Annotated in this window: 46 protein-coding genes (2 of these 46 only partly in view); 26 read left to right on the top strand and 20 right to left on the bottom strand. The window is 71.5% G+C overall.

All coding sequences use genetic code 11. The annotated features are described in order from the left end of the window. The 3 genes in view from QSK15_RS25160 to QSK15_RS25150 are tightly spaced (each overlapping or abutting the next) and all read right to left on the bottom strand, a layout consistent with a single transcriptional unit that may run on beyond the window. Positions 1–744 carry the 5' portion of a D-alanine--D-alanine ligase family protein gene (locus tag QSK15_RS25160; protein ID WP_285796611.1) on the bottom strand. Its footprint begins 279 nt before the window's first position, so 744 of the gene's 1,023 nt are visible here — the first part of the coding sequence; its start codon is at positions 742–744; its stop codon lies beyond the left edge, outside the window. After that, positions 741–1,883 carry an alanine racemase gene (gene alr, locus QSK15_RS25155; protein ID WP_285796610.1) on the bottom strand — a complete coding sequence of 381 codons (1,143 nt, stop codon included), beginning with the start codon at positions 1,881–1,883 and terminating at the stop codon, positions 741–743. Before alr ends, QSK15_RS25160 begins: the two co-directional genes overlap by 4 nt. Then, positions 1,880–3,031: an acyltransferase family protein gene (locus QSK15_RS25150; RefSeq protein WP_285796609.1), complete on the bottom strand. Its 1,152-nt coding sequence runs from the start codon at positions 3,029–3,031 to the stop codon at positions 1,880–1,882. Before QSK15_RS25150 ends, alr begins: the two co-directional genes overlap by 4 nt. 148 nt (positions 3,032–3,179) lie before the next feature. On the opposite strand from QSK15_RS25150, the gene QSK15_RS25145 reads away from it, so the two are divergent. Continuing rightward, positions 3,180–4,052 carry an LLM class F420-dependent oxidoreductase gene (locus tag QSK15_RS25145; protein ID WP_285796608.1) on the top strand — a complete coding sequence of 291 codons (873 nt, stop codon included), beginning with the start codon at positions 3,180–3,182 and terminating at the stop codon, positions 4,050–4,052. 193 nt (positions 4,053–4,245) lie between these two features. Continuing rightward, positions 4,246–6,297, top strand: a complete 2,052-nt coding sequence (locus QSK15_RS25140; RefSeq protein ID WP_502889651.1) for a serine/threonine protein kinase — start codon at positions 4,246–4,248, stop codon at positions 6,295–6,297. A 60-nt stretch (positions 6,298–6,357) separates the two neighbouring features. On the opposite strand, the gene QSK15_RS25130 is transcribed toward QSK15_RS25140, so the two are convergent. Further along, positions 6,358–8,619 (bottom strand): catalase, encoded by a 2,262-nt coding sequence (locus QSK15_RS25130; protein ID WP_285796607.1) that lies wholly within the window; start codon positions 8,617–8,619, stop codon positions 6,358–6,360. A gap of 185 nt (positions 8,620–8,804) precedes the next feature. Here QSK15_RS25130 and QSK15_RS25125 point away from each other — a divergent pair, with 185 nt between their 5' ends. The 13 genes from QSK15_RS25125 (at position 8,805) to QSK15_RS25065 (ending at position 26,091) form a co-directional block, all read left to right on the top strand. Next, positions 8,805–9,695: an alpha/beta hydrolase family protein gene (locus tag QSK15_RS25125; RefSeq protein ID WP_030337001.1), complete on the top strand. Its 891-nt coding sequence runs from the start codon at positions 8,805–8,807 to the stop codon at positions 9,693–9,695. A 138-nt stretch (positions 9,696–9,833) separates the two neighbouring features. After that, entirely contained in the window at positions 9,834–10,622 is a 789-nt protein-coding gene (locus tag QSK15_RS25120) for an ABC transporter ATP-binding protein (RefSeq protein ID WP_030337000.1), read from the top strand. Further along, entirely contained in the window at positions 10,619–11,341 is a 723-nt protein-coding gene (locus tag QSK15_RS25115; protein ID WP_030336999.1) for an ABC transporter ATP-binding protein, read from the top strand. The genes QSK15_RS25120 and QSK15_RS25115 overlap by 4 nt, the downstream gene beginning before the upstream one ends. Before the next feature lie 30 nt (positions 11,342–11,371). Next, positions 11,372–12,250, top strand: coding sequence for a branched-chain amino acid ABC transporter permease (locus QSK15_RS25110; protein ID WP_285796606.1), 879 nt, complete (start codon positions 11,372–11,374; stop codon positions 12,248–12,250). Further along, positions 12,247–13,359, top strand: a complete 1,113-nt coding sequence (locus tag QSK15_RS25105) for a branched-chain amino acid ABC transporter permease (protein WP_285796605.1) — start codon at positions 12,247–12,249, stop codon at positions 13,357–13,359. The genes QSK15_RS25110 and QSK15_RS25105 overlap by 4 nt, the downstream gene beginning before the upstream one ends. Before the next feature lie 84 nt (positions 13,360–13,443). Next, positions 13,444–14,730: an ABC transporter substrate-binding protein gene (locus QSK15_RS25100; protein ID WP_285796604.1), complete on the top strand. Its 1,287-nt coding sequence runs from the start codon at positions 13,444–13,446 to the stop codon at positions 14,728–14,730. Positions 14,731–14,873: 143 nt separating this feature from the next. After that, the gene (locus tag QSK15_RS25095; protein WP_285796603.1) at positions 14,874–15,029 is read left to right on the top strand and encodes a hypothetical protein; all 156 of its coding nucleotides are present in this window, start codon (positions 14,874–14,876) and stop codon (positions 15,027–15,029) included. Positions 15,030–15,123: 94 nt separating this feature from the next. Beyond that, positions 15,124–15,735 (top strand): TetR/AcrR family transcriptional regulator, encoded by a 612-nt coding sequence (locus tag QSK15_RS25090; protein WP_285796602.1) that lies wholly within the window; start codon positions 15,124–15,126, stop codon positions 15,733–15,735. Between the two features lie 80 nt (positions 15,736–15,815). Further along, positions 15,816–18,620, top strand: a complete 2,805-nt coding sequence (locus QSK15_RS25085; RefSeq protein WP_285796601.1) for an AAA family ATPase — start codon at positions 15,816–15,818, stop codon at positions 18,618–18,620. A 47-nt stretch (positions 18,621–18,667) separates the two neighbouring features. Beyond that, positions 18,668–19,816, top strand: a complete 1,149-nt coding sequence (locus QSK15_RS25080) for an acyl-CoA dehydrogenase family protein (protein WP_285796600.1) — start codon at positions 18,668–18,670, stop codon at positions 19,814–19,816. A 20-nt stretch (positions 19,817–19,836) separates the two neighbouring features. Continuing rightward, positions 19,837–20,301, top strand: coding sequence for a MaoC family dehydratase (locus tag QSK15_RS25075; RefSeq protein WP_285796599.1), 465 nt, complete (start codon positions 19,837–19,839; stop codon positions 20,299–20,301). Between the two features lie 382 nt (positions 20,302–20,683). After that, positions 20,684–22,051 carry a glycoside hydrolase family 10 protein gene (locus QSK15_RS25070; RefSeq protein WP_285796598.1) on the top strand — a complete coding sequence of 456 codons (1,368 nt, stop codon included), beginning with the start codon at positions 20,684–20,686 and terminating at the stop codon, positions 22,049–22,051. 395 nt (positions 22,052–22,446) lie between these two features. Continuing rightward, on the top strand, positions 22,447–26,091 hold the full coding sequence (locus tag QSK15_RS25065; RefSeq protein WP_285796597.1) for an nSTAND1 domain-containing NTPase: 3,645 nt from the start codon (positions 22,447–22,449) through the stop codon (positions 26,089–26,091). Between the two features lie 9 nt (positions 26,092–26,100). Here QSK15_RS25065 and QSK15_RS25060 read toward each other — a convergent pair whose 3' ends face one another. Both QSK15_RS25060 and QSK15_RS25055 read right to left on the bottom strand, forming a co-directional pair. Beyond that, the gene (locus tag QSK15_RS25060) at positions 26,101–27,150 is read right to left on the bottom strand and encodes an acetylxylan esterase (RefSeq protein ID WP_285796596.1); all 1,050 of its coding nucleotides are present in this window, start codon (positions 27,148–27,150) and stop codon (positions 26,101–26,103) included. 21 nt (positions 27,151–27,171) lie between these two features. Next, positions 27,172–28,209 (bottom strand): LacI family DNA-binding transcriptional regulator, encoded by a 1,038-nt coding sequence (locus QSK15_RS25055; protein ID WP_285796595.1) that lies wholly within the window; start codon positions 28,207–28,209, stop codon positions 27,172–27,174. A gap of 296 nt (positions 28,210–28,505) precedes the next feature. On the opposite strand from QSK15_RS25055, the gene QSK15_RS25050 reads away from it, so the two are divergent. The 8 genes from QSK15_RS25050 (at position 28,506) to QSK15_RS25015 (ending at position 38,184) form a co-directional block, all read left to right on the top strand. Continuing rightward, positions 28,506–29,495, top strand: a complete 990-nt coding sequence (locus QSK15_RS25050; protein ID WP_285796594.1) for an ABC transporter permease — start codon at positions 28,506–28,508, stop codon at positions 29,493–29,495. Then, the gene (locus QSK15_RS25045) at positions 29,492–30,400 is read left to right on the top strand and encodes a carbohydrate ABC transporter permease (protein ID WP_285796593.1); all 909 of its coding nucleotides are present in this window, start codon (positions 29,492–29,494) and stop codon (positions 30,398–30,400) included. The genes QSK15_RS25050 and QSK15_RS25045 overlap by 4 nt, the downstream gene beginning before the upstream one ends. Before the next feature lie 52 nt (positions 30,401–30,452). Beyond that, positions 30,453–32,090, top strand: coding sequence for an ABC transporter substrate-binding protein (locus QSK15_RS25040; protein ID WP_285796592.1), 1,638 nt, complete (start codon positions 30,453–30,455; stop codon positions 32,088–32,090). Between the two features lie 83 nt (positions 32,091–32,173). Next, positions 32,174–32,863, top strand: coding sequence for a DUF624 domain-containing protein (locus QSK15_RS25035; protein ID WP_285796591.1), 690 nt, complete (start codon positions 32,174–32,176; stop codon positions 32,861–32,863). Next, the gene (locus QSK15_RS25030; RefSeq protein WP_285796590.1) at positions 32,860–32,994 is read left to right on the top strand and encodes a hypothetical protein; all 135 of its coding nucleotides are present in this window, start codon (positions 32,860–32,862) and stop codon (positions 32,992–32,994) included. Before QSK15_RS25035 ends, QSK15_RS25030 begins: the two co-directional genes overlap by 4 nt. Continuing rightward, a complete protein-coding gene (locus QSK15_RS25025; protein WP_285796589.1) occupies positions 32,991–35,129 on the top strand; it encodes an alpha-glucuronidase in 2,139 nt (712 codons plus the stop codon). Before QSK15_RS25030 ends, QSK15_RS25025 begins: the two co-directional genes overlap by 4 nt. Positions 35,130–35,437: 308 nt before the next feature. Further along, on the top strand, positions 35,438–36,763 hold the full coding sequence (locus QSK15_RS25020) for an extracellular catalytic domain type 1 short-chain-length polyhydroxyalkanoate depolymerase (protein WP_285796588.1): 1,326 nt from the start codon (positions 35,438–35,440) through the stop codon (positions 36,761–36,763). Between the two features lie 38 nt (positions 36,764–36,801). Then, positions 36,802–38,184, top strand: coding sequence for a glycoside hydrolase family 10 protein (locus QSK15_RS25015; protein WP_285796587.1), 1,383 nt, complete (start codon positions 36,802–36,804; stop codon positions 38,182–38,184). A 171-nt stretch (positions 38,185–38,355) separates the two neighbouring features. Here QSK15_RS25015 and QSK15_RS25010 read toward each other — a convergent pair whose 3' ends face one another. The 9 genes from QSK15_RS25010 to QSK15_RS24970 all read right to left on the bottom strand — a co-directional run bounded on the left by QSK15_RS25010 (position 38,356) and on the right by QSK15_RS24970 (position 48,570). Next, positions 38,356–39,846, bottom strand: a complete 1,491-nt coding sequence (locus tag QSK15_RS25010; RefSeq protein ID WP_285796586.1) for a hypothetical protein — start codon at positions 39,844–39,846, stop codon at positions 38,356–38,358. Further along, positions 39,843–40,424 carry a DUF3558 domain-containing protein gene (locus tag QSK15_RS25005; protein ID WP_285796585.1) on the bottom strand — a complete coding sequence of 194 codons (582 nt, stop codon included), beginning with the start codon at positions 40,422–40,424 and terminating at the stop codon, positions 39,843–39,845. Before QSK15_RS25005 ends, QSK15_RS25010 begins: the two co-directional genes overlap by 4 nt. Before the next feature lie 47 nt (positions 40,425–40,471). Beyond that, entirely contained in the window at positions 40,472–40,999 is a 528-nt protein-coding gene (locus tag QSK15_RS25000) for a P-loop NTPase family protein (RefSeq protein ID WP_285796584.1), read from the bottom strand. 14 nt (positions 41,000–41,013) lie between these two features. Next, a complete protein-coding gene (locus QSK15_RS24995; protein ID WP_285796583.1) occupies positions 41,014–41,280 on the bottom strand; it encodes a hypothetical protein in 267 nt (88 codons plus the stop codon). A gap of 46 nt (positions 41,281–41,326) precedes the next feature. Then, the gene (locus tag QSK15_RS24990) at positions 41,327–44,077 is read right to left on the bottom strand and encodes an AAA family ATPase (protein ID WP_285796582.1); all 2,751 of its coding nucleotides are present in this window, start codon (positions 44,075–44,077) and stop codon (positions 41,327–41,329) included. Positions 44,078–44,164: 87 nt separating this feature from the next. Next, complete coding sequence (gene sthA, locus QSK15_RS24985; RefSeq protein ID WP_285796581.1) at positions 44,165–45,568, bottom strand: Si-specific NAD(P)(+) transhydrogenase; 1,404 nt, start codon at positions 45,566–45,568, stop codon at positions 44,165–44,167. Positions 45,569–45,621: 53 nt separating this feature from the next. Then, on the bottom strand, positions 45,622–46,644 hold the full coding sequence (locus tag QSK15_RS24980; protein ID WP_285796580.1) for a cellulose binding domain-containing protein: 1,023 nt from the start codon (positions 46,642–46,644) through the stop codon (positions 45,622–45,624). Positions 46,645–46,732: 88 nt separating this feature from the next. Continuing rightward, positions 46,733–47,371 (bottom strand): response regulator, encoded by a 639-nt coding sequence (locus QSK15_RS24975; protein ID WP_285796579.1) that lies wholly within the window; start codon positions 47,369–47,371, stop codon positions 46,733–46,735. Further along, the gene (locus QSK15_RS24970; RefSeq protein ID WP_285796578.1) at positions 47,368–48,570 is read right to left on the bottom strand and encodes a sensor histidine kinase; all 1,203 of its coding nucleotides are present in this window, start codon (positions 48,568–48,570) and stop codon (positions 47,368–47,370) included. The genes QSK15_RS24975 and QSK15_RS24970 overlap by 4 nt, the downstream gene beginning before the upstream one ends. A 146-nt stretch (positions 48,571–48,716) precedes the next feature. Between QSK15_RS24970 and QSK15_RS24965 the strand changes: the two genes are divergently transcribed. After that, positions 48,717–49,475 (top strand): ABC transporter ATP-binding protein, encoded by a 759-nt coding sequence (locus tag QSK15_RS24965; protein WP_285796577.1) that lies wholly within the window; start codon positions 48,717–48,719, stop codon positions 49,473–49,475. Further along, a complete protein-coding gene (locus tag QSK15_RS24960; RefSeq protein WP_285796576.1) occupies positions 49,472–52,003 on the top strand; it encodes an FtsX-like permease family protein in 2,532 nt (843 codons plus the stop codon). The genes QSK15_RS24965 and QSK15_RS24960 overlap by 4 nt, the downstream gene beginning before the upstream one ends. A gap of 50 nt (positions 52,004–52,053) precedes the next feature. Here the strand turns inward: QSK15_RS24960 and QSK15_RS24955 are convergent, their stop codons facing one another. Both QSK15_RS24955 and QSK15_RS24950 read right to left on the bottom strand, forming a co-directional pair. Continuing rightward, positions 52,054–53,664: a ricin-type beta-trefoil lectin domain protein gene (locus tag QSK15_RS24955; RefSeq protein WP_285796575.1), complete on the bottom strand. Its 1,611-nt coding sequence runs from the start codon at positions 53,662–53,664 to the stop codon at positions 52,054–52,056. Between the two features lie 96 nt (positions 53,665–53,760). Beyond that, on the bottom strand, positions 53,761–54,183 hold the full coding sequence (locus QSK15_RS24950) for a DUF2000 domain-containing protein (RefSeq protein WP_285796574.1): 423 nt from the start codon (positions 54,181–54,183) through the stop codon (positions 53,761–53,763). 50 nt (positions 54,184–54,233) lie between these two features. Here QSK15_RS24950 and QSK15_RS24945 point away from each other — a divergent pair, with 50 nt between their 5' ends. Further along, positions 54,234–55,037 carry a helix-turn-helix transcriptional regulator gene (locus tag QSK15_RS24945; RefSeq protein WP_285796573.1) on the top strand — a complete coding sequence of 268 codons (804 nt, stop codon included), beginning with the start codon at positions 54,234–54,236 and terminating at the stop codon, positions 55,035–55,037. A gap of 8 nt (positions 55,038–55,045) precedes the next feature. Here QSK15_RS24945 and QSK15_RS24940 read toward each other — a convergent pair whose 3' ends face one another. The 3 genes from QSK15_RS24940 to QSK15_RS24930 form a co-directional block, all read right to left on the bottom strand. Further along, positions 55,046–55,879, bottom strand: coding sequence for a helix-turn-helix transcriptional regulator (locus QSK15_RS24940; RefSeq protein ID WP_285796572.1), 834 nt, complete (start codon positions 55,877–55,879; stop codon positions 55,046–55,048). 240 nt (positions 55,880–56,119) lie between these two features. Then, positions 56,120–57,544 carry an aldehyde dehydrogenase family protein gene (locus QSK15_RS24935; protein WP_285796571.1) on the bottom strand — a complete coding sequence of 475 codons (1,425 nt, stop codon included), beginning with the start codon at positions 57,542–57,544 and terminating at the stop codon, positions 56,120–56,122. 84 nt (positions 57,545–57,628) lie between these two features. Then, positions 57,629–57,671, bottom strand: partial view of a quinone oxidoreductase family protein gene (locus QSK15_RS24930; RefSeq protein WP_285796570.1) — the 3' portion only. The gene runs 923 nt beyond the window's last position; 43 of the gene's 966 nt are visible here — the last part of the coding sequence; its start codon lies beyond the right edge, outside the window — the gene reads right to left on this strand; it ends in the stop codon at positions 57,629–57,631.

Raw genomic sequence — 57,671 nt, 5'->3', positions numbered from 1 at the left:
GAGCACCTCGGTGGTCGCCGCGTCGAGCGGGGCGGGAATCTGGAAGGTCGCCCCGCCGTCGTACTTCGCGTCGTAGTCGAAGAAACCCGCGCCGCTCACCCTGATCTCCAGCGGCGGGCCGGCCTGCACCTGCCCGTCGGGGTGCTGGAGGACGGCCACGTCGATCTCGCGTCCGCGCGCGCCCTGCTCGATGAGCACCTTCGGGTCGACCTGACGGGCCTGCTCCAGCGCGGCGGGAACCCCCGCCCAGTCGTCCACCTTGACCACACCCAGGCTCGAACCGGCCCGGGCCGGTTTCACGAAGACCGGCAGCTGCAGCCGGTGTTGGTCATCGGGCGACAGTTCCTCGCCGGGACGCAGGGTCACCCCCGGGCTGACCCGCAGGCCCTCCGCCGCGAGGAGTCGCTTGGTGACCCCCTTGTCCATGCCGGCGGCGCTGGCGAACACACCGTTGCCCACGTACCGCACGCCGAGCCATTCCAGCAGCGACGACACGGTGCCGTCCTCGCCGTACGGGCCGTGCAGGGCGGGGAACACCACGTCCTGGGCGCGCAGCACACGCAACGCTGCGGGAAGGGGCGTCGGTCGACCGCCGACGTGCCACCCGCCGTCGCGGTCGATGAGCACCTCGGTGACCTGGTACCGCTCCCGGTCCAGGTGTGCCAGGATGCTCGCCGCCGAGCGGCAGGACACCTCGTGCTCGCCGCTCTGCCCGCCGTAGAGGACCGCCAGTCGCGTTGTCATGAATTCCGTGCCCTTCCGTCGAGGTGGTCGCGGGCCACCCGAGCCCCGACGCCGGTCAAGATCTCGTGTGGGTTGGTGTCGGCCCAACGGGCCCACTCGACGACGCTCGGAGGGTGGTGGTCACCCTCGGCGGGGCCGAACACCACGACCGGGTCGCCGATCGTCACGGGAAGATCCCCGGCGTCGACCACGCACTGGTCCATGGCGATGCGTCCGACGACCGGGCACCGCCGACCGCCGAGCCACACCGAGGCGCGCCCACCCGCGGCCCGGGGCAGCCCGTCGGCGTAGCCGAGCGGCAGCAGCGCCAGCGTGGTCGGTGCGCTGGTCACGTGTTCGGGCCCGTAGGAGACACCCGTGCCGGCCGGTACCCGCTTGACGTTGACCACGCTCGTCCGCAGTGTCATCGCGGCGCGCAGCCCGTACTCGCCGGGACCGCTCGCGCCGAACGGGTCCACGCCGTACAGGGCGATCCCGATCCGGCAGAGGTCGAAGCGGGTCTGTGGTGCGCGGAGCGCGGCCGCCGAGTTGGCCAGGTGGAGGAGATCGGGGTCCAGACCCGCCGACCGTGCGATCCGCAGCGCCTCCTCGAAGACCGCCACCTGTCGGGTGAGCGCGGGGGCGCCCGGCAGGTCGGCGTCGGCGAGGTGGGACCACACCCCACGCACCCGGATACCGCCCTCCCGTTCGTACTTGCGGGCCCAACCGACCAGCTCGGGCCAGTCGTCCCCGGCGGACCCGTTGCGGGACAACCCGGTGTCCGCCTTGAGCTGCACCATCGCCGGCGCGCCGAGCAGACGGGCCGCGTCGGCGACGGCGTGCAGGTGCGTCGTCGTGGACACGCCGATGTCGACGCCACCCTTGATCAACATACCGAAGTCGTCGTCCGGGCGGTGCAGCCAGCTCAACGTGGGCGCTGTCACACCCGCGTCGCGCAGGCTCAGCGCCTCGGCGGTCGAGGTCACCCCCAACCAGGCGGCGCCGGCCCGGAGCGCGGCCCGGGCCACCTGCACCGCGCCGTGGCCGAACCCGTTGGCCTTCACCACGGCCATCAGTCCGGTGCCGGTGACCGACGCGATCGTCCGTACGTTGCTGGAGATCGCCTCCAGGTCGACCAGGGCTTCGGCGAGCATGCTCATCGGGCCGCCTCCACCCGCCGCCGGCCGGGGAGCGCGAACAGCCAGCCCGCGCGGACCGCGAGCAGCGCGCGGTGGACGGCCAGGCTCAGGCCGATCACCAGCCCGGTGAGCAGAATCGGATAACCGAGCACGATCAGGCCCTGACCAGACCCACCCAGCCCGGAAACCGGTACGAGCAACAGCCGGTGCAGCAGGGCCAGGACCGGCATGTGGATGACGTAGATCGGCAGGGTGATGCGGCCGAGCCTAGCCAGCGGATCGCTGAGCGCCGACCACGAGGTCAGCCGGGCGGCGGCGGTTATGCCGAAGATCACTGCCAGCACGGAGACCGCCGGCCACACACCGAACCACTGCTGGGCGCCGGTCACCGCCATCGCGGCGAGCGCCAGGACGTAGGCGCCCGAGGTCAGCACCAGCCGGCGGTGGTTGGCCGTGGCCGCCCACCGTTCGATCTGCGGGCGCAGGTACAGGCCGGCGAGGAAGAAGACCAGGTTCTGGTAGAGACCGGCACGGTTGCCCGGGGTGTCGAGCAGGCCGGCGGCGGCGACGGCGGACAGCGCGGCGGCGGGGAGCAGGACCAGCGTCCGGGGCAGCCGTCGGGTCGCCTTGGCGATCGTGAAGTACACCGCAAGGGCGTACAGGTACCAGAGGTTGGACGGCGTGACGGTGAGCTGCTCCAGCAGACCGAGCACCGAGGTGGCCCGGTCGGTGGGCAGTTGCGGCGCGGCGGCGAGGACCGCCGTGTGGATCAGCAGCCAGACGGCGTACAGGTAGAGGAACCCGGCGATCCGGCCACGGGCGACCAGCCGCCAGGGCCGCTGGACGGCGTTCGCCGCGAAGACGCCCGAGATGGTGAAGAACAGCGGCATCCGCAGCGGGAGGAACTGTTCACCGAGCGTTCCCCAGAAGCCCGGCACCGGTACGCCGATGTGCCAGTCGATCTGGAGGTAGTCCTTCACCACCACGTGCCACAGCACGACGAGGACGATGCAGACGCCCTTCGCGGCATCGGCCCACTGTGCCCTCGGGGACCCGGCGGCGGGCGCGGTGGTACTGGTGGGTCCGGTCCGCTGACGGTGGCGGAACCGGACACGTGTCGCGTCGGGCTCCCGCTCGGTGGGCCGGGACTCGGTGAGCTGTTGGATCACCCATCGAAAGTTGCCAGCCGGATATCCGCGCGTGATCCCCGAATTGTCATGATCCGGTAATGGACGTGGCCGGACCCGACTCGTCGGCGGTGCGGAGCCGCCCCGGCGCAGGCCCGGCAGCACTAGGCTCGGTGCGGAGGTGCCGAACATGAAGCTCGGGCTGCACTACTGGAACTACTCGACCCCGGCCGACCCGGCCGCCATCGCACCGACCCTGGCGCAGGCCGCCGCCAGCGCCGAGCAGGCCGGCGTCGCGTCGTTCACGGTGATGGACCACTTCTTCCAGATGGACGCGGTGTTCGCGGCCGAGGAACCGATGCTGGAGGCGTACACCACGCTGGCCTACGTCGCGGCGAAGACCCAGCGCATGACGCTGGGCGTGCTGGTCACCGGTGTGATGTACCGGTACCCGGGATTGCTGGCCAAGACCGTGACGACCCTCGACGTGCTCTCCGGCGGCCGGGCCCGCCTCGGCATCGGCGCCTCCTGGTACGAGCGGGAGCAGCTCGGGCTGGGTGTGCCGGTCGTACCGGTGGCCGAACGGTTCGAGCGGTTGGAAGAGACGCTGCGCATCTGCCTGCAGATGTGGAGCGCCGACGACGGCCCGTTCAACGGCAAGCACTACCAGCTCGCCGAAACCATCAACTCGCCGCAGCCGTTGAGCCGCCCGCACCCGCCCATCATGATCGGCGGCGGGGGCGAGAAGAAGACCCTGCTGCTGGTGGCCCGGTACGCCGACGCCTGCAACCTGTTCGGCCGCGCCGGCATCGACGACGTCGCGCGCAAGCTGGATGTGCTGCGCGGGCACTGCGCCGCCGAGGGCCGCGACTACGACACCATCGAGAAGACGGTGGTCGCCGCCCAGGCGCCGCTGGACGACACCGACGCGTTCCTCGCCGAGGTGTCGGCGTACGCGGCGCTCGGCGTGAGCGAGGTGCAGGTGACGCCGGATCGGCACCCGGTCGAGTTCGCCCAGCGGCTCGGCGACGAGGTGCTGCCCCGGTTGGCCGACATCGGCTGACTCCGCCGTGACGGGTGCGGGTGCCACGGTGAACAACTCGCCAATTCCTGGTGGATCAACGGTGCGCCCGCACCGTCTCGGGCTCCATTAACGACATTCCCCGGTGGGGATGAGCCGGATCACAGAATGTGGCGCGCTTCGGACGCCGGAAATTGTTCGACGTCGTGCCAGGTAGCCTCTTCGGGTGTCGCAGATGGTGCCGCCTCTAGTTACCGATCGGTATGACGTCGCCGAGGTCATCGGCCAGGGCGGAATGGGTCGAGTGTGGAAAGCCCGCGACCGAATGCTGCACCGGGACGTCGCCATCAAGGAAATCGTTCCACCGCCCGGCCTGACCGATGAGGCCCGACAGGAATTGCGGGTCCGGTCACTTCGGGAGGCGCGGGCAATCGCGCAGCTCGACCACGCCAACGTCGTGCGGGTCTTCGATGTGCTGTTGAGCGCCGACGGTGACCCGCGGATCGTGATGGAGTACGTGCCGTCCCGGTCGCTGCACGACACCATCACCACCGACGGCCCCGTCCCGCCGGTGCGGGCGGCCGAGATCGGGCTGGCCGTGCTCGGCGCGCTGCGCGCCGCCCACCGCGCCGGGATCATGCACCGCGACGTCAAACCGGCGAACATCCTCATCGGGGTGGACGGTCGTATCGTGCTCACCGACTTCGGCCTGGCTACCGCCGTCGAGGACGTGAACCTGACCCTCAGCGGTGTGGTGCTCGGCTCGCCCGCGTACGTCTCGCCCGAGCGGGCGATGCGGGGCACAGTCGGTCCGGAGGGGGACTTCTGGTCGCTCGGCGCGACCCTCTACGCCGCCGTCGAGGGTCAGTCGCCGTACGCCCGACCGTCGAGTTTGATGAGTCTCACCGCGTTGGTCACCGAGCCACCACCCGCGCCGCGACACGCCGGACCGCTCGCGCCGGTGCTGGCCGGCCTGCTGCGCAAGGACCCGGCCGAGCGGATGGACCCCGACACGGCCGGGCAACTGCTCCGGGCGGTGCTGGCGGGCACCCCACACCCGCCGATCGCGGTGACCTGGCGCTCGGCGCCCGCCGCACCTTCACCGGCCGCGATCAGGTCCGGCTCGGTCGACGTGCCGGACGTACCCCGATCGTCGGCCGCTGCGGCGGACGGTGACCGTCCGGGACGGGCCGGTCGTCGGCGGGCCTGGCTTCTCGGTGGCCTCGCGGCAGTGGTCGCGCTCGGCGTGGCGGTCGGGGTTCCGCTGGCCACCCAGCGGGCGGCGCGGCCGACCGGCGGTGGGGCGGAGCTGGTGGACGCCGCAGTGCCGGGTGCGCCGTCGACGACCGGCGGCGCGCCGAGCACCGCTGCGCCGAGCACCGCCGCGCCCCGGCCGATCTCCTGGTCGGTCTACCGGGACGGCAGCGGCTTCTCGATGCCGGCGCCGCGCGACTGGCGGATCGTCCGTCGCGGGCAGCGGGTCGAACTCCACGAGCCGGACGGCGAACGGATGCTGGTCGTCAGCCGGACCGACTCGCCGACCAGCGATCCGCTGACCGAACTGGGCGGCCCGGCCGTCAATGAGCGGTACCGCGACTTCCGCCGGGTCGAGCTGGTCGCCGTCAACTACCAGCTCAAGGCGGCCGACCTGGAGTGGGTCTACACCAGTGACGCGGGCACTGCGATGCACGCCCGCCAGCGCACCTTCACGACCGGGAAGCGTCAGGGCTACAGCATCGCCTGGCTGGCGCCCGAGTCCGCCTGGGCGGCGGGGGCGGACGTGTTCCGGGAGGTCACCGCGGGCTTCCGGCCGGCGTCGACAGCGGACGGCGTCACCCCGTCCGGCACGCCGGACCGGCGGGTGTCGTCGACGCCGAGCGGCCCGCCGGCGCGGTCGGGCGACCGGCTGGTCGGGGTGGCGAGCAACCGGTGCCTGGACGTTGACGCGCCGGACTCACCCGACCCGGTCCGGGTTCGGATCTTCGACTGCCGGGACGACCGTGCCGCCCAGCAGACCTGGTCGCTCCGCCCGGACGGGAGCGTGCAGTTGGGTGGGCGTTGCCTGGACGTGCTCGGCGCGTCCAGCGACGCCGGGGCGGCGATCCAGCTCACCACCTGCAACACCACCCCGGCGCAGCAGTTCGCCCTGACCGAGGCCCGGCAACTCGTCAACGCGCACAGCGGAATGTGCCTGGGCACTGTCGGCCAGAGCACCGCGAACGGCGCGCTGATCGAGCAACGCAGCTGTGGCGCCGGCACGGGTCAGCTGCAGTGGGCCCGGCGATAGCGCCAGCACGCCGACGAGGGCCGTCCCCGTGGGGAGGACGGCCCTCGTCGGTTGGCCAGGTCAGGCGACCGAGACGGGGAACCGTTCCCACACCCGGTGCGCGGCCATCAACTGCTGCACCGCGGTCAGTGCCTCGGTGCCCGAGCCCGCCGCGACGACACCCGGCGTGCCGGCGACGCCGGCCTGCTCCAGCACCGTGACACCGGCGCCCCAGGCGCCGACCGCCTTCGCGTGTCGCCAGCACTCCTCGACCAGCAGCAGCACCCGCGGGTCCACTGTGGTGGGCTCCGGCCGGCCGGCCTTGGCGTCGCGGGCGGGCAGGGCGTCCGGCGCGGGTGCCGGCGCTCCGGCCAGCAGGACCGCGTCGAACTCGACCGACCGGCCGGTGGCGAAGGTGCGCTGCACCGGCAGGTCACCCACCATGCCGCCGTGCGGGGCGATCAGCAGCGGCACCATGCCGGCGTCGAACACGGCCCGGCGGACCTCGTCGACGCCGTCCAGGTCACCGGCGGGGTCGACGACGATCCCGACGATGCGGCCGTCGGCGGGCCACTCCCGACCGACCTGCGACAGCGCCGGGCTGGGTGTGACGTCGGCGAGCGGCACGCTCGGCTGCGGCGCGGGCAGGCCCAGGCCGGTGGCGACCTGCTCGCACAGCACCGGGTCGATGTTGGCCAGGCTCTGCAGCTGACGTTCCTTGATCGCCTGGTGGTAGCACTTGCCCAGCTCGAAGGTGTACGCCCGGATGATGTGCTCCTTCTCGACCGGCGACATGCTCAGCCAGAACAGGCGGACCTGGCTGTAGTGGTCGTCGAACGAGGCCGGGTTGGCGCGTACCTTCGGCGCCTGCGCCACGGTGACCGGCACGTCGACGAAGGCGTGCTCGGCGTCCCCGGCCGGGAACGGGTTGCCGCCGTCGAGCGAGTTGGGCCGGTACGGCGCGACGCCCGCGTGCACGGCGTGCTGGTGGAAGCCGTCACGCAGCATGTCGTTCACGGCGGCGTGCGGGCGGTTGATGGGGATCTGCGCGAAGTTGGGCCCGCCCAGCCGGGTGAGCTGCGTGTCGAGGTACGAGAAGAGCCGGCCCTGCAACAGCGGGTCGTTCGTGACGTCGATGCCCGGCGGCAGGTGACCGAGGTGGAAGGCGACCTGTTCGGTCTCGGCGAAGAAGTTCGTCGGCGTCCGGTTGAGCACCAACCGGCCGATCGGCTGCACCTCGGCCAGCTCCTCCGGGACGATCTTCGTCGGGTCCAGCAGGTCGATGCCGGCGAAGGTTTCCTCGGGAGTGTCCGGGAAGACCTGGATGCCCAGCTCCCACTCGGGGTACGCGCCGGCCTCGATGGCGTCGTAGAGGTCGCGGCGGTGGAAGTCCGGGTCCATGCCGCCGAGCAGCTGCGCCTCCTCCCAGGTCAGCGAGTGCACACCCAGCTTGGGCTTCCAGTGGAACTTGGCCAGCACCGTCTCCCCGGCCTCGTTGACCAGGCGGAAGGTGTGCACGCCGAAGCCCTCCATCGTCCGGTACGAACGGGGAATGCCTCGGTCGGACATGTTCCAGATGGTGTGGTGCTGCGCCTCGGTGTGCAGCGACACGAAGTCCCAGAAGGTGTCGTGGGCGCTCTGCGCCTGCGGGATCTCCCGGTCCGGGTGCGGCTTGCCGGCGTGGATGATGTCCGGGAACTTGATGGCGTCCTGGATGAAGAAGACCGGCATGTTGTTGCCGACCAGGTCGAAGGTGCCCTCGTCGGTGTAGAACTTCGTGGCGAAGCCGCGGGTGTCGCGGACGGTGTCGGCCGAACCCCGCGAACCGAGCACCGTGGAGAAGCGGACGAAGACCTCGGTCTCGCGCCCCTTCTTGAGGAAGCCGGCCCGGGTGACCGCCTCGGCGGTGCCGTAGGCGGTGAAGACACCGTGCGCGCCCGCGCCCCGGGCGTGCACCACGCGCTCCGGGATGCGTTCGTGGTCGAAGTGCGTGATCTTCTCGCGTAGGTGGTGGTCCTGCAGGAGCACCGGGCCGCGCGGGCCGGCCTTGAGCGAGTGGTCGGTGTCGCGCAGCCGCGCCCCGTTGGCGGTCGTGAGGTAGGCGCCCTGCTGACCCTTCGCAGTGCTCGGCACGCCGGTCTCGGCGCCGGTCGGCGTACGCGTCTGCGGCGTACCCTGTTCCGGCTTCGGCGGCAGCGGGTCGTGCGGCGTCGTCGGTTCCTCGACGGGTGGTGGCGCGCTCCCCGGCGCACCGGGGACGTCCGGGGTGAGGGCGTCGGCGATCTTTCCTGAAGCGGTCTTCACGGCGTTCTTGACCGCCTCGGCGGGCTTGCTGGAATCCACTGAACGAACCCTCTCGATGGCGCGTGTACGGGCAGGCGCCTGCCCTGCTACCCCTGGTCAGAGGGTCGAAACACATCTGGTCGCGGCATCCTCCACGGGGACTGGTGATTTCGCCGATGCCGGGACCGGCGGAGCGGCTGAAACTGACACACGTCGATATCCCTCGACTCTAGGGAGTGCCCGACGTGTCCTCACCAACCACCACCCGTCCCCGTTCCGTCGTAGCCCGGTTCGCGCTGGCCGCCGTCCTGGCCGCCGGCGGCGTCGTGGCCGGCTCGGCCGGCGCCGCCCAGGCCGCGAGCCCGTACGAGCGGGGCCCGGCCCCGACCACCGCGATCCTGGAGGCCAGTCGCGGCCCGTTCGCCACGGCCTCGCAGAGCGTGTCCTCGCTGAGCGTCACCGGCTTCGGCGGTGGCGTCATCTACTACCCGACCAGCACCAGCGAGGGCACCTTCGGCGCCATCGCCATCTCGCCCGGCTACACCGCCAGCTGGTCGAGCATCAGCTGGCTCGGACCGCGCATCGCCTCGCACGGCTTCGTGGTGATCGGCATCGAGACCAACACCCGGCTGGACCAGCCGGACAGCCGGGGCCGGCAGCTGCTCGCCGCGCTGGACTACCTCACCGAGCGCAGTTCGGTGCGGACCCGGATCGACAGCAGCCGACTCGCGGTGGCCGGCCACTCCATGGGTGGCGGGGGCAGCCTGGAGGCGGCCTCGTCGCGGCCCTCGTTGCAGGCCGCGGTGCCACTGGCGCCGTGGAACCTGGACAAGAGCTGGTCCGAGCTGCGGGTGCCGACCTTGATCATCGGTGGGGAGAGCGACAGCGTCGCGCCGGTGGCGACGCACTCCGTGCCCTTCTACAACAGCATCCCGGCCTCCGCCGAGAAGGCGTACCTCGAGCTGAACGGGGCGAGCCACTTCTTCCCGCAGACCACCAACACGCCGACCGCCCGGCAGATGGTGGCCTGGTTGAAGCGGTTCGTCGACGACGACACCCGCTACGAGCAGTTCCTCTGCCCCGGCCCGAGCGGTTCGGCCATCCAGGAGTACCGCAACACCTGTCCGAGCGCCTGACGGCGGTCACCGGGGCGGTCGCCGTTGGCGGCCGCCCCGTCCGCCTGCGTGCGGGGAGCATCGAAGGTCTTGACGCCATACCCGAGAAACGTACACTGCGAGTGTAAATAAACACCCGCCACGACAGAGGGATGGGTGATGGAGCGCGGCCTCGAACTGCACCACATCGGCGTCCGTTTCGGCGGCCTCACCGCCCTCGACGACGTGTCCCTGCGGGTGCCACCCAACCGGGTGGTGGGCGTGATCGGGCCCAACGGCGCCGGCAAGACCACGCTCTTCAACGTGATCTGTGGTTTCGTCGCGCCGGAGACGGGTTCGCTCACCCTCGACGGCCGGCCGCTGCGACCACGACCGCACCGGCTGACCCGGCTCGGCATCGCCCGGACCCTGCAGGGCACCGGGCTCTTCGCCGGGCTCAGCGTGGTGGAGAACGTGATGACCGGCGCGTCGCACACCGCCCGTGCCGGCTTCGTCCCGGCGCTGCTCGGGCTGCCGGCCAGCGACCGCGACGAGCGCCGACTCCGCGGCGACGCCCTGGCCATCCTCGACGAGCTGGGCATCGCCGGGCACGCCGAGGCCGCGCCGGGCACCCTGCCCTTCGCCGTACGTCAGCGGGTCGCGCTGGCCCGCGCGCTCGCCGCCCGGCCCCGGCTGCTGCTGCTCGACGAGCCGGCCGGTGGCCTCGGCGCCGACGACATCGCCGAGCTGGCGGAGCTGGTCCGGCAACTGCCCCGGCGGGACACCGACCCCTGTGCGGTGCTCCTGGTCGAGCACCACATGGACCTGGTGATGGCCGTCTGCGACGAGATCGTGGTGCTCGACTTCGGCCGGGTCATCGCCGCCGGCACCCCGGACGAGGTCCGCGACGACCCCGCGGTCACCGACGCGTACCTCGGTGCCACGGTCGAGGAAGAGGTCTCCCCATGACCGGGACCGACCTGCTCGTCGTGCGGGGGCTGGCCGCCGGTTACGGGGCCGCGCCCGTGCTGCGGGCCATCGACCTCACCGTCCCGGCCGGCACGATCGCCGCTGTGGTCGGCGCCAACGGCGCCGGCAAGACCACCCTGCTGCGCGCTCTCTCCGGCATGATCCGCCCGACCGCCGGCCAGGTTCTGCTGGGCGGGGAGGACCTTCGGGGTACGCCCGTGGAGCAGCTCGTTCGACGCGGGATGGCGCACGTCCCGGAGGGCCGGGGGGTGATCAGCGAGCTGACGGTTGACGAGAACCTGCGGCTCGGCGGGTTGTGGCGGCGCGACCGGGCCGACGCGGGACGGGCCCTCGACGAGGTCTACCAACTCTTCGAGCCACTGGCCCGACGCCGCCGGCACCTGGGTCACCAGCTCTCCGGGGGTGAGCGGCAGATGCTCGCGCTCGGTCGAGCCCTGGTCGGTCGGCCCCGTCTGTTGCTGCTGGACGAGCCGTCGCTCGGCCTGGCGCCACGGGTGGTCGCGCGGACCATGGCCCTGCTCCGCCAGCTGCGCGACCGCACCGGCCTGACCGTCCTGCTCGTCGAGCAGAACGTGCGTAGCGCGCTCGCCGTCGCCGACCAGGGCGTCGTGATGTCCCTCGGTCGGGTGGTGATCGCCGCCCCGGCGGCGCAACTGCGCGACGACGTCGACCTGCGCCACGCGTACCTCGGTTTCTGACCACCACCTCGTCCCCCGGAGGGAGAACTGTTGGACCGCTTCGTCTTCCTCACCGTCGACGGCCTGTCCCGGGGCGCGGTGTACGCCGCGTTCGCGTTGGCCCTGGTGCTCATCTGGCGGGCGGCGCGGGTCGTCAACTTCGCCCAGGGGGCGATGGCCGTCGCCGCCGCGTACGTCGCCTACACCGTCAGCACCGCGACCGGCTCGTACTGGCTGGGTTTCGTGGTCGCGATCGTCGCCGGCCTGCTGCTCGGCGCGCTGGTGGACCGGGTGGTGATGCGGCACGTCGATCACGCCTCACCGCTGAATCCGGTGATCGTCGCGCTCGGGCTGGTGCTGCTGATCCAGGCCGTGCTGGGCATGGTGTACGGCAGCGAGTTCCGTCCCGCGCAGGCCCCGTTCAGCCGGTCTGCCCTGACCGTGGGTGGGGTCGCCGTGCTGTCCCCGTACGACCTGTTCGTCTTCGCCACGATCGGGGTGGTGGTCAGCGGTCTGGCGTGGCTGTTCGCGCGTACCCCGGTGGGGTTGCGGATGCGCGCGGCGGCCTTCGCCCCCGAGGTGTCCCGGCTGCTCGGGGTCAATGTCGGTGGGATGCTGACTCTCGGCTGGGCGCTCGCCTCCGGGGTGGGCGCGCTGGCCGCCATGCTGGTCCTCCCGACCGAGTTGGGTCTGCACCCGCACGCGATGGACCTGGTGTTCGTCTCGGCGTTCACCGCGGCGGTGGTCGGTGGGCTGGACAGTCCACCGGGGGCGGTGGTCGGCGGCCTGGTGGTGGGACTGGTGCTCTCCTACGTCAGTGGCTACGCCGGTAGCGACCTGACGCCGCTCGCGGTGCTGGTCCTGTTGCTGGCGGTGCTGCTGGTCCGGCCCGGTGGGCTGTTCGCCCCGGTCGCGGCGAGGCGGGTGTGAGCGCCACGAGGGCGGCGGTGCCGCCGGCACGGCAGGTCGACGACCCGGGTGCTCGACCGGTCGACCGGCGACGCGGCTCCACAGTGCTGCGCCACCTCGCGGTGGTGCTGGTCGCCGGGTTGGTGCTGGTGGCAGTCAGCTACTCCGTGGAACCGTTCCGCAACTTCCAGCTCGCCACGGTGGCCGCCTACTTCTGCGCGACCGCCGGGCTGACCGTCCTCACCGGACTCAACGGTCAACTGTCGCTCGGGCACGGCGCGTTGATGGCCACCGGCGCGTACACCGTGGCGTTGTGCCAGACCGCGTTCGCCGACCGGGGGATGACCGGCGGCTGGCTGTTGCCGGTCTCGCTGGCCGCCGCGGTCGTCAGCACGGTGGCGGTCGGCGCGGTGGTCGGGGTGGCCGCGGCCCGGCTGCGCGGCCCCTACCTGGCCGGGGTCACTCTCGCCGTGGCCGTGGTGGTGCCGGCGCTGGCCGTCACCTTCGACGGCGTGTTCAACGGTGAGCAGGGGTTGTCGGTGCCGGTGGAGCCGCCGCCGTTGTCGCTCGGCGCGTACTTCCCGTACGAGCGGTGGCAGCTCTGGGTCACCGGCGCGGCCACCCTGCTGGCGTTGCTGCTGCTGGCGAACCTGATCCGCAGCCGGTACGGGCGGACCTTCCGGGCGGTCCGCGACGACGAGGTGGCGGCCCGCCTCGCCGGTATCCACGTGGCCCGCACCCAGGTCCTCGCGTTCGTGGTCAGCGCCGCCACCGCCGGGCTCGGCGGCGCGCTGCTGGCGGTGCTCGCGCAGAGCGTCTCACCCGGCGCGTTCTCGCTGACCCTGTCGCTGTTCCTGCTGATGGCGGTGGTGATCGGTGGCCTGGGTCGACTGAGCGGCGCGCTGTGGGGGGCGGTCCTGCTGGTCGCCCTGCCCGATCTCACCCACTCGCTGACCGAGCTGCTGACGCTCTCGCCCGCGGTGGCGCAGCGGCTGGAGGGCAACCTCCCGCTGGCGATCTTCGGACTCACCCTGATCGTCGTCATGATCGCCGCCCCGGGCGGTGTACAGGGTCTGCTGTCGCGTCTCGGCCGGGCTCTGCTGGCCAGGCGGCCGATCCGGCGTTCCTGAGCTGTCCTCGGTCCGGCCCCGGCCGGGCGCCCCACCACCACACCGTTCCCCAGACAACCGGACCGAGAAAGGTCGGTGTTTCCCATGCACCGTAAAGCGCATCGCGGCCTCGCGATCGCCAGCACCCTTGCCCTGCTCATCGCCGTGGCCGGCTGTGGCGGTGACGACGGCCCCGGCTCCGGCGGGGCGTCGGTGCCGGGCGTCACCGACGCCGAGATCACCGTCGGCACCCACATGCCGCTGACCGGGCCGGCCTCGGCCGGCTACTCGAAGATCGCCCCGGCGACGAAGGCGTACTTCGACTACGTCAACGCCAACGGCGGCGTGCACGGCCGCAAGATCACCTACAAGATCATGGACGACGGCTACAACCCGGCGAACACCCAGCAGGTGGTGCGTCAGCTCGTCCTGCAGGACAAGGTCTTCGCCATCCTCAATGGTCTGGGCACGCCGACGCACACCGGGGTGCTGGACTTCCTCAAGAGCAACCGGGTGCCGGATCTCTTCGTCGCCTCGGGCAGCCGCAGCTGGGACCAGCCGGACAAGTATCCGGGCACGTTCGGGTTCAACCCGGACTACACCGTCGAGGGCAAGATCCTCGCCAACTACGCGAAGCGGGACCTGGCCGGTCAGAAGGTCTGCTTCCTCGGGCAGGACGACGACTTCGGCCGGGACAGCCTGGCGGGCGTGGAGCAGGTGCTCGGCGCCGGGGCCGTGGCGGTCAAGCAGACGTACGTCACCAGCAACACCAACGTGGCGCCGCAGATCGGCGCGTTCAAGGCGGCCGGTTGCCAGGTCGTCGTGCTCGCCACCGTGCCCGGCTTCACCGCGCTCTCCATCGGCACCGCCGCGCGGCTGGGCTTCAAGCCGCAGTGGCTGGTCTCCAACGTCGGCGCCGACCACCCGACCCTGGCCAAGCAGCTCGGCGCCGCCGCGCCGCTGCTGGAGGGCATGGTGGGCACCAACTACCTGCCGATGCAGAACGACACCGCGAACCCGTGGATCCAGCTCTTCACGAAGATCAACAAGGAGCACAACGGGGACGCGCCATTCGACGGCAACACCGTCTACGGCATGTCGGTCGGGTACCTCTTCGTGCAGGTGCTGATCGCCGCCGGCAAGGACCTCACCCGGGAGAAGGTGCTCGACGCCGTGCAGAAGGGCGGCTTCCAGGGCCCCGGGCTGGTGCCGCTGCGCTTCTCCGAGAAGGACCACTCCGGGTACGGCGGCCAGCGGCTGAGCCGGGTGACCGGGGGAGTGCAGAGCTACTTCGGGCCGGCGTACGAGACGGACGAGGCCGACGGGGCGGTCAACGAGTACACCGCCGCTCCGGCCGTGCCGCCGGCGAACGGGGTGCCGACCGGCTCCTGAGTCGGTGTGTCCCGACGTCCGACCGGGCTGGTTCGCGTGACCACGCCCGGTCGGACGGCTGCGCGCGGGTTGTTGACGCGGTCCGCCGGCGCGACCGTTCGAAGCGTTGACCGATACCGATCGACGCTCCTACTATCTGCACCGTGAATGCATTTTCGGATCGCCTCGCGGACCGGGTCGCCACCGTCACCGGTGCCGGTCGGCGGATCGGTCCGGCCCTCGCCCCGCGCCTCGTCGCCGACCGCGCGCGGGTGGGTCGGTGCGACGGCGGCGTCTCGCTGACCGGCCGGGCCGGATGACGGCGTCGGTGGCGCGTCCGGGAACGCTGATCAACCCCTGTCTAGACTCGGCGGTGCGTCGGGGGACGCCATGGCGGTGAGAGGGCGGGGGCGGATGGACGGGGTCGATGTGGCGGGCCGGGTCGACGGGCGCACCGCCCGCGCCGAACGCACCCGCGCGGCCATCGTCGAGGCGCACCTCGCGCTCATCTCCGAGGGTGACCTCCGCCCGACCGGCGAGCGCATCGCCGAGCGGGCCGGGATCTCGCTGCGCACCCTCTGGACCAACTTCAAGGACATGGAGACGCTCTTCGAGGCCAGCGGCGCGGAGGTGCTCCGCCAGCAGGACGCCGCCCACCGGCCGATCTCACCCGGGCTGCCACTGGCGAAGCGGGTCGACGCGTACTGCCGCCAGCGGGCCCGGCTGCTCCAGCTCATCGCGCCGTCGGCGCGCGCCGCCCAGATGCGTGAGCCCGTCTCCGAGCAGCTGCACCGCAACCGTCTCAAGCACATCGAGCGGGTCCGCGACGAGGTCGAGGAGTTGTTCGCCGTCGAGCTGGCCGAGGCCGGGGCGGGGCGGGAACAGTTGGTGCACGCCCTGGTGGTGGCGAGCACCTGGCAGGCCTGGTCGATGCTGCGCTACGGGCTCGGTCTGGGCGTGGACCAGGCTCGCGCGGTGATGTCCCGGACCGTGGGCGCCCTGCTGGCCGAGGTCACGCCCGACTGATTCCGGCCCGGCCCGATATCGGCCCCTTTCCATTCGGTTTCCGATGGGTAACACTGGCAGGCATGGTTACTGCATCAAGAGTGCAACTAACCGTGCTGCGTGGCCGGGACGACGAGTGCCGGGCTGTCCGGAGCCTGCTCGACGGCATGACCAACGCCGGCGGTGCCCTGTTGTTGCGCGGAGAGCCCGGATCGGGCCGGACCGCGCTGATCGGCTACGCCCACCGGCACGCCGAGGACCGCACCGTGCTCGTCGGCAGTGGGCTCGCCGAGGAGGCCACCCTGCCGTACGCCGGCCTGCAACGGCTGGTCGACCCGGTGCTGCACCATGCCGCCGACCTGCCCGACGAGCAGCGCCAACTGTTGCGGCGCGCGCTGGCCGGGGAGAGCTGCCCGGCCGACCGGCAACTGACGCTGTCGATGGCGGTGCTCGGGCTGCTCGCCGCCGCCGCCCACACGCGGCCGCTGCTCGTCACCATGGACGACGTCGACCGGGGTGACCCGCAGACCGCGCAGGTGCTCGCGTTCGTCGCCCGCCGACTGCGGCACCTGCCCCTCGCTGTCCTGCTCACCGCCGACGTCACCGCCAACCTCGACGGGATACCGGCGCACCGGCTGCGGGCGCTGACCGAGCACGAGAGCATGGCCGTCCTCACCGACCGGCTTCGGCGGCTCGCCGACCGCGCGGGCGTCGACCGGCTCCCCGAACGGCCCGCCGCGTCGGCACTGGCCGCGTTGGCGACGACCGGCGGCGGAAACCCGCAGGCCCTGGTGGACCTCGCCGAGGTGCTCAGCGCGGGGCAGTGGCGGGGGGAGGAGCCGCTGCCCGGCGCGCCACCGGCGGATGGAGCGCTCGGTCGGGCGTACCGGGCCCGGCTGGACCTGCTGCCACCGGAGACCCGACGGGTGCTGCTGCTCGCCGCGCTCGACGAGGACGGCGCGCCGGGCACCCTGATCCGGGCCGCGGCGGCCGCCGGCGCCGAGGTCGAGGCGCTCGCCCCGGCGGAGGTCGCCGGCCTGATCCGCGTCGAGCCACGCGGTGTCACCTTTCCGCAGCCGCTGGTGCGCATGATGATCGCGGCCAGCGCGCCGCTCGCGGAGCGCCGCGCCGCGCACCGGCTGCTCGCCGAGGTGCTGGTCGCGCCGGAGCAGCGGCTCCGCCGGGCGATGCACCTCGCCGCCGCGACGGCGGGCGCCGATCCGGCCCTCGCCGCCGAGCTGGAACAGGCCGCGGTCGGCGGATCCGACGGTTGGGCCACCGCGTCGGTGGCGCTGCGGTGGGCCGCCGAGTTGAGCGATCAGCCACAGTTGACCGCCGCCCGGCTCGTGACCGCGGCCCGCTACGCCTGGGCCGGAGGGCAGCCCGACGCGGCCCGGCTGCTGCTCGACCGCCTCCGCGCGGTCTGCGCCGACCCGGTCGTCCGCGCCCGCGCCGACCTGCTCCGCGGTGAGCTGGAGCTGCGCTGCGGCACCGCGTCGGGCGCGTCGGTCACGCTGCTGGCCGCCGCGGCGTCCGTGGACGGCACCGACCGTGCCCTGGCCCTGACCGGGCTGGTGCGGGCCGGCGAGGCGGTCTGCTTCGCCGGCGACCAGTACCGCTACGCCGAGGTCGGCCGCCGGGCGCTGGCGTTGCGACGCCCGGACGACCCGCCGGCCCTCGAGGTGATGGGCTGTCTGGTCGCCGGGGTGGCGGCCACCCTGCGGGGCGACCACGAGCGGGCCGGACCCGCGCTGCGCCGCGCCGTGGTGCTGGGCGGCCGGCTGACCGGTTGGGCGCTGACCCCCACCGCGCTCAGCTGCGCCGCGGCGGCCGGGCTGCTGGTGGCAGTGGACGGCGCGGCCCACCGGCTCGCCGGGCGCGCTGTCGAACTGGCCCGGGAACGGGGCGAGCTGTCGATGCTGTCGCGGGCGTTGGAGCTGCGGGCGGTCGCCGAATACTGGCTGGGCCGACACGAGGCGGCGGCGGAGACCTCCCGCGACGGGCTGCGCGTCGCCCGGGCCACCGGCCAGGTCAACTGCGCCAACGTCCATCTGGGCATGCTGGCCGTACTGGCCGCGATCCGGGCCGACCGGGCCACCAGCCTGCGGCGGATCCGCGAGATCGGCGAGTCACCGACGCCGGGCAGCCGTCCGCACGCGCTGGCCGCGTGGGCCCTGGCGGTGCTCGACCTGGTCGACGGCCGGCACGCCGAAGCGGCGGACCGGCTGGCGTCGCTGGCCCGGCTCGGCACCGGTCGAGGTCAGGTCCTCGTGCAGGTGATGGCCACCCCGTACCTGGTGGAGGCGGCGGCGCACCTGCCGCACCGGCCGGCCGCGACAGCCGCGCTCGCCGCGTTCGACAGGTGGGCCAGCAGCACCGCGAGCCCGCTGCGCCGGGCCCTGTCCGCGCGGTGTCACGCGCTGCTCGCTCCCCGGGGTGGCGCCGAGGCGGAACGGCACTTCCAGGCGGCGTTGCGGCTGCACCCGACAGAGGCAGGCACGGTCGAGCGGGCCCGCACCGAACTGCTCTTCGGTCAGGAGTTGCGCCGCAGCCGACGCCCCCGCGACGCGCGGACGCACCTGCACCAGGCCCGCGAGATGTTCAGCCTGCTCGGCGTGGAGTGCTGGGCCGAGCAGGCCACCACGGAGCTGCGGGCGGCCGGGGAGTCGATCGGCCCGCCGGACCTGCCCGCGGCGCGGTTGCTGACCGGCCAGCAACTGCGGATCGCCGAGCTGGTCGCCGAGGGCGCCACCAACCGGGAGATCGCCGCGCGGATGTTCCTCTCCACCCGTACGGTCGACCACCACCTGCGCAACGTGTTCCATCGGCTCGGCATCCGTTCTCGTACCGAGCTGGCCCGCGCCTTCACCGCCGAACGGCACGTCGGTCTGGCCCCCGAGCGGTGACCCCTCCGCTCTGGACGCGTTAAACTATCACCGCTAGTTTGAGCGTCATGGACCTCACCCTCTCCGCCGAGCAGGCGGCGGTCCGCCAGTTGGCCGCCGCGTTCGCCGACCGCGAGCTGCTGCCGCACGCGGCCGCCTGGGATCGCCGCGAATCGGTCGACCCCGCCATCGTCGGCATGCTCGGTGACCTGGGCTTCCTGGGGCTCACCATCGCCGAGACCGACGGCGGGTCCGGCGGCGACCACCTCGCGTACTGCCTGGTGCTGGAAGAACTGGGCCGGGGCGACTCCGCGGTGCGCGGCATCGTCTCGGTCTCCCTCGGCCTGGTCGCGAAGTCGATCGCCGCCAACGGCAGCGCGGAACAGCGGGCCGAGTGGCTGCCGAAACTCTGCGCCGGCACCGCGCTCGGCTGCTTCGCGCTGACCGAGCCGGACAGCGGCTCCGACGCGGCCGCACTGCGCACCCGTGCGGTCCGCGACGGCACCGACTGGCTGATCTCCGGAACGAAGACGTTCATCACCAACGGCACCACCGCCGACGTGGCGCTGGTCTTCGCCCGCACCGGCGGCCCCGGGCACCAGGGGATCAGCGCGTTCCTGGTGCCCACCGACAGTCCGGGGCTGACCCGACGGGAGATCCACGGCAAACTCGGCCTGCGCGGCCAGGCCACCGGCGAGCTGGGCTTCGACGAGGTACGCGTGCCCGACAACGCACTCCTCGGTGCCGAGGGCGGCGGATTCCGGCTGGCCCTGGCCACCCTCGCCAAGGGACGGATGTCGGTGGCCGCCGGGTGTGTCGGCATCGCCCAGGGCTGCCTCGACGCGGCGGTCGGTTACGCCGGGCAGCGGACCCAGTTCGGCAAGCCGATCGCCGGACACCAGCTCGTCCAACAACTGCTCGCCGCCATCGCTGTGGACACCGCCGCCGCCCGGCTGCTGGTCTGGCAGGTGGCCGACCTGATCGACCGCGACCAGCCGTTCGCCACCGAGGCGTCGGTGGCCAAGCTCTTCGCCAGCGAGGCCGCCGTCCGCGCGGCCAACAACGCGGTCCAGGTGTTCGGTGGGTACGGCTACATCGACGAGTACCCGGTCGGCAAGTACCTGCGCGACGCCCGGGTCGCCACCCTCTACGAGGGCACCAGTCAGATCCAGCAACTCCTCATCGGACGCGCGCTCACCGGCGTCAACGCCTTCTAGCACCTGTAGGGAGACCTGGCATGAGAGTCTTCACCTCGTTCGAGGAGTTGGCCGCCGCGAGCGGCGAGAGCCTCGGACCCGGTCCGTGGCAGCGCGTCGAGCAGAGCCGCGTCGACCTGTTCGCCGACGCCACCGACGACCACCAGTGGATCCATGTCGACCCGGTCCGAGCCGCAGCGGGGCCGTTCGGCGCGACGATCGCGCACGGGTACCTCACCCTGTCGCTGCTGCCGGCCCTGGCGGGCGGGCTCTACCGGGTCGAGGGGGTGGCGATGGGGGTCAACTACGGGCTGAACCGGGTGCGTTTCCCCGCGCCGCTGCGGGTCGGCGCCGCCGTACGCGCCACCGCCACCATCGCCGACGTGTCGCCGGTGACCGGCGGCGTCCAGTTGGTCGTGACGGTCGTGGTGGAGAGCGACAGCGGCGGCAAGCCCGTCTGCGTGGCCGAGGCCGTGAGCCGGCTCTACCGCGCCGTGGAGCAGTGACCCCAGCTCGTTCGTGGTCTGGTCGGTGCGCGGCGACCTCCGGTAGCGTTGCGGGAGAACTTCCGGAACTTGCGGTGCCCTGCGGCTGGTGAATCCATCCGACTGTCCCGACAGGGCGCCGCCGTCGCCTCTCGATTGCACCCGGCCTGGGCAGCTACGTCCTGCTCCAGCACCCGGGCCGAATCAATTCTCGCAATCCTTCCGGAAATTCTTGCCCGTCGATCGGTGGCGCTGACATACTCCACATCCACCGAGGTCGATGACCAACGGTGTGTGCCACTTCCCGGGCGCACTCCCGCGCGTGGTCGTGACCCGGCACCCCACCACCGCAGGGGCGGTGCGCGTCACCTGCGCTGCCCCGGGTTCCACGGAAGGAAAAGACATGATCGAACGGTGCCAAGAGGACGCCCGCCCACGGTTCGGCCCCCGAGCGCGTACGGCGGTCGTCCTCGCCGCCGCCGCCCTGCTCGCCGCAACCAGCGCCGCGTTCCTGCCGGGCACGGCGAGCGCCGGTACGACGCTCGGCGCGTCCGCCGCGGAGAAGGGGCGGTACTTCGGTACGGCGGTGGCGGCGAACAAGTTGTCTGATAGTGCGTACACGACGATTTTGAACCGTGAGTTCAATTCGGTGACGCCTGAGAATGAGATGAAGATCGACGCGACGGAGCCGCAGCAGGGTCGGTTCAGTTACGGGGCTGCTGATCAGATTGTCAGTCATGCGCGTAGTCGGGGTATGAGCGTGCGGGGTCACACCCTGGCGTGGCATTCGCAGCAGCCGGGTTGGATGCAGAGCATGAGTGGTAGTGCGTTGCGGCAGGCGATGCTGAATCATGTGACGCAGGTGGCCACGCATTTCCGGGGTCAGGTGGTGGCGTGGGATGTGGTGAACGAGGCGTTCGCTGATGGTAGTTCGGGTGCGCGTCGTGACTCGAATTTGCAGCGGACGGGTAATGATTGGATCGAGGCGGCGTTCCGGGCGGCGGACGCTGCGGATCCGAACGCGAAGTTGTGTTACAACGACTACAACACCGACAACTGGACGCACGCGAAGACGCAGGCTGTGTACAACATGGTGCGGGACTTCAAGTCGCGTGGTGTGCCGATCGACTGTGTCGGCTTCCAGTCGCACTTCAACAACGACTCGCCGTACAACAGCAACTACCGCACCACGTTGTCCAGCTTCGCGGCTCTCGGTGTCGACGTGCAGGTGACCGAGTTGGACATCCAGGGCGCTCCGGCGAACACCTACCGCGCTGTGGTGGAGGACTGCCTGGCCGTGGCCCGGTGCAACGGCGTCACGGTGTGGGGCATCCGGGACAGCGACTCGTGGCGGGCGTCGCAGACCCCGTTGCTGTTCAACAACAGTGGTCAGAAGAAGGCAGCGTACGACGCCGTCCTCGCCGCGTTGAACAACGGCACCACGCCGACCGACCCGCCGACCACCCCGCCCACGACTCCGCCGACCAACCCGCCCGGCGGCAGCTGCACCGCGACTCTGCAGGACGGCACCCGCTGGGGCGACCGGTTCAACAGCACGGTCACCGTCAGCGGCGCGAGCAACTGGACCGTCGTGGTCGCCGTCACCTCACCCCAGAAGATCTCCAGCACCTGGAACGGCAGCCCGACCTGGGACAGCAGCGGGAACGTCATGACCATGCGGTCGAACGGCAGCGGCAACTCCTTCGGCTTCACCACCATGGCCAACGGCAACTGGAACCGCCCGGTGGTCCAGTCCTGCACCGCCTCCTGACCAACGGCGCACCGTGATGGGGCGGCGACGGAATCCGTCGCCGCCCCATCAGCCGGTCTGACAGTGTCGACGAATCCCGAGTTGTCGATCATGTGCGTATCTGGATAAGGCCCCCCGTCTATTCAGGACCGTGTGACGCCCCCCGATCCCAGGACGGTCACCAGTGTTGTCGGTAACAACGCCGATGCCGTTTCTGGCGCGCGTCACACCGCCCTCCCCGTTTCCCTCCGTGCCGCCGATCGCGTCGCCTGTCGAAGCCGCCCGTACACCTCGTCGTACGATGCCTGCTATCTGACAGTCGCCGATCGGCGATCACGAAACTAGATATAGTCCCCCATGGATTGTTTGCCAATGGTGTCGCGAGGCTGACAAACAACTCTTCGACGGGGGACAACGTGGGCAGACCTGAGCGGCCGCTCGACCCGGAGGCGGGTGAGCTGGAGCGATTCGCGCTCGACCTGCGGAAACTGCGGGCGAAGGCGGGGACGCCGACGTACCGCCAACTGGCCAGGCGCGCGCACTTCTCGGTGACCACCCTGGCGAAGGCGGCCAGCGGCGAGACCGTGCCGAGCCTCCAGGTGACACTCGCGTACGTGGCCGCGTGTGACGGCGATCTGGCCGAGTGGACCGAGCGGTGGCACAGTTTGATCGCCAGCGTGGCGTCCGCCGGCACGACGGAGGTCAGCCGGGGGCCGTACTGGGGAATGGCGGCCTTTCAGCCGGAGGACTCGGAATGGTTCTTCGGACGCGAGCGCATGGTGGCTCAACTGTGTGAAATGCTCACCCGTCTGCGGTTCGTCGCTGTTTTCGCCCCGTCTGGTGCGGGCAAGTCATCCCTGCTCCGCGCCGGCCTGTTAGCGGCCGTGGCCGAGAATCCCGGCAACGGTCAGCCGGCCTGGGCCACTGTGCTGATGACGCCCGGCGAACACCCAGTCGAGGAACTCGCGACTCAGCTCGTGAATGGCCACGATCTGGCTCGCGACACGGTCCAGAGCGAGCTGACCGACGATCCGGCGAACATCCGCGCGACGATCGGGCGGATTCTCGACTCCCGTCCGTCGGTCGCACGCCTGCTCATCGTGGTGGACCAGTTCGAGGAGCTCTTCACGCTCTGCCGCGACGAGGAGGAGCGATCGGGCTTCATTGCCGCGCTGCTCGCCGCGGCGGACCTTCCCGGGGCGCGTGTGGTGCTGGGGGTGCGGGCCGACTTCTATGGTCGGTGTGCGGCCTACCCGGCGTTGGTGGAAGCTCTGCACGAGCACCAACTGCTGGTCGGGCCGATGGACGACGAGGATCTGCGTCGGACGATCACCGGCCCGGCCGAGCGCGCCGGGTTGCTGGTGGATCCGGCGTTGGTGGAGATGGCCGTGGCCGACGTCGGCGGTCAGACGGGCGCGCTGCCGCTGCTGTCCCACGCACTGCTGGAAACGTCACGCCGGCGGCAGGGCAAGCGCATCACGCTGGCCCACTATCGCGAGTCGGGCGGCGTGAACGGTGCCATCACCCGGACCGCCGAAGGGGTGTACGCGCAGTTCGACGAGGGGCAGCGAGGGCTGGCCCGGGACATCTTCCTGCGGCTGACCGCCCTCGGTGACGGCACCGAGGACACCCGACGTCGGGCTCCCCTCGCCGAGCTGGTGGGTGGCGCCGACCCGTTGGCCGCGGCCGGGGTGCTGGGTCGGTTGACGGCCGCGCGGCTGGTCACCGCGGACGAGAAGGGCGTCATGGTGGCCCACGAGGCGCTGATCCAGGAGTGGCCCCGGCTGCGCCGCTGGCTGACCGAGGATCGGGAGCTGTTGCGGTCGCACCGCAGGCTGACGGAGGCCGCCGCCGAGTGGCATCGGCACCACCGCGTCGACGGGTTCCTGTACCGGGGGGTTCAGTTGGCGCTCTGGGGAGCCCACCGGGTGCTGGACCTCAGCGACCTGGAACGGGACTTTCTGGAGGCCAGCCGGGCCCGGGAGGCCCGGCGTCGCTCGGCCCGACGGCGGCGGACCCGGGTGGCACTGACCGGGCTCGCGGCAACCGTTGTGGTGGTGAGCGTCCTCGCGGCGGTGGCCCTGGTGCAGGCGAACCGGGCGGCCGCAGAACGGGATCTCGCTGTTGCTCGGCAGCTGACGGTCGAGGCCGGTAACCAACTGCAGATCGATCCGCGGCAGGCCCAGCGGCTCGCCAGGCGCGCGCTGACCGTACGCCCGACTCTCGACGCGGAGATGGTGCTCCGCCAGGCGGCCGTCGACGACCGGCTCCAGGCGATCGTGCCGATGAGCAGCAAGAAGGCCCTGGGCGTGGCGTTCAGTCCGGACGGGCAGCGGGTGGCGGCCACCGGGACGGACGGCGAGGTGCGGGTGTGGACCTGGACCGGGCGCGGCGTCTCCGGGCCGGGCCTGGCCCTCCCCGGCGGACCCGACGGGCAGGTCTGGAACCCGGTGTTCAGCCCGGACGGCAAGCGGTTGGTCGCCGCCGGCTCGGACGGTACGGTCCGGATCTGGCAGGTCGACGCGACCGCTGGGCCGATCGTTCTGCGCGGGCACGAGGGCCCGGTGTGGGGCGTGGCGTTCAGCCCCGACGGACGGCTGGTCGCCAGTGCTGGCGAGGACACCACCGTCCGGGTCTGGGATGCCCGCGGCGGCGCTCGACCGGTGGTGCTGCGGGGGCACACCAAGGTCGCTGTGGGTGTGGCGTTCAGCCCCGACGGGCGCCAGTTGGCCAGCAGCGGCCACGACGCGACGGTGCGGCTCTGGGATCTGGCCGGACGATCCGCCGCGACGACGCTGACCGGGCCGCGCACGGCCACCAGGACACTGGTTTTCAGTCGCGACGGTAGCCGCCTGGCCTGCTCCAGCAGCGATGGTACGGCGTGGGTGTGGTCGCTGACCGGGTCGAGCGCTCCGGTGGTGTTGCGGGGGCATGAGGGCACAGTGGAAGGGCTCGCGCTGAGCCCGGACGAACAGTGGATCGCGACCACCAGCGACGACCTGACCGTACGGATCTGGAACGCCGACGGCGCTGGCGACCCGCTGGTGCTGCGCGGTCACACCAACCGGGTCTGGGCGGTGGCGTTCAGCCCGGACGGATCGCGGCTGGTGAGCGCCGCCGACGACGGCACGCTGCGGGTCTGGGATCCGGGCAGCGAACGGGTGATCCTGCGCGGCCACGACAAGGCCACCTGGTCCGCCGTGTTCACCCCGGACGGGCAGCGGGTGGTCAGCGGCGGCGAGGACGGCACGGTGCGGGTCTGGAACCTGGCCGCGCCCGACGAGCCTCGGTTGCTCGGCCGCCACGACGGCGACGTCTACGGCCTCACGGCCAGCCCGGACGGAACGCGGGTGGCAACCGGCGGCAGCGACGGGACGGTGCGGGTGTGGGACCTTGCCGGCAGAGACGATCCGGTGGTGCTGCGCGGGCACGAGAAACAGGCGTGGACCGCCGACTTCAGCCCTGACGGCCGTCGCCTGGCCAGTGTCAGCAATGACCGGAGCCTGCGCATCTGGGACCTGACCGGCCAGCGCGACCCGGTGGTCCATCGGGTCGCGGAGGAGATCCGGTACGCCGCCTTCAGCCCCGACGGCACGAAGGTCGCCACCGCCGGCGCGGAGGGCACCCTGCGGATCTGGGACGCCCTCGGGGCGGCCGATCCGCTGCTCCTTCCCGGTCACGAGGGACTGGTCTGGGCCGTGGCCTTCAGCCCGGACGGAGAACGGGTCGCCAGCGCCGGCTTCGACGGCACGGTGCAGATCCACTCCATCACCACCGGCGTCGCGCCGATGGTGTTGCGCGGCCACGAGGGTCCCGTCTGGCACGTGTCGTTCAGCCCGGACGGGCGGTGGGTGCTCAGCTCCGGAAAGGACGGCACCGCTCGCCTGTGGCGCTCGTCGCAGGCCGCGCAGTCGGTGACCTTCGACGGGTTCGGGGCGTCCGTGGAGACCGTCGACTTCAGTCCGGACGGCGAGCGGCTCGTCTCGACCCACGACGACGGCACCGTACGCGTCTGGCCCTGCCGGGCGTGTGCTCCGGTCCAGCGCCTGCTGGAGCCGTGACCAGCACGTTCACGGTGTCGGTGCGCGAGGTGACGTCCGGTCGACGAGCGGATGCGCGGGGCGGTGCCGGGCTGGGTGCATCAGCGAGCCCAGCCAGCGCAGCTGACGCCGGACGTGCACGGCCTCGCCGCCCTCGTGGCCGTTGAACGGGTAGACGTGCATCTCGCGTTCCGGTGGGACCGGCCTGCCGTTCGCGGCGCCGTAGTGGTTGTAGGCGGCGAAGGCGGTTCGCGGTGGACAGACGGTGTCGCGCCGGCCGACCCCGAAATGCGCCGGCGCCGTCGCTCGACGGGCGAAGCTCACGCCGTCGACATAGGACAGCGTGCGCCAGACCGCCTCCTCGGCCTCCCGGTGCACGGCCAGGTACCGGGCGATCTCGCCGTACGGCGGCAGGTCGGTGAGCGCGACGGTCCGGCGCATGTCGCACAGGAACGGGGCGGTGGTCAGCACCGCGCTGAGGTCGTCGACGAGGCCGGCCACAGCCAGGGCGACGCCGCCACCCTGGCTGTTGCCGACCACGCCGACCCGGTCGCCCTCGACCCCGGGCAGCGCCCGGATCGCCTCGACCGCCCGGACCGCGTCGGTGATCAGGCGGCGGTAGTGGTAGGTCCGGGGATCGAGGATCCCCCAGGTGACCGGCGCGGGCCCGCCGGGCGCACCGTGCGGGTCGGGGGTGTCGCCGGCGCCGTACTGGCCCGCCTGGCCCCGGTTGTCCATCAGCAGATGCGCGTACCCGGCCACCGGCCAGGTCAGCCGTTCGTGGGGCAGGCCGCGACCGCGCCCGTAGCCGGCGTACTCGACCACGGCCGGCAGCGGCTCTCGGACCCCCGCCGGGCGGGTGTACCAGGCGCGTACGGGGTCACCGCCGAAGCCGGCGAACGTGACGTCCCAGGAGTCGAGCAGCCGCAGGTCGGTGGGCTCGGGACGGACGTCGACGAGCACCGGCGCGGCGGTCGCCTCGGCGAGCGTGTCCCGCCAGAACTCGTCGAAATCGTCGGGCTCGGCGACCTCGGGCGCGTAGCGCTGAAGCTCGTCGAGGGTGAAGGCGAAGTGGGGCACGGGTCCTCGCAGGGGCCGGGGTCAGTGCGGGTGTGTGGGGGGCGCGGTGCTCTCCCGGACGACCAGTTCGGTCACCAGGTCGATCCGGCTGGTCGCCGGCTCGTTTCCCCTCGTCAGGTCGAGCAGCATCTGGGTGGCGATGCCGGCCATGTCGCGCAGGGGCTGGTTGATCGTGGTGAGGGCCGGGTCGGTCCAGGCGGAGAGCGGCAGGTTGTCGTACCCGATCACCGACAGGTCCTCGGGCACCCGCAGGCCGCACTGGCGGGCGGCCCGGAGCACCCCCATGGCCTGGATGTCCGACCCGGCGAAGATCGCCGTGGGTCGGTCCGGCCGCTGGAGCAGTTGCAGCCCGTGCGCGTGCCCGGCTCCGGCGGAGAAACTGCCGTAGCGGATCAGCTCGCGGTCGACCACCAGCCCGGCTTCCTCATGGGCCGACTGGAAGCCGGCGGCGCGGGCGCGGCTGCACAGCACCTCGGGCGGGCCCGAGATGACGGCGATCCGGCGGTGCCCGAGATCCAGCAGGTGCCGAGCGGCGAGCAGGCCGCCGTTCCAGTTGTTCGACCCGACGGTGGGCACGGAGGCCGAGGTCGCGCTGTCGGTGTCGACGACGACGAACGGTATGCCCTGCCGACGCAGGTGCTGCTGTTGCGCCTCGGCCAGGTGGGAGAGGACGAACACCACACCCAGCGGGCGGTCGGCGAGCAACGCCTCCAGCCATCGTGCCGGCGGTCGGTGCGCGCCGTCGAGTTGGGCGACGGACAGCCCGATGCCGGCGGCGGAGGTCACCGCCTCGACGCCCCGCAGGATCTCCATCGCCCAACCCGTGTCGAACTCGTGGAAGACGAGGCCCACCCGACCGCCGCTGGTCGCGTGCCGACGGGCGCGGCGCTGGTACTGGTGGCGGTCGAGGCTCTCCTCCACCCGGGCTCTGGTGCCGGGGGCGACGTCGCCGCGTCCGTTGAGGACCTTGGACACCGTCGCGACCGAGACGCCGACATCGTTGGCGATGGTCGCGATGGTGGTGGAGGCGGGTGGGCCGAGCGGGCGGTGCTCTGTCATCGCAGCCCCATACGACATCCGAAAGTTTCGGCCGACCTTAACATGATGTGACATTCACGCCAGTCGGTCTCGACGTCGGGGTGCCATTGGTGGGTCATCGCGCGGCTCATAGACGACGGATTGCCGATCGGAGAGTCACCGTATGCAGTGAACAATGCCTGGTGGTCCGATTGAGACCCTTGACAGTCATCGATGGGGCACTTAGGTTGCCGAAAAGGTTGCGCAGGTTTCCGGAAAGTTTCGGATCGTGAAGTTTCGGATCGGGGCTGTACCCCAGTCGGCATTGGAGGTCGTGGATGACATCCACCCTGCGGCCACCGCCGCCGGCGCCGCCGCGTTCACCGCGGGAGGCGCACAGCCCTGCTCCGCGCCCGGCGCGACGGGGCCGAAGCTGGCGGCAGGCACTGCGCCGGGACTGGCAGCTCTACTCCCTCGCCATCCTGCCGCTGCTGTTCTTCCTGGTCTTCCGGTATCTGCCGATGCTCGGCAACATCATCGCCTTCCGCCGGTTCAAGCCGGGCGGCAGCATCTTCGGTGAGTACTGGGTCGGGCTGCGCTACTTCCGGATGTTCCTCACCGACCCGACGTTCTGGGAGGTGTTCACCAACACCCTGGTGCTCGGGGCGCTGACCCTGCTGTTCTGCTTCCCGCTGCCCATCGTGCTGGCGCTGATGCTCAACGAGGTCCGGGCCCGCCGCTTCAAGCGGTTCGTCCAGTCCGTCTCCTACCTGCCGCACTTCCTGTCGATCGTGATCGTGGCGGCGATGGTCATGCAGCTGACCTCGATCGAGGGCACGGCCAACCAACTCGTCAGCCTGTTCGGCGGCGACCCGGTGGCATTCCTGCAGAAACCGGAATGGTTCCGCACCATCTACGTCTCGTCCGAGGTCTGGCAGACGGTCGGCTGGGGCACGATCCTCTACCTCGCCGCCCTCACCACCATCGACGAGGACCTGTACGAGGCCGCCCGGATCGACGGCGCGGGACGGCTGCGCCAAACCTGGCACGTCACGTTGCCCGGCATCCGCCCGACGATGATGACCCTGCTGATCCTCAACATCGGCAGCTTCCTGGCCGTCGGGTTCGAGAAGATCCTGCTGCTCTACAACCCGTTGACGTACCCGACCGCCGACGTGGTCTCCACCTATCTGTTCCGGATGGGCTTCCAGTCGAGCAACTTCAGCTACGCGGCGGCCATCGGTCTCTTCGAGGCGGTGATCGGGCTGATCCTCGTCCTGTCGGCGAACGTCATCTCCCGTCGCACGGTGGGGACGAGCCTGTGGTGACCCTCGGTACGAAGATCGACGCCCCGAAGACCCGCGGGCCGGACGACAGCCGGGGTTACCGGATCTTCCGCGTCGTCAACACTGTCGTCCTGCTCGGCGTCGTGGTCGTGACGCTGTACCCGTTCCTCAACATCGTGGCCCGCTCGCTCAGCGAAGAGGCGTACATCATCGCCGGCAAGGTGACCGTCGTCCCGCGCGGGTTCGACCTGACCGCGTACAAGCTGCTGATGTCGGACTCGTTGTTCTGGACGAACTACCGCAACACCGTGGTGTACACGGTGGTCGCCACGCTCATCTCCATCGTGCTGACCACCTGTTACGCGTACGTGCTGTCCAAGCCGCAGCTCAAGGGGCGCACCTTTCTCGTCGGCGTCGCGCTGTTCACCATGTTCTTCTCCGGTGGCCTGATTCCCAACTACGTGCTGGTCACCAGCCTGGGGATGAAGAACACCATCTGGGCCGTGGTGGTTCCCAACGCCATCAGCGTGTTCAACCTGCTGGTGATGAAGGCGTTCTTCGAGAGCCTGCCGAACGAGTTGGAGGAGGCCGCGGCCGTCGACGGGCTGAACACGTACGGCATCCTGCTGCGGATCGTGCTGCCGCTGTCGAAAGCGATCATCGCGACGATGGTGCTCTTCTACGCGGTCTCCTTCTGGAACTCGTGGTTCACCGCGTTCCTCTACATCGACCAGCAGGATCTGCTGCCGGTCACCGTCTACCTGCGCAACCTCATCGCGGGTGCCACCAGCGCCGAGTCGGCCGCTGCCGACGCCGACAAGGTGCAGGCCGCGGCCACCCTCCAGGCCGTGACGATCGTGCTCACCACCCTGCCGATCCTGGCGGTCTACCCCTTCGTCCAGCGGTACTTCGTCCGCGGCGTGATGCTCGGCGCGGTCAAGGGATGACGCCGAGCGCCGCACCGCGGCACCTCCGAACCCACCATTGAAAGGACGAGCCATGCTCCACAAGACGTGGCGCCGCGTGGCGGTAGCCACCGCGGGTCTGCTCGCGCTCTCGCTTGCCACCGCCTGTTCCGAGGACCCCGGTGAGTCGACGGACCTCTCCGGGAACCGGGTCGGCGCGATGGCCGAGTACGGCGTCGGCGACCAGTTCAAGGCCACCGAGGCGCTCTCCTTCTCCACCCTCTACAACAACCACACGTTCTACCCGCTCAAGGAGGACTGGCTGTTCTGGTCCGAGTTGACGAAGCGGACCAACGTCACCATCGAACCGGTCGCCGTGCCGCTGAGCGACTACGAGCAGAAGCGCAGCCTCCTGATCGGTGCCGGGGACGCGCCGCTGATCATCCCGAAGACGTACCACCCGCAGGAGGACGCGTTCGTGGCCTCCGGGGCGATCCTCCCGGTGAGCGACTACCTGGACCTGATGCCCAACCTCAAGGACAAGATCGCCAAGTGGAACCTCAAGCCGGAGATCGACAACCTGCGGCAGGCCGACGGTAAGTTCTACCTGCTGCCCGGGCTGCACGAGAAGCCCACGCAGGACTACACGGTGCTGGTGCGCACCGACATCATGCAGGAGCTCAACCTGCCGACGCCGAAGACCTGGGACGACCTGTACGCGGTCCTCAAGGCGATGAAGGCCAAGTACCCGGACGTCTACCCGTACTCGGACCTCTTCAGCAAGCCCACCCCGACCGGCGCCCTGCTGAACCTCCTCGGCTCGTCGCACGGCACCTACGCGGGCTGGGACTTCCAGCACGCCACCTGGGACCCGACGGCGAAGAAGTTCACCTACACCGGCTCGTCCGAGCAGTACAAGCAGATGGTCACGTTCCTGCACAAGCTCGTCGCCGAGGGCCTGCTCGACCCGGAGAGCTTCACCCAGACCGACGACCAGGCCCGCCAGAAGCTGGCCAACGGCAAGTCCTTCGTGGTCACCGGCAACGCGCAGACGCTGGTCAACAACCACCGGCCCGACCTGGCCAAGACGCTGCCGAACGCGAAGATGGCCAAGATCCCGCTGCCGGTCGGCCCGGCGGGTGAGATCAACCCGTTCCCCCGGCTGGAGAACGGCATCATGATCTCCACGAAGGCCCGGGAGAGCAAGAACTTCGTCGCCATGATGCAGTTCATCGACTGGTTGTGGTATTCGGACGCCGGCCTGGAGTTCGCCCGCTGGGGCGTCGAGGGCACCACCTTCACCAAGGACGCGTCCGGGAAGCGCACGCTCAACCCCGGCGTCGACTTCCTCGGCCTCAACCCGAAGGCGCCCAAACACCTGCAGAAGGATTTCGGCTTCCAGAACGGCGTCTTCGCCTACGGCGGCAGCCCCGACCTGGTCCGCGGGTTCTTCTCCCCGGAGGAGCTGGAGTTCCAGAAGGTGATGGACGCCCGCAAGCCCCGGGAGGTTCCCCCGCCCCGCCCGTTCACCGACGAGGAACGCGAGCAGGTGTCGCTCTGGGAGACTCCGCTGAAGGACTTCGTCACCCAGAACACGCTGAAGTTCGCCCTCGGCCAGCGGCCGTTGAGCGAGTGGGACGCGTACGTGGCCGAGCTGAAGGCCAAGAACTCCGACCAGTACATCGAGCTGGTCAACAAGGCGTACGAGCGGTTCCAGAAGAACAACGGCTGATCAGCGGGATCCGGTCGGGCGGCCAGTCGCGGCCCGACCGGACTTCGCGGTGACCACCGGGCGGACGATCAGAGGGAACGATGGTGAGTGGCGCGGCCCAGACCTGGCGACAGTTCGGCGACGGACCACTGTCGCGGATCACCTCGCGCGTCTACATCCTGCTCGCTGTCGAACTGCTCCTGCTGCTCACCACGGTGCCCGGCCTGCTCCCGTTGCTGCTGCTGGGCCGCGACCCCAGCAACCTGCCGCTGGTCGCGCTCTTCCTGGTACCTGTCGGCCCGGCCCTCTCCGCCGCCCTGTACGCCCTGCGCCAGCAGCGAGCCGACCTGACCGACCTGCGCCCGGCAGCCCTGTTCTGGCGTGGCTACCGGGCGAACGCGTTCGGGGTGCTGCGCATCTGGGTGCCGACGCTGCTGTGGCTGACCGTGCTCGCCCTGAACCTCGCCTACCGGGACGCGGTCGGCCTGGCGACCTGGTGGACGGTGCCGCTGGTGCTGATCGCGGTGGCGGTGACACTCGGCGCGGCCAACGCCCTGGTGATCACCTCGCTGTTCGACTTCCGCACCCGGGACGTGCTCCGACTGGCCGTGCACTTCCTCGTGCGTACCCCGGCCGTCACCGTCGGGAACGTCCTGCTGCTGGCCGCGGCAGCCGGGGTCACCGCGGTCCTCTCCGAGGCGGTGCTGATGCTGCTCGCGTCGATCGCCGTCCTGGCGTTCCTGCGCGTCAGCGAGCCGATGATCCACCTGATCCGGAAGGAGTTCACCACATGAGCCTGCCCCTGAGCGCCGCTGTGCCCTTCGGGGGCGACGACAACCCGCGACAGGAGACCGAACCGCTGTCGGCGCTCGCCATCCTGCGACTGCCGGCGTACCGGGTCGTCGTGCTGGAGGGAGACCGGTGAACGCCGAAGAGTCAGTGGACCTGGAGCAGTTGATGTTCGTCGACGAGCCGATGGATGGTGACGGGCCGCGGGTCCACCCGGCCTGGTTGCCCCCGGAGGCGTTCCGGTCGCTCGGTGCGCGCCGCGTCCTCGTGCACGGCGAGGGGTTGCTCGTCGACACCGTCCTCGACGAGGTCTCGCAGGCCTGCGCGCGCTACGGCGGGCTGGTGTGGCACTCCCCGTCCTGGGACGTCGACGTCGACCTGGTGCTCGCCCTGCGCGACGCCGCTGAGCTGCCCAACCCGTCGGTCGAGGCGGCCCGTGCCGCCGGTGAGGCGGCGCTGGTCGAGCTGGGCGACGGCGAGACGCTCGGCGACGAGGGTTTCGTGTTGGCGCGGGCCGGTGACGTGACGGTGGTGCTGTCCGACGCGCCGGCCGGTCTGCTGTACGGACTCTTCCACGTGGTCCGGCTCTGCGCGGCGGCCTTCGACCCGGCCCGCCCCCCGGAGTGGCACCGGCCGGCGCTGCGCCGACGGATGCTGAACCACTGGGACAACGTGGCGGTGCACCCGGTGATGGGTCAGGTCGAACGGGGGTACGCCGGCGGTTCGATCTTCTGGCGGGACGGCCGTTCGCGCGGCGACCTGGACCGGGTGCGGGAGTACGGGCGGCTGCTGGCGTCCTGCGGGGTCAACGCGATCTCGGTGAACAACGTCAACGTGGCCCGCACCGAGGCGCTGCTGCTCACCGAACGGCTCGGTGACGTGGCCGAGATCGCGGACGTGCTGCGCCGCTACAGCATCCGGGTGCACCTGTCGGTCAGCTTCGCCGCGCCGGTGGTCCTCGGTGGCCTGTCGACCGCTGACCCCTTGGACGAGAACGTGCGGGTCTGGTGGGCCGCGACCACCCGGCGGGTGTACGAGCGCATCCCGGACTTCGGCGGTTACCTGGTGAAGGCCGACTCGGAGGGGCAACCGGGCCCGTTCACGTACGGCCGTGACCACGCCGACGGCGCGAACCTGCTGGCGGAGGCGCTCGCCCCGCACGGGGGAGTGGTGCACTGGCGGGCGTTCGTCTACAACCACCACCAGGACTGGCGGGACCGGTCCACCGACCGGGCGCGGGCCGCCTACGATCACTTCGCCCCGCTCGACGGGCGCTTCCGCACGAACGTGGTCGTCCAGGTGAAGTTCGGTCCGGTGGATTTCCAGGCGCGGGAGCCGATCTCACCGGTGCTCGCCGCGATGCCGGCGACCCGGTTGGCGGTGGAGTTGCAGGTCACCCAGGAGTACACGGGCCAGCAGCGGCACGTCTGCCACCTCGGCCCGTGGTGGAGTGAGGTGCTCAGCTTCGCCCCCTGGGGGCCGGGCGGGCGGACGATCGCCGACGTGGTCACCGGGGAGGCGGCAGCGGGCGGCGGCATGGTCGCCGTCGCCAACGTCGGCGACGACCCGTTCTGGACCGGGCATCCGTTGGCGCAGGCCAACCTGTACACGTTCGGCCGGCTGGCCTGGGACCCGCGGCGGGACCCGACGGCGATTCTCGACGAGTGGATCACGCTGACCTTCCCGCCGTCGGCGACCGCCGACGCGGAGCTGGTGCGGCGGACACTGCACGAGATCATGGACGACTCGTGGCGCACCTATGAGCGCTACACCGCCCCGCTGGGCGTCGGCTTCATGGTCAACCCCGGCGACCACTACGGCCCCGGCGTCGACGGGTACGAGTACACGCGGTGGGGCACCTACCACTTCGCTGACCGCGACGGCGTCGGCGTGGACCGCAGCCGCGCATCGGGCACCGGCTTCACCGGCCAGTACCCGCCGTACTGGGCGCAGGTGTACGAGTCGCCCGAGAGCTGCCCCGACGAGCTGTTGCTCTTCTTCCACCACGTGCCGTACGGGCATGTGCTGCACAGCGGCTCGACGGTCATCCAGCACATCTACGACACCCACTTCGCGGGGGTGGAGGAGGTGACGGCGATGCGGCGACGGTGGCAGCGGCTCAACGGCATGATCGACCCGAGCGTGTACGAGCGGGTCGCCGAGCGCCTGGAGGAGCAGGTGCGCTGCGCCACCGAGTGGCGCGACCAGATCAACACGTACTTCTTCCGCAAGTCCGGGGTGCCGGACGAGCGAGGGCGGGACATCTACTGAGCGGCGGCGGACGGCCCAACCACCCGGTCGGGCCGTCGGTCACCTCGCGTTCACCGGGGTCTGACGGGTTCCGGGAATGTCCCGGTAATTTCTCGCACCTGGTAGTCGCTGATCATGCCTGTCAATGCCGGCCGTAGCGCAGGTCGCTGCCGGAACCGTGGCGGCGAAAGGTTTCCGGAAGTCTTGACAATCGAGCGTGCTCGATTGAAGCTGACATGGTCACGCGAGCCGCGGTCAAGGTCGGGCGAAGGGCAGTCCTCGACTCAAGTCCCCTTCCACGCGCCTTTTTTTCGCAAGGGATCGCGACGATGACACTCAAGACGAGAACGCTCGGCGTCGTCATGGCTGCCGTGACGTTGGCCGCCGCCGCGTTGACGTTCGCCACCCCCGCGTCGGCGGCGACGCTCACGCAGGTGACCAACTTCGGCACCAACCCCACCAACCTGCAGATGCACCTCTACGTCCCGGACCGGGTGGCGACCCGACCGGCGATTCTCCTGGCGATGCACTACTGCACCGGGACGGGCCCCGCGTTCCACTCGGGCACGCAGTACGCATCCCTGGCGGACCGGTACGGGTTCATCGTGATCTACCCGTCGGCAACCCGCAGCAGCAAGTGCTGGGACGTCTACTCGCCGCAGGCGTTGCGCCGTGGCGGCGGCAGCGACCCGGTCGGGCTGATGTCCATGGTCGACTACGTGAAGCAGCGCTACTCCGCCGACCCCGCGCGGATCTTCGCCACCGGCACCTCGTCCGGCGCGATGATGACCAACGTCATGCTGGGGGACTACCCGGACGTGTTCGCGGCGGGCGCCTCGTTCGCCGGGGTGCCGTTCGCCTGTTTCGCCACCGGCGGCACCTCGGAGTGGAACAGCCAGTGCGCGAACGGGCAACTCATCCGGACCGCGCAGCAGTGGGGTGACCTGGTCCGGGAGGCGTACCCCGGCTACACCGGACAGCGGCCCCGGATGCAGATCTGGCACGGCACCAACGATGAGACGCTGCGCTACCCGAACTTCGGGGAGCAGGTCAAGCAGTGGACCAACGTGCACGGGCTGAGCCAGACCCCGACGTACACCGACTCCCCGCAGTCCGGCTACACCCGCACCCGGTACGGCAGCAGCGGTCCGATGGCGCCGGTCGAGGCGATCAGCATGCAGGGGGTCACGCACAACATCCCGGTCGACGCCGCGCAGGTGATCCGCTTCTTCGGGCTGGACGGCACCGCACCGCCGACCACTCCGCCGCCGACGACTCCGCCCCCGACCACCCCACCCCCGACCACTCCGCCCCCGACGACCCCGCCGCCGACCGAGGGCGCCTGCCGGGTCGGCTACACGGTCAACGCCTGGAACAACGGCTTCACCGCGAGCGTGGCCATCACCAACACCGGCACCACCGCCGTGAACGGCTGGGCGCTGACTTTCACCCTGCCCAGCGGGCAGCGCATCACCGGCGGCTGGAACGCCCAGTACGCGCCGACGAGCGGTGCGGTGACCGCCCGCAACGTCTCCTACAACAGCACCATCGCCCCGAACGCGTCGGTCGAGATCGGCTTCCAGGCCACGCATGAGGGTGGCACCGGCAAGCCCGCTTCGTTCGCCCTCAACGGTGCCGCCTGTTCGGTGTCCTGATTTCCCCTTCCACCCACCACCCGAGAAGGAGTCACACGATGAGAAATGCGAGATGGAAGGCGGCATCGAGAGCCGCCATCGCGCTGACCAGCGCGGGGGCCCTCGCCGCCGGTATGGCGGTGTTTCTGACCGCGCCGGCCGCCGCCGGTACGACGCTCGGCGCGTCCGCCGCGGAGAAGGGGCGGTACTTCGGTACGGCGGTGGCGGCGAACAAGTTGTCTGATAGTGCGTACACGACGATTTTGAACCGTGAGTTCAATTCGGTGACGCCTGAGAATGAGATGAAGATCGACGCGACTGAGCCGCAGCAGGGTCGGTTCAGTTACGGGGCTGCTGATCAGATTGTCAGTCATGCGCGTAGTCGGGGTATGAGCGTGCGGGGTCACACCCTGGCGTGGCATTCGCAGCAGCCGGGTTGGATGCAGAGCATGAGTGGTAGTGCGTTGCGGCAGGCGATGCTCAATCATGTGACGCAGGTGGCCACGCATTTCCGGGGTCAGGTGGTGGCGTGGGATGTGGTGAACGAGGCGTTCGCTGATGGTAGTTCGGGTGCGCGTCGTGACTCGAATTTGCAGCGGACGGGTAATGATTGGATCGAGGCGGCGTTCCGGGCGGCGGACGCTGCGGATCCGAACGCGAAGTTGTGTTACAACGACTACAACACCGACAACTGGACGCACGCGAAGACGCAGGCTGTGTACAACATGGTGCGGGACTTCAAGTCGCGTGGTGTGCCGATCGACTGTGTCGGGTTCCAGTCGCACTTCAACAACGACTCGCCCTACGTGAGCAACTACCGCACCACGCTGTCGAGCTTCGCGGCGTTGGGCGTTGACGTGCAGATCACCGAGCTGGACATCCAGGGCGCGTCGGCGAACACCTACCGCAGCGTGGTCGAGGACTGCCTCGCGGTCTCGCGCTGCACCGGCATCACGGTGTGGGGCATCCGGGACAGCGACTCGTGGCGCGCTTCCCAGACGCCACTGCTGTTCAACAGCAACGGCTCGAAGAAGCCGGCGTACGACGCGGTCCTCGCCGCGTTGAACAACGGCACCACGCCCACCGACCCGCCGACCGACCCGCCGACCGACCCGCCGACCGACCCGCCCACGACCCCGCCGCCGGGGACGGGTGGCTGCACGGCCACGGTCACGGTGAACCAGTGGACGGGAGGCTTCGTGGCGAACGTTCGGGTGACGGCCGGCTCGTCGGCCCTCAACGGCTGGACGGTGACGATCGCGCTGCCGTCGGGCGCGACGGTCACCAACGCGTGGAGCGCCGACCGCAGCGGTAACAGCGGCACCACAACCTGGACCAACGTGTCGTACAACGGCCAGGTCGGCGCCGGGCAGTCCACCGAGTACGGCTTCCAGGCCAACGGTACCGCCGGCACTCTCAGCCCCACCTGCTCAGCCCGCTAAATCCCCACCGGCCGGTGCGGAGGCCCTGTCCCCGCACCGGCCGGCCCACCCCCACCCCCACCCCGGAGCGGGTGATCAAGAGGTTTGCGTCACGACACGCCGTGGACGTTGACCGACATCTCTTGATCACCGAGTCGGGGTGGGGGTGCGGGGTGGGGGAGGCCGGGGACGTCAGGAGGTGCAGATCTTCTTGGGCGGTTGGATGTCCAGTTTGTTGAAGACGTTGTCGACTCTGCCGATGCCCGCCTTCGCCGCGATCGGTCCGGCGTTCACCAGATCGAGGAACGCGTTGATCGCCTTCGTCAGACCAGCGGGAATCGTGTAACCGACGCCGTAGTCCAGGTACAGCCCGAGCTGGGTGCTGCGGCAGAGCACGAGCGGTGCTCCCAGGGCGGAGCCGACGGTCAGCCCCACCGAGGCGGTGACTGTCGCGTACAACCCGGCGGTGAAGCCGAGCGCACCCAGACCAGCCCGGAACGCGGCCTGGTAGTGGACGATGATTCCGTTCACGCCGACCGACGGGCCGCTGATCGAGTCCGTGATGCTGTTGCGGACGCTGAGGCGCCAGGGCTCGGTCGCGCCGAACGCGCCGTTGGCGTAACCGAACCCCATGGAGCCGCCCAGGGACCACTCGCCAGCCGCCTTGATGTTGCCGTCCTTGGCGCTGAAGGCCGTCTGCACGCCGATGAGTTGGTTGGCGGTGACCGAGAACGGTACCCCGAGGATCTCGCCCACCGGCACGCTGAAGTCCAGGGGGATGGGGATGCGCTTGTTGATGTTCTGGTGGCTGTCGGTGGCCCCGGCGATCTCGATCCGCAGCCCGGCCATCCCGCCGATCCGCAACTCTGCCCGGCGGACCGTCGCGCCGCGAATCTCCAGGTGGAACTGGGCGGTGGGCTTCTTCATCAGCAACGTCGCGGTGCCCGCCACGCGGATGCCGCCGCCGTCGTAACTGAACCGCGCGCCCACCCCGCCGGCACAACAGATCGGGGTGACGGCGAACCCGGCCACCCGCCGCTGAGCGGCGACGATTCCCGGTCGCACCGGGCGGGCGGCCCCGCGCCGGCCGCCCGAGGTCCATTCAGGCCGTTGCCGGGCGACCGGGGCGGTCGAGGCCGCGCCCCCGGCACCCTCGCCGTCGGCGTCGTACTCCGCCCAGAAGGGCGTGCCCGCGTCGTGCCGGATCGGGTTCTCCAACGCGACCGGGCCGTCACTGGCGAAGGTGCCGTCGCGGATCACGTCGGTGATGGCCACCGGCCCCAGGGTCACCGCCAGGTCACCGGAGTCACGCCGGAGGTCGAGCACCCGCCCGACCGCCCGCCCGGTGAGGAACATGACCTTCCCCCGGGCGAGCGTGTCCGCGCCGCTGGCGCTGGGGTCGATGCGCCAGGTGAGCGCGTCCTCGGAGAGCCCGCGCACCGACGTGCCGCCGCCACCGACGAACACCACGTCGGGTTGGTAGGTCACCCCCGGGTCGGACGTCGGCGCGGCCCCGTACCGCTGCTCCGCCACCGGGTCGGCGGTCGGAGGGTCGGCCGGCCTCGGTGCGGCGTCACCCCGCTCGCAGCCGGCGAGCAGGAGCACCGTCGCGGCGAGCAACGCGACCACCGGACGACGACGCGCCGACCCGGCGGGCACCACGTCGCCTGTCCGGACGGTCACAGTCGACCGGCGACCGTAGCGGCCGCGGATTCCAGCGCCTTGCGGTAGACGGCCGGATCCTCGGTGCGAACCAACCGGACGCAGGCCCACAGCCCGCCCTTGCTGACGAAGACCGTGCCGTCCTCGGCGTACGACTCGTCACCCACTCCGCTGATCGGGGTCAGCTTGTGCCCGAGTTCGCGATCGATGTCCAGGAACTTCTTCGCGCCGTCACCGACATACACCTCGACCTGCGCGGTCGGGCCGGTCGGCGGCCCGGTGTAGGTGCAGCTGCTCCGATCCGGCGCGGGAGGCTCCGCCGGCTCCGCCAGCCCGGTGCCGGCCAGCTTCTCGGCCTCCTGCCTGGTCAACAGCGTGCAGGCGTCGACGGCCGTGGTCGCCGGGGCCACCTGCTCCGGCGTCACCGACGGTTCGTCATCGGAGGTGGCCGCCACTGTCGGCTGGCTGCCGGCGGCGGGGTCGTCCCCGTCGGCGTCCGTGCCGCCGAACAGGGCGCAGCCGCCGAGCCCGGCGAGCGCCAGGACCGCTGCGGCCACGGTTCCTCCGGCGCGTCGCCACACCGGTACGAGGTGGGTCATCGTGGATCCTCTCCTTGTCTCGGACTCGGCCGGTCCCGGCCTCGGGCTCACAGCGGGAGGGCGTCGAGCACCGAGCGCAACGTCTTCTCGTATCCGTCCGACGTGGCGCCCAGCCGCTCGAAACTGCTCAGGATCACCGTGTAGCTGCCCTTGTCGCTGACCACGACGGCCTCGCCCGCGATGTCCTTGACGGCCAGGTACGCCTTCCGGCCCTTGTCGACGTCCCGCACCTCCCGGTAGACCTGGGTGGCCTGATCACGCTGGTAGGCGTAGGTGCTCTCGCCGGCGAGCGGCGAAGCGGTGGTGATGGTCAGCGAGGCGACGCCCTTGCCGTCGCCGAACAGACAGTTGCCCTGGTCCTGCATCGACTGACCGACGAGGTCGGAGACCTGGGCGGCGCTGAACGGGCACGGGGGCCGGGGCACGTCGGGCAGGTCACCGCCGGCGTCGGTGTCCGCGTCGACCCCGACGCCGACGACGGGGTCGCTGCCCCCGGTGTCGTCGGGGCCGCAGGCGACGAGCGGGATCAGCAGCAGCGAGCACCACAGGGGTGCGATCAGTCGGCGCACGGTCATGCTTCCTTCACCTGTCATGGAACGTCCGAAATGGTGGGGTTGGCCTGTGGTGGATGGATCCACCAGGCCGGGATGAGCCGGTCCACCCGCCACGCGCTGACGGCGGCGGCAGCGGCCACCGCCTCCGCGTCGGGGCCTTCGACCAGCGCGATCACGACATCGTCGGTGGGCAACCGGATGGTGGCGACCAGCCGGCAGTCCACTGTGGCGATCAGCGGTGCCGCCACGCCCGCGTCGGCGGAGCAGTAGTACTGCTCCAGGACGAACAGGTGGTTGGCCATGAATCGACGCTAGGACGTGGCCGACGGCGAGGAATCGGGCGTTTCCCTATGTTTGCGCGTCTGCCCTGGTCATCGCCGCGCCCAGCTCCGCACGGGTGGAGATGCCGAGCTTGCGGTAGACCCGGGCGAGGTTGGCCTCGACGGTCTTCGGGCTGACGAACAGTTCGTCGGCGATGGCCCGGTTGGTCCGCCCGCGCGCCGCCAGCCGCGCCACCCGATCCTCGGTGGGGGTGAGATGCCGGGGTGTCGGTGCCCGGCCGCCGACGCGAGCCAGCTCGGCCCGGCCGCGCTCGGCGAACGCGGCCGCGCCGATCGCGGTGAACTCCGCCACCGCCGCCTCCAGCGCCTGCCGGGCCGGCAACTTGCGGCGGAAGCGCCGGTGCGCCATGCCCGCCACGAACAGGCAGCGTGCGCGATCCAGTGGCAGCACATCCGGCGGTACGGCGTCCCGCGCCGCCGTCAACGCGTCGAGCGCCGGCCCCGGGTCCCGGCCGGTGGCGCTGTCCAGCAGCACGCGGGCCCGCGCGGTGCCCAGGATCGTCCAGGGCCGGGGCAGCCGGCGATGGCGGTCATTCAGGCGTTCCAGCGCGGCGGCGGCCCGGTCGAGGTCGCCAGCCCCGACGCACGCCTCGATCCAGTCCGGCTCGAAGCGCATCGCCAGGGGCTCCACCAGACCCCTGGCATCGATCGTCGCGGCCAGCGCCGTGTAGGCGGCGGCGGCCTCCGCCATCCGGCCGGCCGACAGGGCCACGAACCCGGCCAACTGCTGGTGGATGCGTCGGCACCAGTCGTCGTCCAGCTCCTCGGCGAGCCGCAGGCCGGACTCGGCCACCCGGGTCGCCTCGGCCAGCCGACCCCGGTGGGCGTCGAGCAGGGCGGCCAGCCAATTTTCCGCGACCAGGCCGCTGCCGAGTTGGTCGCCGAGGTCCCGGGCGGCGGCGATGTGTCGTTCGGCAGTGTCCCACCGGCCGGCCAGCAACTCGGCCTCACCCAGGTGCGAGAGCAGCTCGTGTTGCAGGGGCTCGTCCCCGCGGGCCTCCGCCCGAGCGAGCATCCGGTGCAGCCGACCGCGGGCCCGCTCCGCGTCGTCGATCGACTTCCACCAGATCGCGGGCACCGTGCTCGCCAGCCACGCGGGCTCGTCGCCCTCCAGGCCCAGCGCCCGCTCCAGCAGGTCGGTACGTGGCGCCCGGCCGAGGCGTACCTCCTGGAAGAAGAGCAGGAGCAGGGCGGCCGCGAGCAGGTCGTGCTCACCGTCGCGGCCGTCCAACAAGGCGGCGGCGGCCTCGGCGTGCGCCCGTGCGGCCTCGGTGTGGTCGTCGAACACGGCCAGGTGGGCGTGGACGCGGCCGGCCAGGGCGGAGCCAGGTCGGGCCGCCGCCAGGGCCCGGGTGGCGATCTCCACCGCCGCCTGGCCGGCCTCGCCGCTGGACCAGGCGACGATGGCACGCAGCAGCAACGACTCGGCCCGTAGGTCGCCGGTGAAGTCGGCAGCGACCGCCTCGGCCGCCTGCCGGGCCGCCGGGAGGTCACCGCTGTCCAGCCGGCAGCGCGCCGCCGCCAGCCGCCGCCGGCCCAGCAGCGACCGGTCCTCGACCGGAGTGAGCTGGCTGGCGCGCTCGTGCAGATCGGCGGCGAGGTCGGGAGCGCCCCGGCTGTGCCAGCGCTCGGCCGCGGCGGCGAGGGTCTCCGCGACCACCGGGTCGGATGCGGTCGTGCACAGCGCCAGGTGTCGGGCCCGCTCCTCCGGATCGGCCACCAGATCGGCCAGCCGGCGGTGCAGGCGGCGGCGGACCCCCGACGGGATGCCGGCCCGCACGGCGGCGGCGTGCACCGGGTGGGTGAACCGCACGCCCGTCGGTGTCACGACGATCAGCCCGGCCTCCTCGGGCGCGTCCAGCGCGGCGGCGGGCACCCCGGCCGCGTCCAGGTCGACGAGCGTGGGCACGGTCAGCAGGGCGGCCAGGCGGAGCGCGTCGCGGCTGGGCGGGGGAAGCTCGGCGACGACGTTCGCGAGCAGGTGGTGCATGGACGCTGCCACCGGCAGATCGTCGCCGGGCGCGGGGTGGCGCGGCAGGCGTTGCATCGCGCGGACCACCTCGATGGCCAGCAGCGGGTTGCCCCCGGCCTCCCGGGCCACCCGGACGAGCAGGGGACGGGTGAGCGTGACACCGAGCTGGTCACGCAGAACGTGGTGCAGGGCGCCGACGTCCAGCGGCGGCACCTCGATCCGGGCGGCCCGTGCTCCCTGCCGGCCCTCGTCCAGCCCGAGCGGGACGTCCGGCGGCGCCTCCTGGCCTCGACGGCGACTCACCAGGATGGACAGACCGGTCAGCCGTCGCAGTGCGTACCGCAGGGCGCGCTCGCTGGGCCGGTCCAGCCAGGGTGCGTCGTCCACCGCGACCAGCACCCCGGGGTGGGTGTGTGTGGTGGTCGCCACCTCGAGCAACGTGCGGGTGGCCGCACCGACCACCCGCACGTCGACGGGTTCGGTGGCGTCGCCGGAGAGGAGGACGACCTCGGCCGCCACCCGCTGCGGCCCGGGCAGGGCGGCGACCTGGTCGGCGAGCGGCCGGAGCAGGTCGGCCAGGGCCGCGTACGGTAGCTCCGCCTCGGCCTCGGTGGGAGCGCAGCTCAGCACCAACCAGCCGGCCTCGGCGGCCCGCGCGGTCAGCGCCCGCCACAGCTCGGTCTTGCCGATGCCGGCCGGTCCCTCCAGGAGCACCGGCCCGGGTCGACCCAGTAACCGCCAGGACCGGTCGAACACCTCGTCCCGCCCGACGATGGCGCGTCGCATGGGGGAATTCTGGCATTGGCGACGGTCGCCGGGGATCCCGCCAACGGGTGATCGGCGGTGGCCCGCGGGCCCGGCCGCCCCGAGGGGCTAGCCGTCGATTCGGGTGATGTTGCGGATCTTGTTGGACGCGTCCAGGGCGGCGACCTTGTACGCCTCGGCCAGCGTCGGGTAGTTGAACACCGCGTCGATCAGGTAGTCGATGGTGCCGCCGCAGCCCATCACCGCCTGACCGATGTGGACGATCTCGGTGGCGGCGGTGCCGAACACGTGCACCCCGAGCAGTCGGCCGTCGTCGGGGGAGACGAGGAGCTTCAACATGCCGTACGAGTCACCGACGATCTGACCCCGGGCCAACTCGCGGTACCGGGCGATGCCCACCTCGAACGGGGTGGAGCTCTCGGTGAGCTGCGCCTCGGTCTGCCCGACGAAGCTGATCTCCGGGATCGTGTAGATGCCGATCGGTTGCAGGCCGTGCATCTCCCGGATCGGCTCGCCGCAGGCGTGCTGCGCGGCCAGCCGGCCCTGCTCCATCGAGGTGGACGCGAGCGCGGGGAAGCCGATCACGTCGCCGACCGCGTAGATGTGCTCCACCGCGGTGCGGTAGTTGCCGTCGACGGTGATCCGGCCGCGTCGGTCGGCCTCCAGCCCGGCCGCCTCCAGCGCCAGGTCGTCGGTCTGGCCCTGCCGGCCGGCCGAGTACATCACCGTGTCGGCGACGATCTTCTTGCCGCTCTTGAGGACGCACAGCGCCGCGGTCTGGTGTTTCTCCACGGCGGCCACCTCCTCGCCGAAGCGGAACGCCACGGACAGGTCGCGCAGGTGGTACTTGAGTGACTCGACGATCTCGTCGTCGCAGAACTCCAGCATCCGGTCGCGGCGTTCCACCACCGTCACCTTCGTGCCGAGCGCGGCGAACATCGAGGCGTACTCCATGCCGATCACTCCCGCGCCGACCACGACCATGCTGCGGGGGACGGCCTGGAGGTTGATGACGCCGTCGGAGTCCACGATGGTCCGGTCGTCGAAGTCGACGCTGTCCGGGCGGGCCGGGCGGGTCCCCGCGGCGATGACGATCTTGTCGAAAGTCACTTTGGACTCACGGCCGGAGCCACCGTCGACCCAGATCGAGTGCGCGTCGGCGAACCGCCCGGTGCCGGTGATCATCGCGACCCGGTTGCGGGCCAGTTGGTTGCGGATGACGTCGGTCTGCCGGGTGATGACGTGCTGGGTCCGGGCGGCCAGGTCGCTGACCGTGATCTCCTCCTTGACCCGGTAGCTGCTGCCGTACAGGTCCCGCTGGCTCAGGCCGGTCAGGTAGAGCACGGCCTCGCGCAGGGTCTTGGAGGGGACGGTGCCGGTGTTGATGCACACCCCACCGATCATGTCGCGGCGGTCCACGATGCCGACCCGCCGGCCGAGCTTGGCGGCGGCGATCGCGGCCTTCTGACCGCTGGGTCCGGAACCCAGCACCAACAGGTCGTAGTCATACACAGGCGTTAGCGTCGCAAGATGTCCTGGCCCGCGCCAGACTTCGTACCCGAGTGTTACTCAGCCGCCACCGTGCACATGCCGCCGTTGAGCGTGACCTCCTCCGGCGGCTGCGACCCGGTGGCGACGAACCCCAGCGACACCGTGCCGCCGGGTGGGATCAGCGCATTGTGGCGGACGTTGCGCACCCGCAGGTAGCTGCTGTCGCGGTCGACGACCTCCGCGCCCCACAGGCTGCGCAGCTGCTGGGCGGCGTAGAACCGCCACCGCATCGTCCAACCGTCGACCGCCGTCGTGCCGGTGTTGGTGACCAGGAGGCGGGCCACCAGACCGTCGGGCCACTGCCCCACAGTCGAGCGGACCGTGCAGCTCGGCGGTGGCGGCAGTGTGGTCACGGTGACCGGCACGGACAGCGGTGACAGGTGGCCGGCCTCGTCGCGGGCCTGCACCACGAAGGTGTACGTGGTGCTCGGCGTCAACCCGCTGATCTGGGTGCTGTTGCGCCCGGGCGGGTACTGGTAGACCTCGCTGACCCGGGTGAGGGCGTCGTCGGCGTCGACCCGGAACACCTCGTACCGGTCGAGGACGACGTTCTCGACCGAGTGCGCCCAGCGCAACCACACCGCCGTGGCGGCGACGTCGTAGGCGACCGGTTGGCCGGGTGCGCCGGGCGGTTGGTCGTCCCCCGGTGGCATGGTCAGCCGCAGCCGCGGATCGTCGAGTGACCTGTTGCCGGCCGCGTCCAGCGCCGCGACGGAAAAGGTGTACGTGCGTGACGGTCGCAGGTTGGTGATCCGAATGCTGTTCGTGTCGGTCGAGTAGTAAGCGCCGTTGTCCTCGAATTGCGCACCGACCGGGTAGCTGACCACCCCGACGTTGTCGGTCGCGGCCGCCCAGGTCAACTCGACCCAGGTCGTGTCGATGGCGACGACGGTGATCGGGCCGGGGGCCGTGGGTCGTTCGGTGTCCACAGCGGCGTACGCCGGGGTGGTGCCCGCCGCCAGCAGGGTCGCCGTGAGCGCGCAGGCGGCCAGCGCGGCGGCCCTGGATCGGACGCCGCGCACCTGATGATCGCGCATGATGCTTGCCTCGCTTCCGGGTGACCGCAGCGGACCAGTCATCGACTGCTGACGATGTTAAGCGAATGCCGGTCGCGCCGTCGGCCCCTCAACCGACGAGGCGCCGTTCCCAGGCCCAGGCGGCGATCTCGACCCGGTTGCGGGCCTTGAGCTTCATCTGCACGCTCGCCAGATGGGTCTTGACCGTGCCCACGGCGATGAAGAGCTGGGTGGCGATCTCGGCGTTGGTCAGGCCGCGGGCGACGAGCTTCACGACGTCGAGTTCCCGTGGCGACAGCCCGCCGTCGTCGCGCGCCGGGGCCGGTGCGCTGAGGTGCTCCAACAGCCGTACCGTGATCGACGGGCTGATCAGCGCGTCGCCGGACACGGCCGCGCGGACCGCCTCCACCAGCAGGGCCGGGCCCGAGTCCTTGAGCAGGAAGCCGCAGGCGCCGTTGGCGAGCGCGGTGTGCACGTACTCGTCGAGGTCGAAGGTCGTCACCACGACCACCCGGACCGGGTCGGTGACACCTGCTCCGGCGAGCAGTCGCAGCGCCTCCAGACCGTCGAGGCGGGGCATCCGGATGTCCAGCAGCACCACGTCCGGGCGCAGTCGTCGGGCCAGTTCGACAGCCTGCACCCCGTCGGCGGCCTCGCCGACCACCTCCATGTCCGACTGGGCGCCAATGATCATGCCGAAGCCGGTCCGGACCATCGCCTGATCGTCGGCGATCAACACCCGGATCACCGGGCCACCGCCGCGTGCAGCGGGAACGCCGCGTCGAGCACCCAACCACCGACGACGCCGGGACCGGCGGTGATCGTGCCGCCGAGCGCCCGTACCCGCTCGGTGAGGCCGATCAGACCGAAGCCGTGCCCCCGGGCCGGCGCGGTGCGCGGCGACGCGCCGTCGTCGGCGACCCGGACCAGCAACCAGTCCGGGGTACGCCGTACGACCACGTCCACGGACCGGGCGTCCGGCGCGTGCTGACGGGTGTTGGTCAGCCCTTCCATCACCACCCGGTACGCCGACGTCGAGACCTCCACCGGCAGTCCGGTCAGGTCGCCGTCCACGTGCAGCCTGGCCGGCGCGTTCGCCGCGCCGTTGAACCCGGTCAGCAGCGGCTCCAACTCGGTCACCCCGGCCAGCGGGGCCAGCGGCGCGTCCGGCGGGGCGTCCGGGTTACGCAGGATCCCGACCATCCGCCGCATCGAGGCCATCGTCTCCGCACCGGCCCGCTCGATCTGCTCCAGGGCGACGATCACCCGCTGCGGGTCCTGTTCGGCGACGAAACGGGCCCCCTGCGCCTGCACCACGATCCCGGTCACGTGGTGGGCGATGAAGTCGTGCAGGTCGCGGGCGAACTCCGCGCGCTGCTCGGCCCGGACCAGCGCGATAGCCCGCGCCCGGCCTGCGGCGATCACGCGCAGGTAGAGGCCCACCCCGGCGGCCCCGGCCGCCGCGAGCGCCTGGAGCAGCCCGAAGATCACCAGCAGGCTGTCGGTGCCGACACGCAGCGGCATCGCGGCGACGGCGAGCCCGGCGGCCACCGCCGCCCACGGGGCGAGCCGGGGCGCGCCCCAGCGGCTCACCACGAAGACCACGCCGATCAGCCCGGCCGACTCGGCGAGCCCCCAGGTGCGGGCGAGCATGATGCCGGCGCCTCCGGAGAGGAGCACCACCCCTGCGGTCACGGCCAGTGAGGCGCAGGCGAGGGCCAGTGCGGCCACCGGCAGCCGACGTGAACCCGGTTGGTGCACCGGTAGCCAGAGCGGCACCGTCGCCGCCGCCAACCCCATCGGCACCAGCAGGAGCAGGAGAGCCAGGATCCTGCGGTCGTCCGCCGTGCTGGCCGCGAAGTCGAAGAGAGCGAGGAGGCCGAAGGCCGCCAGCCCGGCCGCCTGGGCCAGGCGTACCCACAGACGTCGAAGATCCGCAGCGCTCATGGTGACCCAGCGTAGCCAGCCCGACGGCGCTGCCGGATCGGCCGAAAGGCAGACCCGGTGGCGGCGATACCCGGCCCCGGGCCGATGCGCCCACCCCACGGCGGCGGCGAGGCTTCCCCGGTCACCACGCAGCCACTGGAGGAACGATGACAACCCATGCCCCGCCGCAGACCAGCCACGCCGCGGTCGCCGCGGTCGACCTGGTGAAGGTGTACGGCAGCGGCGAGACCGCCGTCCGTGCCCTGGACGGGGTCTCGGTCGGCTTCGGCCGGGCCGAGTTCACCGCGATCATGGGCTCGTCCGGGTCCGGCAAGTCGACTCTGATGCACTGCCTCGCCGGACTCGACACGGCCACCTCCGGACGCGTCCTGCTCGGCGGCACGGAGCTGACCGGCCGGTCGGACCGGACCCTGACCCGGGTACGCCGGGAGCGGATCGGCTTCGTCTTCCAGTCCTTCAACCTCCTGCCGCAGCTCACCGCCGCGCAGAACATCACCCTGCCGCTGGACCTCGCCGGTCGGCGACCCGACGCCGAGCTCCTCGCGCACCTGGTGCGGGTGCTGGGCCTCGGCGACCGGCTGAACCACCGGCCCAGCGAGCTGTCCGGCGGCCAGCAGCAGCGGGTCGCGTTGGCCCGGGCGCTGGTGGCCCGGCCCGAGGTGGTCTTCGCCGACGAGCCGACCGGCAACCTCGACTCGCGCTCCGGCGCGGAGGTGCTCACCATCCTGCGCGACTCGGTACGCGACCTCGGCCAGACCGTCGTCATGGTCACCCACGACCCGATCGCCGCCGCGTACGCCGACCGGGTGGTGCTGCTCGCCGACGGGCGGCTGGCCGGCGAGATCGACAAGCCGGACCAGGTGTCGGTCACCGACGCCCTGCGGGAGCTGGCGGCCCGGGCATGAGGGCGACGGTGTTGCGTACCCAGACGGCCGCCGCGGCCCGGCGGCCCGGCCGGCTGATCCTGACCGGCCTGGCGATCCTGGTCGCGTCGTTCGTCGTCTTCGGCACCGTGCTGGTGCAGCAGATCACCGAGCGGACCGTGCGGGACAACCTCAGCGGCACCCCGGCCGTCACCGACCTGGTGATCGGCAGCGCCGACGCGCCGCCACCCACCGTGGCGGACGTGCGGCGGATCCGGGCCGTGCCCGGGGTGGCCGAGGCGGTGGCCCGGGCGTCGGCCGGGGTCTCCGTCGGCGAGGGCTACCTCAACCTCCAGTCCGATCCGGGCACCGGCCCGCTGAGCACGGTCCGGGTGGTCGAGGGCAGCTACCCGGACCAGCCCGGCGAGATCGCTGTCACGCCGCGCACCGCCGAGCGGCTCGGGCTCTCGGTCGGCACCACCACCAGCGGTACGGGCGGAGAGCTCACCGCCCCCGCCGCACTCACCGTGACCGCCGTGGTGGAGACCGCCGCCGACGCCGGCTACGACGCGTACGCCCCGGACAGCGCCGTGATCGCCTGGGCGCGCCTCACCGGCGTGGAGCGCGTCGACCTGCGGGTTGCCGCTGACGCCCCGACGGAGGTCGTCCGCCAACGGGTGACCGCGGCGGTCGCCGGCCAGCCGATCCGCTCCGGCGCCGAGGTGCGCGAGGTCGAGGCCAACGCGGCCGCCGAGGAGGTCGGGCGACTCTTCATCCTGGTCGGCATGTTCGTCTCCATCGCCGTCGTCGCCGCGGCGCTGGTGGTCACCTCGACGTTCCGCATCGTCTTCGCCCAGCGGATGCGGCAGCTCGCACTGCTGCGGGCGGTCGGTGCGAGCCGGGGCACCCTGGTGCGGGCCCTGACCGCCGAGGGAGCCCTGACCGGGCTGGTCGCCGGCGTCGTCGGGGTCGTCAGCGCCCTCGCCCTCGGGTACGCGCTGCCGGCGGCCCTGCGCGCCACCGGCCGTGCGGTCTCCGCGCCGGGCCTGCCACTGGCGACGGCGGTCCTGGTGGTGATCGGTGCTGTCGTGCTCACCGTGCTGGCCGTGCTGGCACCGGCGTTCTCGGCCGCCCGGGTCTCCCCGCTGGAGGCGCTGCGGACGGCGAGCACCACCGCCGGCCGGCGCGGCATCGGGGTCTTCCGTCTGGTCGGCGGGCTGTTCCTGGCCATCGGCGCGATCCTGGCGGCGGTCGCGACGATCAGTCAGTTGCCGCAGCCGGACCAGTCGAGCTACGACCCCGCGATGCCGCTGCTGCTGCTGGTCGGGTCCGGTGCGCTGGCGTTCTTCGCGCTGGTCGCCCTCGGTCCGCTGCTGGTACGCCCGGTGCTGGCAGTGGTCGGTTGGCCGCTGCGCCAGCTCGGGCCGCTCGGGCGGATGTCGGTCGGTGGCATCGGTGGTGCGCCGCGCCGGGCGGCCGCGGTCTCGGTCGTGGTCGCGCTGGGCACGACCCTGATCTCCGGGGTGGTCATCGGCGGCACCTCGTTGCAGGTCCTCGCCGACCGCGAGATGGCGCTCGCGGCCCCTACCGACTTCGAGGTCACCGGCAACGGTGGGACGCTGCCGCCGGTGGTGGTGAGTCGGGTCGAGGCGGCGCACGGCGCGCTGGCCCAGGTGGTGCCGTACCGGAAGGTCGACGACGTCACGCTGCTGCGCGGCGCCGACAAGCTCGGCGCCGTCGAGTCCGGCTATCCGACGAGCGACCTGGACGTGGCGGCGTTGCCGAGCACCGGTGACCTGGACGTGGCCCAGGGCAGCCTGGACGATCGCGGACCCGGCCGGATCGTGCTCAACAGCTGGGTCGCGCGGGACGCGGGTCTGCGGGCCGGCGACACCGCGACGCTCGCCGTCGCCACCCGCCGGGTCGACGTCCGGGTGGTAGCGGTGCTGCCCGGTGACGGACCGCTGCACGCGGGCATCCTCGCCGACCCGGCCGACCTCGACCGGCTCGGCGTGCCGTCGGCGTACACCGGTCTGCTCGCCGACGCGGCCGGTGCCGGCGAGGACGGTCGCACCGCTGGCGTGCGGGCGCTGCGGCAGGCCATCGCGGGCAGCGACGGGGTGGGCCTCACGGTGCTCGCCGACGAACGGGACCGCGCCGACGCGTTGGTGCGCACCCTGGTCTGGATCGCTGTCGGTCTGGTCAGCCTGACCGTGCTGATCGCGGTCGTCGGGGTGGGCTCCACGACCGCGCTGTCGGTGGTCGAGCGGGTACGCGAGTCCGGGCTGCTCCGGGCGATCGGGCTGTCCCGGACGGGCCTGCGCACCATGCTGACGGTCGAGTCCGGCCTGTACGGGTTGATCGGCGCGACCATCGGCCTGGTGCTCGGGGTCCCGTACGCCTGGTTGGCGGTGCAGGCTCTCGGGATCGCGGCACCGCTGACCGCGCCGCTGTTGCCGCTGGCCGGGCTGTTCGTGGTGCTGGTCGGGCTGACCGCGCTGGCCGGGGTGCTGCCGGCCCGTCGGGCGTCGCGGGTCAGCCCGGTGGTGGCGCTCGGGGCTGACAGTTGAGCACCGCCGTGGGGTGGCGTCGGAAGTCGGCGCCCCCCACGGCGGCCTGGTCAGTTGGGGTTGTTGGCGTGGGTCAACGTCTCCCAGGCGACGAAGAGGTTGTTGGTTCCGGCCGGACGTTGTTGCAGCGTGAGGGTCTGGGTGTTGGTCATGACGTTGCCCAACCGGGTGCTCATCGCGTTGAAGCCGACCTCGGTGATCGGGCCGAGGCCCCGGGTGAGGCTGCCGCCGCAGAGCCAGGAGGGCGGTGCCTCGCCGAGTTGGTAGCGCGAGTGGAAGCCGAGCGCCTGACGCAGTCGCTCGCCGACCTGCGGGTACAGGTCCCGGCCCTGGATCCGCGAGGTCTCCGCGACGTGCGAGATGGCGGAGATGCCGTACCCGGTGTGCACGAAGTCGCGGCAGGTCTCCTGGGCCAGGCCGGCGACGAAGGTGGACTGGCCCTGCCAGTAGCCGATGATCTCCGCGCTGGTGTCCAGACCGCTGCCGGGCGTGGTGTACGGCAACGCGCCGTCGCTGGGCAGGTAGACGAAGGCCCGGGTGCGGTTGAGGAAACGGGTGACCGCCGCGTCGTAGGCGCTGCGGTCGTCCAGGAACACCGCGATGCCGACGGCGGCCTCCATCATGGTCAGTTCCCAGTTGCCGTTGCTGTTCGAGCCGTTGCGCACCATCGGCAGGTAGACGGTGCGCAGCATGGTGGCGAAGCGGTTGGCGTTGGGCCAGCTCGGGTACGTGTATTTGATGATCTCGGCGGCCCGGGGCCAGACCGAGGCGGCCCAGCCGGTCTGCAGCGGGGCGTTGCTGCCGGTGTGCGCGGTGATCGTGGCCGACCACGCGTCCATGATCTGAATGGCCTTCTGCGCGTACCGGGCGTCACCGGTGACATACCAGGCCAGCGCGTCGGTGTACGCGGCGATCGCGTCCTCACGCTCGTCGGTGCAGCCGTTGTTCGGGTTGGAGTAGGAACCGCACTCGACCACCGAACGGGGCGCCGGGGTGCGCGACAGGGAGGCGTACCGGCTGCCCATCATCTGGTTGTAGGCCGCCGCCCACGGCTGCGCGCCGGCCTGGACCCGGCCCCGGACGAAGTCGAGCTGGCCTCGGCTGACCAGCACGCCGGGGTGGGTGAAACCAGCAGAGGGCGGTGGTGTCGTGCCGCCGCTGGGCAGTGTCCAGGTCTGGTTGGCGGAGCCGGTGCAGCTCCAGATCTGCAGCGGGGTGCCGTCGGCCGAGCTGGGACCGGTGGCGTCGAGGCACTTGCCGGAGGCCGGGTTGATCAGTTGGCCGGCGTTGGGCGACCACTGTTGCGCCCCGGTGCCGTTGCAGTCGTAGATCTGCACCCGGGCACCGTTCGCCGTGCTGGCGGCGGCGATGTCCAGGCACTTGCCCAGCGCCCGGATCGTGCCGTCGTCGGCCACCGTCCACTGCTGCGCGGTGGAGCCGTTGCAGGTGAAGAGTTGGACCTGCGTGTTGTTGGCCGGGTTCGCGGCGGCCACGTCGACGCACTTGCCGCCGTACCCGGTGATCGCGCCGGTCGTGGCCGCCGTCGCCGGTGACGTGCCGACGACCATTGCGGCCGGTACGGCGAGCAGGGCCGCGGCGAGCGCGGAGGTCAGTCTGGTGCGGGGGCGGCGGGGTACGAGCCCGGCCAGTCGTCGCGCCATGTCGGGGTCCTTCCGGGGCGGCGAAATAACTGTAAAGTGTGTTAATCATTACAGTCATACGCACTGATATCAATGTCTTCGTCGCCCCGGATACCGTTACGGGTGCATCGACGCGCCCTTGAGCACCTTGTCCACCACGTTGCGTGGCGCGTGCAGCGCCACGCCCACCAGGTCGAGCTTCTCCCGTCCGACCGCACGGACGGCGGCGCGGTTGTCCCGGTCGTTGCCGGTGGCGAACAGCTCGGACGTGAAGATGGCCAGCCGCAGGCCGCGGGCGAGGGCGCGTGAGTGTGCGCCGACCAACGTCGCCCGATCCCCGGCGAAGACCAGCACCGGCTGGCCGAACATCGGCAGGTAGCCGGTGTCGTCAGCGTCGCGGTACTCCTCGCCGATCAGCTCCGGCAGCGTGCTCGCGACGCCGCTGACCAGGAAGGCGGTGACGTTCAGCCGTTGCCAGCTCGCCAGGTCGTTGCGGAGCAGCACGGCGATCTTGGTGGGAAAGCGGATCGGTTCGGTCATGGCCTCGAGCCTGCCCGCCCCGAGACCGCCGGGTCTTGTACGTTCTTAGCGTGGCCACCCGCCTGGCTGGCTCGCACGTCAGCGCATGGCGACCCGCGGTAGCCGGGGTCGCCGAGGTCTTCCACGCCCATTTCGTGGGCCACGCCTACCCCCGCCACATCCACGAGGTGTGGACCCTGTTGATCGTCGACGACGGCGCGGTCCGCTTCGACCTGGACCGGCACCGGCACGGCGCGCTGCGCACGTCGGTCACCCTGCTGCCGCCGCACGTCCCGCACGACGGCAGCTCCGCCACCCCGGACGGCTTCCGCAAGCGCGTCCTCTACCTCGACACCTCCGCTCTCGACGCCGCGCTGATCGGTCGGGCCGTGGACGAGCCGGACCTGGCCGATCCGCAGCTGCGCGACCGGATCCACCACCTGCACCAGGCACTGGCCGTGCCCGGTGACGAGTTCGAGGCCGAGAGCCGCCTCGCGCTCATCCTGGACCGGCTACGCCGCCGGCTGCGCCAGCGCCCCCCGGTCGACGGCCAGCCGGCCGGACGCGGCCTGGCGGTCCGACTACGGGAGCTGCTGGACGCCCGGACCGTCGAGGGCGTCACGCTGGGGGAGGCCGCGCAGCTGCTGCACGCCCACCCGACCCACCTGGTCCGGACCTTCACCCAGATGTACGGCGTGCCACCGCACTCGTACCTGACCGGTCGTCGGGTCGAGCTGGCGCGGCGCCTGCTCCTCGCCGGGCAGCGGCCCGTCGAGACCGCCGTCGCGGCCGGGTTCTACGACCAGGCGCACCTGACCCGCCACTTCCGGCGCTACCTGGGCGTCAGCCCGGCCCGTTACCCCGCCCGGGGCTGATCGGGCGGTCAGACGAGCTGGCCGCCGATGACGGAGAGCAGCCGCAGCTTCTCGTCGCTGGGCGACCCGGGCACGGCGGTGAAGACCAGCAGCGTCTGTGACTGGTCCGGGTCGACCAGCGTCTGGCAGTGCAGCTCCAACGCCCCGACCTCCGGGTGCACGAAGTGCTTGGGTGGGCAGTAGCCGGCCGGCACCGGGTGTTCGCGCCACAGCCGCGCGAACTCGGCGCTCCTGGCCAGCAGGTCGTCGACGAGCGCGGCGGCCCGCGAGCCGCGCCCGTCGCGGGTGTACGCCGCGTGCAGGTGCGCTACGAGCAGGCGGCTCTGCGTCTCGTGGTCCTCCGCCGGGTGCAGCTGCCGTGCCGTCGGGTCGGTGAACCAGCGGTGGTGGGCGCTGCGCGCCAGGCCGGTGTACCGGGTCTCGTCACCGAGCAGCGCGACGGCCGGCGCGGTCTGCGCCAGGGTTTCGCCGAGGTGGTTCACCACCTGGGCCGGGGTGTCGTGCATCCGGTCGAGGATCCGCATCATGCCCGGGTTCACGTGATCGGCCCGCAGCGCCCGACGCGGAACCGCGTGCCCGGCGAGCTGGAACAGGTGATCCCGTTCGGCGAGGGAGAGCCGCAGGCCACGAGCGAGCGCGGCGAGCATCTGCTCGGAGGGGTGTGGACCACGCTGCTGCTCCAACCGACTGTAGTAGTCGGTGGACATTCCGCTCAACGCGGCGACTTCCTCGCGGCGGAGCCCTCCGGTGCGTCGGCGCGGGCCCCGGGGCAGCCCGACGTCCTCGGGCTGGAGGGCCTCGCGGCGGGTGCGCAGGAAGCTCGCGAGTTGGGCGCGGTCCACGGTGACTCCGATCGGTGGGTGCCGGCGGTTGGTCGGCACGTCGAATGCAACAGGAAAGACCCGCCACGCTGTTCCACCCCCGCGCCCCGCCCCGCCCCTGCGCCCGCGCCCGCGCCCGCACCCGCGATCTTGCACTTACCGTCGCGACAAAGGGTGCAAAAGGGTTCGGATCGGTAACCGAAAGTGCAAGATCGGTGGGGGCGGGGGGCGGGGTGGGACGCGGAGGGTGGGGTTGGGCGGTCAGCGTTGGATGGACTTGGTCTCCAGGAACTCCTCCAGGCCCATCCGGCCGAACTCACGGCCGTTGCCGGAGTGCTTGTAGCCGCCGAACGGGGCGAGCGGGTTCCAGTGGCCGGCGTTCACGTCGACCTGGCCCACACGCAGCCGCCGGGCGACGGCGAGGGCGTGCTCCGGCTCACCGAAGACGCCGCTGGTCAGGCCGTACACCGTGCCGTTGGCGATGGCCACGGCCTCCTCCTCGTCCGCGTACGGGATGATCGTCAGCACCGGGCCGAAGATCTCCTCCTGCGCGATCGCGGAGGCCGGGTCGACGTCGGCGAAGATCGTCGGCTGGACGTAGGCCCCCACGGTCAGCCCCTCGGGCCGCTGCGGGCCGCCGAACACCAGCCGGGCGCCGTCGGCGATGCCCCGCTCGATGTACCCGACCACCTTCTGTCGGTGCGCCTCGGACGCCATCGGGCCGATCCGGGTGGCCTCGTCGCCCGGGTCGCCGACGGTGTACTGCTTTGCGGCCTCGACGGCCAGCGCCACGACCTCGTCCTGCCGGGAGGCGGGCACCAGCATCCGGGGCCACGCGCCGCAGACCTGACCGCCGTTGCTGAACGCCATCATCAGGCCCCGCTCGACAGCGGCGGGCAGGTCGGCGTCGTCCAGGATCATGTTCGCCCCCTTGCCGCCCAGCTCCAGCGCGATCCGCTTGACGCTCGCCGCGGCCACCGCGGAGATGCGCTGTCCGGCGCGGGTGGAGCCGGTGAACGAGATCATGTCGATGTCCGGGTGGGCGGAGATCGCCTCGCCGACCGTCGCGCCGGTGCCGTAGACGACGTTGAAGACGCCTGCCGGTACGCCGGCCTCGGCGGCGGCCTCGGCGAGGATGCGCGCGGTCAGCGGGGCGTTCTCGGACGGCTTGAAGACCATCGTGTTGCCGGCGAGCAGGGCCGGGGCCAGCTTGGAGACGATCTGCTGGAGTGGGAAGTTCCACGGTGTGATCGCGCCGACCACACCGATCGGCTCGCGGACGATCAGTGAGTTGCCGACCTCCTCGGTCCAGGCGAAGCCGTCGGCCAGGCCGGCGATGGACTCGAGCACCGCGGCCGGGAAGGCGACCTGGGCGGTGCGGGACATGCTGATCGGCGAGCCCATCTCGGCGGTGATCGCCTGGGCGATCTCCTCGGTACGGGCGGCGAGGCCGGCACCGAGGCGGCGCAGCACGTCCGCCCGGTGCTGCGGGGTGGTCGCCGACCAGGCCGGGAAGGCGGCCCGGGCGGCGACGACGGCGCGCTCGACGTCGGCGGCGGTGCCGGCCGGGGTCTCGGCGACGACCTCGCCGGTGGCCGGGTTCACGACGGGAAGGGTGCCGGCGGAGCCGGTGACGGTCTCGCCACCGATCCAGTGGCCGGCGACGGTGTGGGTGGAAGATGTCATGGACCGACCGTCGCACCGTGCCGGAACCCCAACCAGGTGCGGTTCATCCAGGGTTTCGCGATCCCTGGCTGGGGCCCGGCCCGGTCAGAGCGCGAGGACGATCCGGCCGGCGGCGATGCCGGCGTCC

It is taken from the genome of Micromonospora sp. NBRC 107095 (assembly GCF_030269705.1).
GTDB classification, from domain to species: Bacteria; Actinomycetota; Actinomycetes; order Mycobacteriales; family Micromonosporaceae; genus Micromonospora; species Micromonospora parva.
The sequence above is the reverse complement of the archived record's forward strand: the minus strand, read 5'-3'. Positions and strand labels throughout refer to the sequence as shown.

Excerpts from the sequence above, each read along its gene's own strand:
- QSK15_RS25090 (WP_285796602.1), top strand. The coding sequence starts at position 15,124 with ATGGACGGGGTCGATGTGGCGGGCCGGGTCGACGGGCGCACCGCCCGC.
- QSK15_RS25080 (WP_285796600.1), top strand. The coding sequence starts at position 18,668 with ATGGACCTCACCCTCTCCGCCGAGCAGGCGGCGGTCCGCCAGTTGGCC.
- QSK15_RS24980 (WP_285796580.1), bottom strand. The coding sequence starts at position 46,644 with ATGCGCGATCATCAGGTGCGCGGCGTCCGATCCAGGGCCGCCGCGCTG.
- QSK15_RS24990 (WP_285796582.1), bottom strand. The coding sequence starts at position 44,077 with ATGCGACGCGCCATCGTCGGGCGGGACGAGGTGTTCGACCGGTCCTGG.
- QSK15_RS24970 (WP_285796578.1), bottom strand. The coding sequence starts at position 48,570 with ATGAGCGCTGCGGATCTTCGACGTCTGTGGGTACGCCTGGCCCAGGCG.
- QSK15_RS25040 (WP_285796592.1), top strand. The coding sequence starts at position 30,453 with ATGCTCCACAAGACGTGGCGCCGCGTGGCGGTAGCCACCGCGGGTCTG.
- QSK15_RS24950 (WP_285796574.1), bottom strand. The coding sequence starts at position 54,183 with ATGACCGAACCGATCCGCTTTCCCACCAAGATCGCCGTGCTGCTCCGC.
- QSK15_RS25030 (WP_285796590.1), top strand. The coding sequence starts at position 32,860 with ATGAGCCTGCCCCTGAGCGCCGCTGTGCCCTTCGGGGGCGACGACAAC.
- QSK15_RS25145 (WP_285796608.1), top strand. The coding sequence starts at position 3,180 with ATGAAGCTCGGGCTGCACTACTGGAACTACTCGACCCCGGCCGACCCG.
- QSK15_RS25070 (WP_285796598.1), top strand. The coding sequence starts at position 20,684 with ATGATCGAACGGTGCCAAGAGGACGCCCGCCCACGGTTCGGCCCCCGA.
- QSK15_RS24995 (WP_285796583.1), bottom strand. The coding sequence starts at position 41,280 with ATGGCCAACCACCTGTTCGTCCTGGAGCAGTACTACTGCTCCGCCGAC.
- QSK15_RS25000 (WP_285796584.1), bottom strand. The coding sequence starts at position 40,999 with ATGACCGTGCGCCGACTGATCGCACCCCTGTGGTGCTCGCTGCTGCTG.
- QSK15_RS24935 (WP_285796571.1), bottom strand. The coding sequence starts at position 57,544 with ATGACATCTTCCACCCACACCGTCGCCGGCCACTGGATCGGTGGCGAG.
- QSK15_RS25120 (WP_030337000.1), top strand. The coding sequence starts at position 9,834 with ATGGAGCGCGGCCTCGAACTGCACCACATCGGCGTCCGTTTCGGCGGC.
- QSK15_RS25015 (WP_285796587.1), top strand. The coding sequence starts at position 36,802 with ATGAGAAATGCGAGATGGAAGGCGGCATCGAGAGCCGCCATCGCGCTG.
- QSK15_RS25075 (WP_285796599.1), top strand. The coding sequence starts at position 19,837 with ATGAGAGTCTTCACCTCGTTCGAGGAGTTGGCCGCCGCGAGCGGCGAG.
- QSK15_RS25005 (WP_285796585.1), bottom strand. The coding sequence starts at position 40,424 with ATGACCCACCTCGTACCGGTGTGGCGACGCGCCGGAGGAACCGTGGCC.
- QSK15_RS24960 (WP_285796576.1), top strand. The coding sequence starts at position 49,472 with ATGAGGGCGACGGTGTTGCGTACCCAGACGGCCGCCGCGGCCCGGCGG.
- QSK15_RS25100 (WP_285796604.1), top strand. The coding sequence starts at position 13,444 with ATGCACCGTAAAGCGCATCGCGGCCTCGCGATCGCCAGCACCCTTGCC.
- alr (WP_285796610.1), bottom strand. The coding sequence starts at position 1,883 with ATGAGCATGCTCGCCGAAGCCCTGGTCGACCTGGAGGCGATCTCCAGC.
- QSK15_RS25050 (WP_285796594.1), top strand. The coding sequence starts at position 28,506 with ATGACATCCACCCTGCGGCCACCGCCGCCGGCGCCGCCGCGTTCACCG.
- QSK15_RS24965 (WP_285796577.1), top strand. The coding sequence starts at position 48,717 with ATGACAACCCATGCCCCGCCGCAGACCAGCCACGCCGCGGTCGCCGCG.
- QSK15_RS24955 (WP_285796575.1), bottom strand. The coding sequence starts at position 53,664 with ATGGCGCGACGACTGGCCGGGCTCGTACCCCGCCGCCCCCGCACCAGA.
- QSK15_RS25055 (WP_285796595.1), bottom strand. The coding sequence starts at position 28,209 with ATGACAGAGCACCGCCCGCTCGGCCCACCCGCCTCCACCACCATCGCG.
- QSK15_RS25020 (WP_285796588.1), top strand. The coding sequence starts at position 35,438 with ATGACACTCAAGACGAGAACGCTCGGCGTCGTCATGGCTGCCGTGACG.
- QSK15_RS25115 (WP_030336999.1), top strand. The coding sequence starts at position 10,619 with ATGACCGGGACCGACCTGCTCGTCGTGCGGGGGCTGGCCGCCGGTTAC.
- QSK15_RS25140 (WP_502889651.1), top strand. The coding sequence starts at position 4,246 with ATGGTGCCGCCTCTAGTTACCGATCGGTATGACGTCGCCGAGGTCATC.